50 protein-coding genes (1 of these 50 only partly in view) are annotated in these 57,450 nt (G+C 72.7%); 35 read left to right on the forward strand and 15 right to left on the reverse strand.

The genetic code is table 11. The features are described 5' to 3' along the window. On the reverse strand, positions 1-238 hold the 5' portion of the coding sequence (locus ACERM0_RS08640) for an enoyl-CoA hydratase/isomerase family protein (protein WP_373678170.1). 536 nt of this gene lie to the left of the window's left edge; only the first 238 of its 774 coding nucleotides appear in the window; it begins with the start codon at positions 236-238; its stop codon lies off the left edge, out of view. A 56-nt stretch (positions 239-294) separates the two neighbouring features. Then, entirely contained in the window at positions 295-1,740 is a 1,446-nt protein-coding gene (locus tag ACERM0_RS08645; protein ID WP_373678171.1) for an aldehyde dehydrogenase, read from the reverse strand. A 315-nt stretch (positions 1,741-2,055) separates the two neighbouring features. Here ACERM0_RS08645 and ACERM0_RS08650 point away from each other — a divergent pair, with 315 nt between their 5' ends. The 3 genes from ACERM0_RS08650 (at position 2,056) to ACERM0_RS08660 (ending at position 6,643) form a co-directional block, all read left to right on the forward strand. After that, a complete protein-coding gene (locus ACERM0_RS08650) occupies positions 2,056-2,886 on the forward strand; it encodes a PaaX family transcriptional regulator C-terminal domain-containing protein (protein ID WP_373678172.1) in 831 nt (276 codons plus the stop codon). A gap of 110 nt (positions 2,887-2,996) precedes the next feature. Then, positions 2,997-4,565, forward strand: a complete 1,569-nt coding sequence (locus ACERM0_RS08655; RefSeq protein WP_373678173.1) for an FAD-dependent monooxygenase — start codon at positions 2,997-2,999, stop codon at positions 4,563-4,565. Then, positions 4,562-6,643: an acetate--CoA ligase family protein gene (locus ACERM0_RS08660; RefSeq protein WP_373678174.1), complete on the forward strand. Its 2,082-nt coding sequence runs from the start codon at positions 4,562-4,564 to the stop codon at positions 6,641-6,643. The genes ACERM0_RS08655 and ACERM0_RS08660 overlap by 4 nt, the downstream gene beginning before the upstream one ends. Here the strand turns inward: ACERM0_RS08660 and ACERM0_RS08665 are convergent. Beyond that, a complete protein-coding gene (locus ACERM0_RS08665; protein ID WP_373678175.1) occupies positions 6,615-7,838 on the reverse strand; it encodes a benzoate/H(+) symporter BenE family transporter in 1,224 nt (407 codons plus the stop codon). The genes ACERM0_RS08660 and ACERM0_RS08665 overlap by 29 nt on opposite strands. A gap of 160 nt (positions 7,839-7,998) precedes the next feature. On the opposite strand from ACERM0_RS08665, the gene ACERM0_RS08670 reads away from it, so the two are divergent. The 5 genes from ACERM0_RS08670 (at position 7,999) to ACERM0_RS08690 (ending at position 14,374) form a co-directional block, all read left to right on the forward strand. Then, positions 7,999-9,237, forward strand: coding sequence for an ABC transporter substrate-binding protein (locus tag ACERM0_RS08670; RefSeq protein ID WP_373678176.1), 1,239 nt, complete (start codon positions 7,999-8,001; stop codon positions 9,235-9,237). 89 nt (positions 9,238-9,326) lie between these two features. Further along, on the forward strand, positions 9,327-10,193 hold the full coding sequence (locus ACERM0_RS08675) for a branched-chain amino acid ABC transporter permease (protein WP_373678177.1): 867 nt from the start codon (positions 9,327-9,329) through the stop codon (positions 10,191-10,193). A gap of 1 nt (position 10,194) precedes the next feature. Further along, the gene (locus ACERM0_RS08680; RefSeq protein WP_373678178.1) at positions 10,195-11,220 is read left to right on the forward strand and encodes a branched-chain amino acid ABC transporter permease; all 1,026 of its coding nucleotides are present in this window, start codon (positions 10,195-10,197) and stop codon (positions 11,218-11,220) included. Continuing rightward, entirely contained in the window at positions 11,221-12,693 is a 1,473-nt protein-coding gene (locus tag ACERM0_RS08685; RefSeq protein WP_373678179.1) for an ATP-binding cassette domain-containing protein, read from the forward strand. A 40-nt stretch (positions 12,694-12,733) separates the two neighbouring features. Further along, complete coding sequence (locus ACERM0_RS08690) at positions 12,734-14,374, forward strand: (2,3-dihydroxybenzoyl)adenylate synthase (protein ID WP_373678180.1); 1,641 nt, start codon at positions 12,734-12,736, stop codon at positions 14,372-14,374. Positions 14,375-14,389: 15 nt separating this feature from the next. Here ACERM0_RS08690 and ACERM0_RS08695 read toward each other — a convergent pair whose 3' ends face one another. The 5 genes from ACERM0_RS08695 to ACERM0_RS08715 all read right to left on the reverse strand — a co-directional run bounded on the left by ACERM0_RS08695 (position 14,390) and on the right by ACERM0_RS08715 (position 21,614). Continuing rightward, positions 14,390-16,036, reverse strand: a complete 1,647-nt coding sequence (locus ACERM0_RS08695; protein WP_373678181.1) for a thiamine pyrophosphate-binding protein — start codon at positions 16,034-16,036, stop codon at positions 14,390-14,392. Next, positions 16,033-16,812, reverse strand: coding sequence for a cyclase family protein (locus tag ACERM0_RS08700; RefSeq protein ID WP_373678182.1), 780 nt, complete (start codon positions 16,810-16,812; stop codon positions 16,033-16,035). Before ACERM0_RS08700 ends, ACERM0_RS08695 begins: the two co-directional genes overlap by 4 nt. A gap of 14 nt (positions 16,813-16,826) precedes the next feature. Next, entirely contained in the window at positions 16,827-18,434 is a 1,608-nt protein-coding gene (locus tag ACERM0_RS08705) for an AMP-binding protein (RefSeq protein ID WP_373678428.1), read from the reverse strand. A 64-nt stretch (positions 18,435-18,498) separates the two neighbouring features. Continuing rightward, entirely contained in the window at positions 18,499-19,383 is an 885-nt protein-coding gene (locus tag ACERM0_RS08710; RefSeq protein ID WP_373678183.1) for an LLM class flavin-dependent oxidoreductase, read from the reverse strand. Beyond that, positions 19,383-21,614: an FAD-dependent monooxygenase gene (locus ACERM0_RS08715; protein ID WP_373678184.1), complete on the reverse strand. Its 2,232-nt coding sequence runs from the start codon at positions 21,612-21,614 to the stop codon at positions 19,383-19,385. The genes ACERM0_RS08710 and ACERM0_RS08715 overlap by 1 nt, the downstream gene beginning before the upstream one ends. Before the next feature lie 173 nt (positions 21,615-21,787). Between ACERM0_RS08715 and ACERM0_RS08720 the strand changes: the two genes are divergently transcribed. From ACERM0_RS08720 to ACERM0_RS08740, 5 genes are read left to right on the forward strand one after another with little or no spacing between them, the layout of a single operon-like run. After that, complete coding sequence (locus ACERM0_RS08720) at positions 21,788-22,939, forward strand: acyl-CoA dehydrogenase family protein (RefSeq protein ID WP_373678429.1); 1,152 nt, start codon at positions 21,788-21,790, stop codon at positions 22,937-22,939. After that, a complete protein-coding gene (locus ACERM0_RS08725; RefSeq protein ID WP_373678185.1) occupies positions 22,929-23,696 on the forward strand; it encodes an SDR family NAD(P)-dependent oxidoreductase in 768 nt (255 codons plus the stop codon). The genes ACERM0_RS08720 and ACERM0_RS08725 overlap by 11 nt, the downstream gene beginning before the upstream one ends. Next, the gene (locus tag ACERM0_RS08730) at positions 23,693-24,523 is read left to right on the forward strand and encodes an enoyl-CoA hydratase family protein (RefSeq protein ID WP_373678186.1); all 831 of its coding nucleotides are present in this window, start codon (positions 23,693-23,695) and stop codon (positions 24,521-24,523) included. The genes ACERM0_RS08725 and ACERM0_RS08730 overlap by 4 nt, the downstream gene beginning before the upstream one ends. Then, positions 24,520-24,930, forward strand: coding sequence for a RidA family protein (locus ACERM0_RS08735; RefSeq protein ID WP_373678187.1), 411 nt, complete (start codon positions 24,520-24,522; stop codon positions 24,928-24,930). The genes ACERM0_RS08730 and ACERM0_RS08735 overlap by 4 nt, the downstream gene beginning before the upstream one ends. Before the next feature lie 12 nt (positions 24,931-24,942). Then, on the forward strand, positions 24,943-26,115 hold the full coding sequence (locus ACERM0_RS08740) for an acyl-CoA dehydrogenase family protein (protein WP_373678188.1): 1,173 nt from the start codon (positions 24,943-24,945) through the stop codon (positions 26,113-26,115). Positions 26,116-26,162: 47 nt separating this feature from the next. Here the strand turns inward: ACERM0_RS08740 and ACERM0_RS08745 are convergent, their stop codons facing one another. Beyond that, complete coding sequence (locus ACERM0_RS08745) at positions 26,163-27,026, reverse strand: PaaX family transcriptional regulator C-terminal domain-containing protein (RefSeq protein WP_373678189.1); 864 nt, start codon at positions 27,024-27,026, stop codon at positions 26,163-26,165. Between the two features lie 76 nt (positions 27,027-27,102). Beyond that, positions 27,103-27,501 carry an acyl-CoA thioesterase gene (locus tag ACERM0_RS08750; RefSeq protein WP_373678190.1) on the reverse strand — a complete coding sequence of 133 codons (399 nt, stop codon included), beginning with the start codon at positions 27,499-27,501 and terminating at the stop codon, positions 27,103-27,105. A gap of 103 nt (positions 27,502-27,604) precedes the next feature. On the opposite strand from ACERM0_RS08750, the gene ACERM0_RS08755 reads away from it, so the two are divergent. From ACERM0_RS08755 to ACERM0_RS08785, 7 genes are all read left to right on the forward strand, one after another. Next, positions 27,605-29,038, forward strand: coding sequence for an aldehyde dehydrogenase (locus ACERM0_RS08755; protein WP_373678191.1), 1,434 nt, complete (start codon positions 27,605-27,607; stop codon positions 29,036-29,038). A gap of 28 nt (positions 29,039-29,066) precedes the next feature. Further along, positions 29,067-30,611, forward strand: coding sequence for a benzoate-CoA ligase family protein (locus tag ACERM0_RS08760; RefSeq protein ID WP_373678192.1), 1,545 nt, complete (start codon positions 29,067-29,069; stop codon positions 30,609-30,611). Between the two features lie 53 nt (positions 30,612-30,664). Continuing rightward, complete coding sequence (locus tag ACERM0_RS08765; protein WP_373678193.1) at positions 30,665-31,156, forward strand: PaaI family thioesterase; 492 nt, start codon at positions 30,665-30,667, stop codon at positions 31,154-31,156. After that, positions 31,156-32,703: an LLM class flavin-dependent oxidoreductase gene (locus ACERM0_RS08770; protein ID WP_373678194.1), complete on the forward strand. Its 1,548-nt coding sequence runs from the start codon at positions 31,156-31,158 to the stop codon at positions 32,701-32,703. The genes ACERM0_RS08765 and ACERM0_RS08770 overlap by 1 nt, the downstream gene beginning before the upstream one ends. A 579-nt stretch (positions 32,704-33,282) precedes the next feature. Beyond that, the gene (locus ACERM0_RS08775; RefSeq protein WP_373678195.1) at positions 33,283-34,398 is read left to right on the forward strand and encodes a cupin domain-containing protein; all 1,116 of its coding nucleotides are present in this window, start codon (positions 33,283-33,285) and stop codon (positions 34,396-34,398) included. Next, complete coding sequence (locus tag ACERM0_RS08780; protein WP_373678196.1) at positions 34,395-35,219, forward strand: fumarylacetoacetate hydrolase family protein; 825 nt, start codon at positions 34,395-34,397, stop codon at positions 35,217-35,219. The genes ACERM0_RS08775 and ACERM0_RS08780 overlap by 4 nt, the downstream gene beginning before the upstream one ends. After that, the gene (locus tag ACERM0_RS08785; RefSeq protein WP_373678197.1) at positions 35,216-35,803 is read left to right on the forward strand and encodes a maleylpyruvate isomerase N-terminal domain-containing protein; all 588 of its coding nucleotides are present in this window, start codon (positions 35,216-35,218) and stop codon (positions 35,801-35,803) included. Before ACERM0_RS08780 ends, ACERM0_RS08785 begins: the two co-directional genes overlap by 4 nt. Before the next feature lie 28 nt (positions 35,804-35,831). Here the strand turns inward: ACERM0_RS08785 and ACERM0_RS08790 are convergent, their stop codons facing one another. After that, positions 35,832-36,593, reverse strand: coding sequence for an IclR family transcriptional regulator (locus ACERM0_RS08790; RefSeq protein WP_373678198.1), 762 nt, complete (start codon positions 36,591-36,593; stop codon positions 35,832-35,834). Between the two features lie 158 nt (positions 36,594-36,751). On the opposite strand from ACERM0_RS08790, the gene ACERM0_RS08795 reads away from it, so the two are divergent. Both ACERM0_RS08795 and ACERM0_RS08800 read left to right on the forward strand, forming a co-directional pair. Further along, a complete protein-coding gene (locus ACERM0_RS08795; protein WP_373678199.1) occupies positions 36,752-37,729 on the forward strand; it encodes an NAD-dependent epimerase/dehydratase family protein in 978 nt (325 codons plus the stop codon). Between the two features lie 106 nt (positions 37,730-37,835). After that, complete coding sequence (locus tag ACERM0_RS08800; protein WP_373678200.1) at positions 37,836-38,909, forward strand: ABC transporter ATP-binding protein; 1,074 nt, start codon at positions 37,836-37,838, stop codon at positions 38,907-38,909. A 48-nt stretch (positions 38,910-38,957) separates the two neighbouring features. On the opposite strand, the gene ACERM0_RS08805 is transcribed toward ACERM0_RS08800, so the two are convergent. Both ACERM0_RS08805 and ACERM0_RS08810 read right to left on the reverse strand, forming a co-directional pair. Continuing rightward, positions 38,958-39,449: a methylated-DNA--[protein]-cysteine S-methyltransferase gene (locus ACERM0_RS08805; protein ID WP_373678201.1), complete on the reverse strand. Its 492-nt coding sequence runs from the start codon at positions 39,447-39,449 to the stop codon at positions 38,958-38,960. A 34-nt stretch (positions 39,450-39,483) separates the two neighbouring features. Continuing rightward, positions 39,484-40,962, reverse strand: a complete 1,479-nt coding sequence (locus ACERM0_RS08810; RefSeq protein WP_373678202.1) for a DNA-3-methyladenine glycosylase 2 family protein — start codon at positions 40,960-40,962, stop codon at positions 39,484-39,486. 239 nt (positions 40,963-41,201) lie between these two features. On the opposite strand from ACERM0_RS08810, the gene ACERM0_RS08815 reads away from it, so the two are divergent. The 5 genes from ACERM0_RS08815 (at position 41,202) to ACERM0_RS08835 (ending at position 47,025) form a co-directional block, all read left to right on the forward strand. Next, positions 41,202-43,535 (forward strand): FdhF/YdeP family oxidoreductase, encoded by a 2,334-nt coding sequence (locus ACERM0_RS08815; RefSeq protein WP_373678203.1) that lies wholly within the window; start codon positions 41,202-41,204, stop codon positions 43,533-43,535. After that, the gene (locus tag ACERM0_RS08820; protein WP_373678204.1) at positions 43,532-43,933 is read left to right on the forward strand and encodes an acyl-CoA thioesterase; all 402 of its coding nucleotides are present in this window, start codon (positions 43,532-43,534) and stop codon (positions 43,931-43,933) included. The genes ACERM0_RS08815 and ACERM0_RS08820 overlap by 4 nt, the downstream gene beginning before the upstream one ends. A gap of 132 nt (positions 43,934-44,065) precedes the next feature. After that, positions 44,066-44,539, forward strand: a complete 474-nt coding sequence (locus tag ACERM0_RS08825) for an N-acetyltransferase family protein (protein WP_373678205.1) — start codon at positions 44,066-44,068, stop codon at positions 44,537-44,539. 46 nt (positions 44,540-44,585) lie between these two features. After that, positions 44,586-45,296, forward strand: a complete 711-nt coding sequence (locus ACERM0_RS08830) for an MOSC domain-containing protein (RefSeq protein ID WP_373678430.1) — start codon at positions 44,586-44,588, stop codon at positions 45,294-45,296. Positions 45,297-45,456: 160 nt separating this feature from the next. Beyond that, on the forward strand, positions 45,457-47,025 hold the full coding sequence (locus tag ACERM0_RS08835; protein WP_373678206.1) for a hypothetical protein: 1,569 nt from the start codon (positions 45,457-45,459) through the stop codon (positions 47,023-47,025). Between the two features lie 174 nt (positions 47,026-47,199). On the opposite strand, the gene glgA is transcribed toward ACERM0_RS08835, so the two are convergent. Beyond that, the gene (gene glgA, locus ACERM0_RS08840; protein ID WP_373678207.1) at positions 47,200-48,408 is read right to left on the reverse strand and encodes a glycogen synthase; all 1,209 of its coding nucleotides are present in this window, start codon (positions 48,406-48,408) and stop codon (positions 47,200-47,202) included. Between the two features lie 58 nt (positions 48,409-48,466). Beyond that, positions 48,467-49,720, reverse strand: a complete 1,254-nt coding sequence (gene glgC, locus ACERM0_RS08845; protein ID WP_373678208.1) for a glucose-1-phosphate adenylyltransferase — start codon at positions 49,718-49,720, stop codon at positions 48,467-48,469. Positions 49,721-49,797: 77 nt separating this feature from the next. Here glgC and ACERM0_RS08850 point away from each other — a divergent pair, with 77 nt between their 5' ends. The 8 genes from ACERM0_RS08850 to ACERM0_RS08885 all read left to right on the forward strand — a co-directional run bounded on the left by ACERM0_RS08850 (position 49,798) and on the right by ACERM0_RS08885 (position 57,379). After that, entirely contained in the window at positions 49,798-51,513 is a 1,716-nt protein-coding gene (locus ACERM0_RS08850) for an amidohydrolase (RefSeq protein ID WP_373678209.1), read from the forward strand. Positions 51,514-51,630: 117 nt separating this feature from the next. Beyond that, the gene (locus ACERM0_RS08855; protein ID WP_373678210.1) at positions 51,631-53,415 is read left to right on the forward strand and encodes a 3-hydroxyacyl-CoA dehydrogenase family protein; all 1,785 of its coding nucleotides are present in this window, start codon (positions 51,631-51,633) and stop codon (positions 53,413-53,415) included. 20 nt (positions 53,416-53,435) lie between these two features. Beyond that, positions 53,436-53,804, forward strand: a complete 369-nt coding sequence (locus tag ACERM0_RS08860) for a YkvA family protein (RefSeq protein ID WP_373678211.1) — start codon at positions 53,436-53,438, stop codon at positions 53,802-53,804. 1 nt (position 53,805) lies between these two features. Then, positions 53,806-54,030, forward strand: a complete 225-nt coding sequence (locus tag ACERM0_RS08865; RefSeq protein ID WP_373678212.1) for a hypothetical protein — start codon at positions 53,806-53,808, stop codon at positions 54,028-54,030. A gap of 88 nt (positions 54,031-54,118) precedes the next feature. Further along, positions 54,119-54,982: a peptidylprolyl isomerase gene (locus ACERM0_RS08870; RefSeq protein WP_373678213.1), complete on the forward strand. Its 864-nt coding sequence runs from the start codon at positions 54,119-54,121 to the stop codon at positions 54,980-54,982. A 75-nt stretch (positions 54,983-55,057) separates the two neighbouring features. Next, entirely contained in the window at positions 55,058-55,573 is a 516-nt protein-coding gene (locus ACERM0_RS08875) for a peptidylprolyl isomerase (RefSeq protein WP_373678214.1), read from the forward strand. A gap of 174 nt (positions 55,574-55,747) precedes the next feature. Further along, positions 55,748-56,461 (forward strand): hypothetical protein, encoded by a 714-nt coding sequence (locus ACERM0_RS08880; RefSeq protein WP_373678215.1) that lies wholly within the window; start codon positions 55,748-55,750, stop codon positions 56,459-56,461. A 90-nt stretch (positions 56,462-56,551) separates the two neighbouring features. Next, positions 56,552-57,379, forward strand: a complete 828-nt coding sequence (locus ACERM0_RS08885) for a hypothetical protein (protein ID WP_373678216.1) — start codon at positions 56,552-56,554, stop codon at positions 57,377-57,379. Positions 57,380-57,450 lie beyond the last annotated feature (71 nt).

The raw sequence follows: 57,450 nt of genomic DNA on the forward strand, positions 1-57,450 counted from the left end.
GCACCATGTCGTTGTTGGTGTCTGGGTCGCCGTCGGCGAAGTTCTTCACGTCGGCGCCGGCACTGAAGAACTTGTCGCTCGAGCTGCGGACCACGACGACACGGGCCTCGTCGTCCTCGGCCAACTGGTCGATCGCGGCGCCGAGTTCCTCGACGAAGGCGCGGTCGTAGCTGTTGGCCGGTGGCCGGTCGAGCGTGATCCAGCCGATGCGGTCCTCGGTCTTGGCGGTGACGGCCATGGGCGTCGAACTCCTCGGTCTGCGCTGGGGGACCGGTGTCTGCGGACGGTGGGGCGTCAGTGGAGGCCGCCGACGACGACCGACTTGATCTCGACGTACTCCTCGAGTGCCTCGGCGCCGTGTTCCCGGCCGATCCCGGACATCTTGGTCCCGCCGAACGGCATCTCGTCGTAGCCGTAGTGCATCTGGTTGACCCACGTGATGCCGGTCTCCAGGCCGTTCATGGCCTTGTCGATCGCGCCGGCGTCACGGGTCCAGATCGAGGAGCCGAGCCCGTAGCTGGTGTCGTTGGCGTACTCGATCGCCTGGTCGACGTCGTCGACGCGCCAGATCGGCAGGACCGGGCCGAAGACCTCCTCGGTGGCCAGACGCGCGTCACGTGGCACGTCGACGACCACGGCGGGCTGGAAGAAGTGGCCGCCCGGCGTGTCCTGCGGGACGTCGCCGCCGGTCAGCACCTTGGCGCCACGATCGACCGCGTCCGCCACCTGCTCCTGCAGGACCTCGAGCTGTCGGGCGGTGTGCAGCGGACCGATCCGGAGCTTGGGCTTCTCGGCCGGCTCGTCGCCCTTGCCCGGCTCGTAGCGCTCGACCCGTGACACGAGGCTGTCGACGAACTGGTCGTACAGCTCCGAGACGACGAACGCGCGCTTGGGCGCCAGGCACATCTGACCGCAGTTCCAGTAGCGCCCGATCTGGATCGTCTTCACCGCGGCGTCGAGGTCGGCGTCGGCCAGCACGATGGTGGGGTCGGAGCCGCCGAGCTCCAGACTCACCTTCTTCAGGTCGCGACCGGCGAGCTCGGCGATCCGCTGACCGGTGGAGGTCTGCCCGGTGAAGGCCACGCGTCGGACCAGCGGGTGGGTGACGAGCGCCTCGCCGGTCTCCGCGGCACCGGTGACGACGTTCACGACCCCGTCGGGGACGCCGGCCTCCGTGAGCAGCTCGGCCACCCGGAGCGTCGTCAGCGGGGTCGTCTCGGCCGGCTTGGCGACCATCGTGTTGCCCGCGACCAGCGCCGGGGCGAGCTTGTTCGCCAGCAGCGTGAGCGGGAAGTTCCACGGGATGATCCCCGCGACCACGCCCAGCGGGCGCCGGATCGTCAGGCCGTAGGAGCGACCGAACTGCGAGGGCAGCTCCTGGTAGCCGCCCCGCACCTTCGAGCCGAGCTCACTGTAGAAGCGCAGCCCGTTGACGAAGTGGCTGAACTCGCCCTTCGCCTCCAGGGTCGGCTTGCCCTGCTCACGCACGAGGCTGGCGACGAGCTCGTCGGCGTGCTCCTGCAGTAGGTCGGCCGCCTTGCGCACGATCCCGGCCCGCTTCTGGACGTCGGTGGCCGCCCAGGCGGGGAAGGCGCCCTGCGCGGCCCGTACGGCCCGGTCGACGTCCTCCGGGGTCGCGTCGCGGACGGTCGCGATCTCCTCGAGCGTCGCGGGATCCTGTACCGGCCGGGCGTCGCCGCCGGCCTCGGTCGCGGCGCCGTCGATCCACAGCTGGGTCACGGGGTTCCTCCCGGTTCACGCCGCGGACCGGCGGGCGCGGACGTCTGCCGCCGTGCGGACCGATCGCGGCTCGATGGTCGCTCCCACCCTACCTGACTGACCGGTCAGCCTGTCAAGGGTCGCGAGCGCGTACGAGGGCGGCCGCGGTGCGGAGCGGACGGTGCATCCGGCCGGCAACTGACTGACTGGTCAGACTGGAAGCCGGTCGTGGCTCGATCGGTTCGGCATCCCGGTCGGTGGCAGGGCGTGGCGAAGTAGAGTCGTCGCCCGTCCGGCCCCCGTCCGCGCCGAACCCGTCGAGCAGCCGGAGAGCCCGTGCGTCCTCGCAGCCTCGTCATCGACCTCTACGCCAACTACGCCCGCTACCGCGACGGTGCCGCCAGCGTGCAGTCGCTGGTGGGGCTGCTGCAGCTGTTCGACGTCGGCGAGGAGACGGCCCGCGTGACGCTGTCGCGACTGAAGCGGCAGGGCTGGCTCGCCTCCGAACGGCGGGCCCGGGCGAGCTGGTACTACCTGACCGACCTCGGCTGGCAGGAGCTCGACGAAGGACGCGAGCGGATCTTCACCCGGCACGGCATGGATCCCTGGGACGGCTCCTGGTCGATGGTGATCTACCACGTCCCCGAGCGGGAGCGTCAGGTGCGTCAGTGGCTGCGTACACGCCTGCAGTGGCTGGGTTTCGGTCCCCTCGGACCCGCCACGTGGCTGTGCGCTCACGACCGGCTCCACGAACTCGAGGAAGCGATGGAGGCGGCCGGGATCGAAGCGCAGGTCGACCTGCTGTCGGCGTCGACCGGCAGCCTCGCCCGCGACCGCGAGCTCGCCCGCCGGTGCTGGGACCTCGACGCCGTGGCGGAGGCCTACCAGCGGTTCGTCGCGCGCTACCGCCCGCGGATCGAGGACTACGAACGCGGTGTCTTCGCGGGCGCCGAGGCGCTCGTCGAGCACATTCAGCTCGTCAGCGAGTACCGGCGCTTCCCGTTCGTCGATCCGGACCTGCCCCGGGAGCTGCTGCCGCCGGACTGGATCGGCACGACCGCCCACGCCGTCTTCCTGCAGGGCTACGAGCTGCTGCGGACGCCCGCGATGGCGTACTACGACGCCGAGGTGGAGCGTGCAGGGCGGCGGGCCGACGCCGCCTCCTGAGGCGGGCTACCACCTCGCGAACCTGAACGTTGACAGCACGGTCGTTGTCTGTCACGTTATGTTCGAGCGGGTCGCGGGGCCCGCGGCGTCAGCGGTGGGAGGCCGGAGCAGTGCGTGTCGCGATCGTCGGCGGGGGTCCCGGCGGACTGCTGCTCGGCACCCTGCTCCGCCGCCGGCAACCCGACGCCGAGGTGGTGGTCCTCGAGCGCAACCGCGCGACGGACGCCTTCGGCTTCGGCGTCGTCTTCTCGAATGCGACCCTCGGCGAGATCGACGCCGCCGACCCCGTCCTGCGAAACGCCCTGCTCACGCACGGCCAGCACTGGGACGCCATCGAGGTGCGCGTGCACGGGCAGCGACGGCGCTGCGGCGGCAACGGCATGGCCGCGATCGTGCGCAGCACGCTGCTCCGGCTGCTGCAGGAGCAGGCCCGCGACGAGGGGGTGGAGCTGCGGTTCGAGACCGAGGTCGGCGGTCCCGAGGAGCTCGCCGACTTCGACCTCGTCGTCGCGGCCGACGGTGCGAACAGCCGCCTGCGCGAGGCGCGCCGCGACGTCTTCGACCCGCACTGGGACACGGCCAGCGCCAAGTTCATCTGGCTCGGCACCACCTATCCCTACGACGGGCTCACCTTCGTCCACCAGGACGGCCCGCACGGGGTGTTCGCCGCGCACGCCTATCCGATCACCGACGGCCTGTCGACGTTCATCGTGGAGACCGACGAGGACAGCTGGCGGCGGGCGGGCCTCGACCGCTTCGACGTCACCCAGCCGCCGGGGCCCAGCGACGAGGTCACGCGGCGCTACCTCGAGGAGCTCTTCGCCGAGCAGCTCGATGGCCATCGCCTGATCGGCAACAACTCCCGGTGGGGCAACTTCCGCACCCTGCGCACGGGCCGCTGGAGCGACGGCCGGCTCGTGCTGCTCGGCGACGCCGCGCACACCGCCCACTTCTCGGTCGGCTCGGGCACCAAGATGGCCATGGAGGACGCCATCGTCCTGGCCCGGACCCTCGGCGACCATGCCGGTGACGTTCCAGCCGCCCTCGCGGCCTACGAGGCCGAGCGGCGACCCCGCGTGGAGCACGTCCAGGGCGCGGCGGGCCCCAGCCTGTCGTGGTGGGAGCACTTCGGTCGCTACCACCGGGCGCTCGACGCGACGCAGTTCACGTTCCACTTCCTCTCGCGCAGCATCACCCGGGAGCGCCTGCGGCGCCGGGACCCCGAGTTCGTAGCCGAGGTCGATCACTGGTGGCGCGAGCGCCACGGCGCACCACCGCTGGAGACCCCACTGGAGACGCCCGCCGGGACGGTCCCGCGCCGTCGCGGCCGCCTCGACGCCGCCGGTGGTCGGATCTGCGTCGCCGACCGCGTGCTGCCGCTCGTCGCGCTGGACGGTGACGCCAACGCGCCCCCGGACGCCGCCCGGCACCTTCGCCTGCCCGACGAGGTCGCGGACCGCCGGGCCCTCGAGGAGTGGTTGCGCACCGACCTGCGGGGCTGTCCGTTGCTGGTCGTCGACGGGGGCGACCCGCTGACGCGCACGCTCGTGTCCGAGTGGGCGCGCATGGAAGCGGGCGTGCCGACGGCCCTGGTGACGGACGTCGACGACGACGCCGCGGAGACGCTGGTGCTGTCCGGGCGGGCCGATCTGGTCCTGGGCGCCGGCGGTGCGGCGTGACGCCGCTCTCACGCCTGTTCGACCCGCGTGCCGTCGCCGTGGTCGGGGCGTCGTCGGATCCGGCCAAGCTCGGCTCGGTCATGGCCGCCACGCTGGCGGCTGGCGACCGGCCGGTCGCCGGTGTCAACGCCCGCAACCCGGCTCCGGAGCGGGGCCTGCATCCCACCGTCGCTGCCGCGGGCGCGGCCCTGGGTCGGCCGATCGACCTGGTGGTCTCGTGCGTGCCGGCCGCGGCCACGGCAGGCGTCGTCGCCGACGCGGCCGCGGCGGGAGCGGGGGCCGTGCTGGTGTGCGCCGGCGGCTTCGCCGAGGCCGGTGGGCCGGGGGAGCGCCACCAGCGCGAGCTCGAGGAGGCCGTCGCCCGCACGCGTGTACGCCTGCTCGGACCCAACACCTCCGGCTTCTTCGTCCCGGCCGCCGGCCTGGTCGCGTCGTTCGTGCCGGGGGCCGCCCGGGTCGCTGCCGGCGGCGTGGCGGTCGTCGCCAGCAGCGGGGGCGTCAACCACGCCCTGGCCTTCGGGCTGCACGAGCGTGGCCTCGGCGTGCGGGTCGGGGTCGGCCTGGGGGCGGGGGTGGACGTGACCGCGGCCGACGTCCTGGAGTACCTGGCGGACGACCCGGAGCTGACCGCCGTCGCCCTGCACGTGGAGTCGGTCCGCGACGGACGGCGACTGGCCGACGCCGTGCGGCGGCTGGTCCCACGCGTCCCGGTGGTCGCGCTCGTCGTCGGACGTGGTGACGTCGGCGACTTCGCGGCCTCCCACACCGGGGCGCTCGCGACCTCCTGGCGCACGGCGCGCGCGGCGCTGCGCCAGGCCGGGGCCGTGATGGTCGACGACGACCGCGCGATGCTCGACGCCCTCGCCGTGCTGGCGCGACGGCGGTTGCCCGCCAGCCCCCGTCCGGGCCTGGGGATCGTCACCGCGCAGGCCGGGCCGGGACTGCTCCTGGCCGATGCCGTGCGAGCTGCCGGCGTCGACGTGCCGACCCTGTCCGCTCCCACCCGCGCGGCCCTGTCGCAGCACCTGCCACCGATGACCTACCAGGGCAATCCCGTCGACACGGGACGCCCCACCACCAGCTTCGGCGAGGTGGTCCGCACCGTCGCGGCCGACGAGCGCATCGACGGTGTGGCGGTCTACGCGCTCCTCGAACCGGACGCCTTCGACCTCGCCGCGACCCTGTCCGACCTGCCGGACGGGCTGCCCCTCGCGGTCGGCACCACGGGTGCCCCGACCGACGTGTCTGGCTTCCTGGCCGCCGACGACCACGACCTGCCGCCCGTGTTCCGCACGTCGGCCGCGTTGGCCACGGCGCTGCGCGCGTGGGACGCCGACAGCCGCGGCCGCGCCGAACTGGAGACCGGCACTGCCCCGGCCGTCGTGCCGCCACTGGAGCTGCCGTCACGCCTGGACGAGGACACGGCCAAGACCCTGCTCGAGGGGCTGGGGGTGCGCGTGCCGAGGCGGCGGGTGTGTGTCGACCTGGCGGAGGCGCGTACGGCCCTGGAGCAGTTCGGGACGGTCGCCGTGAAGCTGCTGGACCCGGCCGTGATCCACAAGACCGAGGTCGGCGGCGTCCATCTCGGGATCGACGCGCCGGCCCGTCTGGAGCAGGTCTACGCCGCCCTGTGCGAACGCGGGGCCGAGCGGGTGCTGGTCGAGGAGTTCGCCCCCGACGGCGCCGAACTCCTCGTCGGCGTGCGACGTGACGCGGTGTTCGGGCCCGTCGTCGTGTTGGGCCTCGGCGGCGTCGTCGCCGAGGCGCTGGAACAGGTCAGCGTCCGCCTCGCGCCGCTCACCGCCACCGAGGCGGCGCGGATGCTCGACGAACTGCCCGGTGCGCGCCTGCTCGACGGTTGGCGTGGTGGCCCCGTCCTGCGGCGGGACCGGCTCGTCGAGGTCCTGGTCGTCCTGGCCGGCGCGGTGGCAGCGACTCCGGCGGTCTCCGACCTGGAGATCAACCCGCTGCGGGTGCTGCCGGACGGGGACGTCATGGCGCTCGACGCGGTGGTCCTGCGCCGCGAGGTCCCCCCGGCCTCGACGGTCGTCAGCGACGCTCGGCCAGCAGCGCCCTGACGTCCTCACGCTCCGTGAGCCAGCTGACCGCGAGCCCGAACACCAGCCCCCAGAACGCCGAACCGACGCGCAGCAGCGTCACGTCCGAGAGGGTGACCACGAACGTCGTGAAGGCTCCGAGGCGCCACCTCGCCCCGCTGAACGCCTGCTGGAACGACGCGGTGAGTACCGGCAGGAGCGCCAGCCCGCCGAGCACCGCGATGAAGGTCCCCGGCAGCCGCAGTGCCAGGTCGGTCGCCATCGGTGCGGCCAGCCCGAACACGACCAGCAGCGTGCCGAACACGACGCCGCCGGCCCAGCGGCTCTCGGGCGGCCCCGAGGCGTTGAGGATGCCGTTGACCGGCCCGGTGACGCAGGTGGACACCGCCCCGAAGGGTGCCCCCAGCAGCGAGCCGACACCGCAGGCGGTCGTGAGACGGTCCTCGGGCGGCTCGTAGCCGGCCGTGCGCAGGATGGCGAAGCCCTGCGCGTTCTGGATCGCGACCACGGTGATCGTCAAGGGCACCACCAGCTCCAGCATCGCGCGGGCCGAGAACACCGGGCGCACGAGCACCGGCTGGGCCAGCACGAGGCCCGGCCCACCCCGAAGGAGCGACGGCGCGGTGAGGCCGACCGTGACCAGGCCGGCCACGAGTGCGAGCAGCACCGGGGGCAGGCCCCGGCCGCGGGCGGCGACCACGGCGGTGGCGACCAGGAAGGTCCCCGTCATCGCCGCGGCGAGCAGAGGCGTCCGACCGAACGCGCCGACGACGTCGAGCGCGAAGGGCAGGAAGATCGCCGCCACCATCGCCATGACGAGCGGCAGGGGCACGAACGACATCAGGCGCCGCGCCCAGCCCGTGGTCCCGAGGACGACCAGCAGCGCGCCGGTGGCGAGGAAGGCCCCGACGGCTTCGGCGAACGCCAGGTGAGCCAGGGCCGGGACCAGCAGGGCGGCCCCGGGGATCGTCCACGCGAGCCCGAGCGGCTGCCGCACCCGCAGGCTGAACCAGACCGACAGCGCCCCACCGATCACGTGGGTCGCGAGGACGAGCGAGTTCACGACGTCGCGCTCCAGCCCCGTGGTGGCGGCGACGGACAGCAACACCGCGATCGGACCCGTCACGGCGAAGAGCCAGGCGACGGCGCCGTTGACCAGTGCGTGCGTGCCGATCGGGACGGTGGTCCCTTCCGGCGACGTGCCAGAACCGCTCACGCTGCCTCCATTCGCGCGACCGGCGTATTACATGCCGGTTGACGGGCGTCCGCAAGATGTCATAATCGAAGCACCGTGACGAGGTCGGCGGCCCACAGCCGGGGACCTCGGCGCTCTGGGAGGGGCATCCACGGTCGAGGAAGCGACGGGAGAGGCCATCGTGAAGCTGAGGAAGCTCGCGGCAGTCGGGCTGAGTGCGGCCCTGCTGCTGACCGCCTGCGGCGGAGAGGACGACGGTGCGGCACCGGCCGGGGAGCCCGAAGGCACGGCCGAGGGCGAAGGTGGCGAGGCGGCCGAGGCGACGGGAGACCCGCTCCGCGTCGGCGTCGTGATCATGACGAGCGGCGTGTACGCGCAGCTCGGCGAGGACATCATCGACGGGATGGAGCTGTACCTCGGCACCGTCGGCAACCAGGCCGGCGACCGGCCGATCGAACTGCTGATCGAGGACGAGACGGCCGACACCGGCACGGCGCTCGAGCGCACACGTCGGCTCGTCGAGGCCGAAGAGGTGGACATCCTCACCGGGCTGATCTCCACGGGCTCAGCCTACGCGGTCGCCGACTTCGTGGAGCAGTCGCAGATCCCGTTCGTGGTCTCCAACGCAGGTGGTGACGACCTCGCCCGCGGCGAACGCAGCGAGTTCATCGTGCGTACGTCGTTCTCCAACTGGCAGAACAACTACGCGGTCGGCGAGTGGTACTACGACAACGTGGGTGAGACCGTGGCGCTCATCGCGTCCGACTACGCAGCCGGTCAGGAGCACATGCGCGGCTTCCGCGAGAGCTTCGAGGCCGCCGGTGGCCAGGTCGTCGACGAGGTCTACACCCCGCTCGGGTCGACCGACTTCAGTTCCGCGATCGGCCGGCTGGGTGCCTCCGGCGCCGACGGGGTGTACGGCTTCCTCGCGGGCACCGACGGGCTGATCTTCGTGCAGGAGTACGACCAGAGCGGCCTGAAGGAGGACTTGCCGCTGGTCGCCTCCGGGTTCATGGTCGAGGAGGACGTGCTCGCCGAGATCGGTGAGGCGGCCCTCGGGGTCCGCAGTGGGCTGCACTGGGCCTACGACCTCGACAACCCGGAGAACCAGGAGTTCGTACAGATGTGGGAGGAGGAGTACGGCCGGGCACCCAGCGTGTACTCCGTGCAGGGCTGGGACACCGCCCGCGTGATCGTCGAGGCCGTCGAGGCGCTCGGCGGCGACGTCAGCGACGGTGCGGCGGCGGTCGACGCCATGCTGCAGGTGGAGTTCGACTCGCCGCGCGGGCCCTTCCGTATCGACCCGGAGACCCACAACGTCGTCCACCACGTCTACCTGCGTGAGGTGGTCGACATGGATGGTGAGGTGCACAACACAATGCTCGAGGACCTCGGCGAGTTCGCCGACCCCGGCGCGTGACCAAGCCTCTCGGCTCGCGTCCCGGTGGGACCGGCGTCCGTCGCCGCCCCACCGGGACGTGACCGGGACCGTCTGCCCTCGGAGGTCACGTGTCGCTCTACCTGAGCCAGTTCCTGCATGCGTGGGCGTACGCGTCCATCCTCTACCTGCTGGCGCTCGGGCTCTCGCTGACGTTCGGTGTCGGTCGTGTGCTCAACCTCGCCCACGGCGGCTTCTACATGCTGGGCGGCTACGCCGGCTACTCGATCCTGCGCTCGCTGGACAACTTCTGGCTCGCCGTACTGCTCGCTCCCTTCGTCGCCATGGCCGTGGCACTGGTCGCCGAACGCCTCGTCATGCGCCGTTTCTACGGCCACGGCATGGAGATGCACCAGATCCTGCTGACCTTCGGCCTCGCGTTCGTGATCTCCGACGGGATCCGCGAGGTGTGGGGTGCGCGGATCCTCACCGTGCAGGCACCGGAACTGCTGCGCGGCACGGCCGACCTGGGCTTGTTCACCTTCCCGCGCTACCGCCTGTTCGTCATCGTCGTCGGCATCGTGGTCGCCGTCGGCCTCTGGGCGCTGATCAACTACACCGACGCCGGCGTGAAGATCCGCGCGGCCGCGGCGGACGGCGAGATCGCCGAGACGCTGGGCGTGCACACGCGCCGGGTGCTGGCCATGACCTTCGTCGCCGGGGTCGGCCTGGCCGCGTTCGGCGGTGTCGTCGCGGCGCCGATGCAGGCGCTGGCACAGGGCGTCGACTTCCAGATGCTGATCATGGCGCTGATCGTCGTGGTCATCGCGGGGCTCGGCAAGCTCGAGACGGTCTACTGGGCTGCGCTGCTGGTGGCGCTCGTGGAGATCTTCGGTCGCCTGTTCGTCCCGCGGGCGGCGATCTTCCTCGTCTTCACGCTGATGGCGCTCGTGCTCGCCTTCCGTCCGACCGGGCTGTTCACGCCCAGGAGCGCCTGACATGGCGTCGACCGACACGGTCCGCGACGCGGGCACCGCCGACATCCCGACCCGCCGGCGCGGTGTCCCCGAACCGGTCCGCCTCGGCCTGCTGACGGCGCTGGTCGCCCTGGTCGTCGTCGTGCCCCTGGTGCAGGGCGGCTTCACGCTGTACCTGGCGACGGAGTCGATCATCCGCGCCATCGCGGCGGTCGGCCTGGGCCTGCTGATCGCCCACGCCGGCCTGCTGTCGCTCGGACACGCGGCCTTCTTCGGGCTCGCCGGCTACGGGGTGGCGTTCCTGGCCACGAACGGCATGAACAACCCCCTGCTCACCCTGACCATCCCGGTCCTCGCGGCCGTCCTGTACGCGGCCATCACCGGTCCGCTGGCCCTGCGCAGCCACGGCATCTTCTTCGTCATGTTGACCCTGGCCTTCGCGCAGGTGCTGTACGCCGTCGCCGAGCAGTGGGTCGAGGTGACGCGCGGCTCGGACGGCATCGCCGGCATCCTGCGCCCGGACTGGGTCAGCGGACGCGAGACCTTCTACGTCTTCGCCGTCGCCCTGCTCGTCTTCGTCATCTGGATCGGCAACCGCCTCGCACGCGCGCCAGTCGGACGGGTCGTCGCGGCGGCGCGTCAGAACGAGTTGAAGACCCGAGCCGTCGGCTATCCGGTGTTCCTCTACCGCTACCTCGTCTTCCTGGCGTCGGCGGCGATCACCGGCCTCGGCGGCGCCATGCACGTGCACCACCGCGGCTTCGTGTCCCCCCGCGAGCTGTTCTGGGTCACGTCGGGCGTGCTGGTGCTGATGGTGCTGCTCGGCGGTGGGCGCAGCCTGCTCGGTGCCGCGATCGGGGCGGTGGTGTTCGTCCAGCTCGAATCGTTCTTCACGGACGTGACCGAGCTGTGGGAGATGATGGTCGGGTTCCTGCTCATCGGGGCCGTCCTCACCAACTATGGACGATCGATCCAGTCGGGGGCCCGCTCGCTGTGGTCGCGTGTGCGGCGAGGATCGGCCGCCGCCGATGCCGGGAGGGGCGACTAGATGCCGCTGCTCGAGCTCGCCGACGTCTCCAAGCACTTCGCCGGCGTCGTGGCCCTCGACGGCGTGAACCTCACGCTCGAACGCGGCGAGCGTCACGCCATCATCGGCCCCAACGGCGCCGGCAAGTCCACCATGCTGAAGGTCATCAGCTCGGAGCTGCCGGCCTCACGCGGGACCGTCAGCTTCGACGGCCGCGACATCACGCGCCTCAGTCCCGACCGGATCGCCCGGGCCGGCATCAGCCGGACGTTCCAGACCAGCGGCTACTTCGCCGAGGACCTGGTCGTGGAGAACGTCATGCTGGCCGCGCTGGCACGCCGCGACTCCGGCCGCTGGCAGGCGTGGCGTCGACTCGACCGCACCCCGGGCCTGCGCGAGCGGGCGATGGAGACCCTGACGCTGGTGGGACTCGAACACCGGGCCGACGAGCCGGCGGACTCGCTCTCGCACGGCGAGCACCGGCAGCTCGAGATCGCCATGGCCCTCGTGCAGCAGCCCCAGATCCTGCTGGCCGACGAGCCGCTGGCCGGCCTGGCACAGGTCGAGCGCGAGCGCATCTCCGACCTGCTGCGGGCGCTCGACCGTGAGTTGACGATGATCATCGTCGAGCACGACCTGGAGTTCGCGCTGGGGATCGCGGACACGACCACCGTGCTGCACCTCGGCAAGGTCCTGTCGCAGGGCAGTCCCGAACACGTGCGCGGCGACCCGGAGGTCGAGCGCATCTACACCGGCGGCCGCAGCCTCGACGAGGCCAAGGACGACACCCGCACCGGGGGGCGCCCTCGCCTGACCGTCCGGGGCCTGCACGCCGGCTACGGACAGGCGGAGGTCCTGCACGGCATCGACCTGCACGTCGGCGAGGGCGAGATCGTCGCTCTCCTCGGCCGCAACGGCATGGGCAAGTCCACCACGCTCAACTGCCTGATGGGGCTGCTGGCCCCGACGGCCGGCACCATCGAGGTCGACGAGCAGGACGTGACCCGGACCTCCTCCCTGCACCGCTCCAGGGCCGGTGTCGGTCTGGTGCCACAGGGACGCCGCATCCTCGCCGACCTCACGGTCGAGGAGCAGCTGAAGCTGGGGCAGCGTCCGGGGACGTGGACGCTCGAGCGCATCTACGAGCTGTTCCCCAACCTCGCCGACCGGCGCAGGCTGATCGCGACCCACCTCAGCGGCGGCGAGCAGCAGATGCTGGCGCTCGGGCGCGTCCTGATGCGCAACCCCTCCATCACGCTGCTGGACGAGCCGAGCGAGGGCCTCAGCCCGCTGATGGTCACGGTGGTGCGCGACACACTGATGACGCTCAGCGAGGAGGGCGAGACCGTGCTGCTCGCCGAGCAGAACGTGCCCATGGCCCTGTCGGTCGCCGATCGTCTCTACGTGATCGACCGTGGCGAGATCGTCTTCGAAGGGCGCCCGAAGCAGTTGCGCGACGACCCGGCGCTGCTGCGGTCGACGCTGGGGGTCTGAGGCGGGTCCGCGGATCGGAGGAACTGTGCTGGACGGTTGTGTGCCGTGGCCTCCCGAGCTCGCGCGGCGGTACCGGGAGGCCGGCTACTGGCGTGGTGACCGGTTGGGCGGGCTGCTCCGCGACTGGGCCCGGGCCGCCGCCGGCCGCACCGCCGTGGTCGCGGGTCGGCGGCGCTACACGTACGCGGAGTTCGACGCGGCCGTCGACCGGGTCGCGTTCGGTCTGCGCGGGCTGGGCCTGCGGCCGGGCGAGCGCATCGTGTTGCACCTGCCCAACGTGCCGGAGTTCCTGGTCGTCGCGTTCGCCGCGTTCCGGATCGGCGTGATCCCGGTCTTCGCCCTCCCGGCGCACCGCGAGCACGAGATCGGCTACTTCTGCGACCACGCGCAGGCCGTCGCCTATGTGGGCACCACCGGCCCCCGGGCGCTCGACCCGCGTCGCCTGGAACCGCGGCTGCGCGACGCCGACCAGCCGTTGCGCCACCTCCTCGTCGTCGGCGAGCTCCCGGAGCTCGCCGACCCCCATGGCTGGGTCGCGGTCGACGACCTGCTGGCCGCCGAGGTCGACCCGACCGAGGCACGCGCCGCTGCCGACGCGGCACCCCCTGCTGCCGACGACGTCGCGTTCTTCCTGCTGTCCGGCGGCACCACCGGACTGCCCAAGCTCATCCCCAGGACCCACGACGACTACGGCTACAACGTGCGCCGGGCCGGTGAGGTCTGTGAGTTCGACGAACGGACCGTCTACCTCGTCGCCCTGCCCATCTCGCACAACTTCCCGTTCGGCTGCCCCGGCGCCCTGGCGGCGCTCTGCGCCGGGGGAACGGTGGTGTTGACCACCGATCCCTCACCCGAGGCGGCGTTCCCGCTGATCGCGGCGGAGGGCGTCACGGCGACCGCGCTCGTCCCCGCGCTCGCCCTGCGGTGGGTCGAGGCCGCGGCCGGGGCGGGTGACGCGCTCGCGTCGCTGTCGTTGATGCAGGTCGGCGGCGCCAAACTCGTGCCGGAGTTGGCACGACGCATCGGCCCGGCCCTGGGGTGCGACGTCCAGCAGGTCTTCGGGATGGCCGAGGGGCTGCTGAACTTCACCCGCCCGGACGACCCGGCCGAGGTGAAGTACACGACGCAGGGCCGCCCGATGTGTCCGGACGACGAGATCCTGGTCGTCGATCCCCACGGCGAACCCGTGCCGCAGGGCGAACCGGGCGAGCTGATCACCCAGGGTCCCTACACGCTGCGCGGCTACTACCGCGCGCCGGAGCACAATGCCCGGGCCTTCACGCCGGCGGGCTGGTACCGCACGGGTGACGTCGTGCGGCTGGATCCGGACGGCAACCTGATCGTCGAGGGACGGGCGAAGGACCTCATCAACCGCGGCGGCGAGAAGATCTCCGCCGAGGAGATCGAGGACCTGCTCCTCGCGCATCCGTCCGTGCTGGACGTTGCTGCGGTCGCCATGCCCGACCGCGTCCTCGGCGAACGCACCTGCGTCTACGTCGTTCCGCGCGACGGCGCCGAGATCGCGCTCGAGGACCTGACGGCGCATCTCGAGGCGCGCGGCGTGGCCAAGTACAAGTGGCCCGAGCGGGTCGAGGTGGTCGACGAGCTGCCCACCACGAACGTCGGCAAGATCGACAAGCGTGCCCTGCGCGAGGACATCCAGGCCCGCCTCGGCACGTGAAGGCGGCCGTCGGCGTCAGTGCCCGCGGAAGGCCTCCTCCAGCCACCAGGCGCCTCGTGGGCCGGCCACCTTCGCGTCGACGAGGAACGGCTGTTCACGCGGGCCGGCGAGCCAGGCCTCCAGCGGGGCGAGGTCGCCGACCTCCCGGACGGTGACGGCCTCGAACCCGTGCCCGCGTGCGATCGCCGCGTGGTCGGTCGGCGGGAAGCGCACCGTGTCGAGCGGCGCTCCGTCGGCGAAGTGGTGCACCTCGGCCCCGTAGCCGCCGTCGTCGTAGACGACCACGACCATCGGCAGGCCGCTGCGGACGACGGTGTCGAGTTCGCTGGCCGCCATGAGCAGCCCGCCGTCGCCGACCGCCGCGACCGGCAGCCGCCCGGGCTGCGCCAGGCCGGCGCCCACCGCCGTGGCCAGCCCGAGACCGACGGACTGGAAGGCCTGCGTGAAGCAGAAACCGCGCTCGTCGGGGACGTCGAGGAACATGCTGGGATAGCCCATGAAGTTCCCCGAGTCGACGCCGATCACCCGCTCCGCCGGCAGCAGGTCGTCGAGCGCGATGGTCAGCGTCCGCGGGTCGATCGTCGTGCCGTCACCCCAGTCGTCGTACGGCTCGTCGCGCCAGCGGCGGCGTTCGCGCAGACGCGCGGCGACGTCCGGGCGGCGGTAGCCCTCGGACACGCGGCCGTCGTCGGCCAGTGCCGCGGTCACCGCCTGCGCCGTACGTGCCGTGTCGGCGACGATCCCGACGTCGATCGGTCGGTGCGCACCGAGCGCCGAACGGTCGAGGTCGACCTGCACCAGCGTCGCCTCGGGCGACAGCAGGCGCCCGTGCCGCGTGGTCCACATGTTCAGCGCGCAGCCGAAGCCCACGACGAGGTCCGCGCCGCGAATGAGGTCGGCGGCGACCGGCGTGGAGAACCCGCCGGAGACGTCCACGTCCCAAGGGTCACCGTGGAAGAGGCCCTTGGCGACGGCCGACGTCGCCAGCAGCGCACCGCCGGCCGCGCCCAGCTCGCGTAGCGCCTGCCCGGCATGGCGCGCGCCCCGGCCCGCGACCAGCACCGGCCGCTGCGCGCGCCGGAACAGGCCCGCCAGCGTGTCGACCGCCTCGGCCGCCGGCGCGGGCGGTGTGGCCGCCACGGGGGCGGGCGACGCGGCCTCCTCGGGCACGGGCTGCTGCTGGACGTCGAGCGGGAGGTTCAGGAGCACCGTGCGACGCTGGTCACGCGCGACGTGGTAGGCCGACACCGCCTGCTGGAGGGCGTCACGTCCGCCGGTGACCCGCATCGGCACCGCGCCGACGGAAGCGGCGAGCCCGTCCTGGTCGACCCGGAAGTTGGACAGCGTCGCCGCGGCGGCGGTCTCGGCCGCCAGCACGAGCAGCGGGGTGCGGCTCTTGGCGGCCTCGGCGACACCCGTCAGGGCGTTCGTGAGCCCGCACCCCTGATGGAGGCTGACCGCCGCCACGGTGTCGCTCGTGCGGGCGTAGGCGTCCGCCATGGTCGCCGCGCCAGCCTCGTGCCGGGCCGCCAGGTAGCGGGCGCCGGCCGCGATCATCGCGTTCGTGAGGTGGAAGTTCCCGCTGCCGACGACGCCGAACACCTGACCGACGCCGAGCTCGACCAGTCTTCGGCCGACCGCCTCGGCGACGGTGACGGTCATCCCTCGCGCTCCACGAACGCCAACACCCGCGCGGGACTGCCCGAGCCACCGACGATCGGCAGCGGTGCCGCCAGCACCACGGCTCCCGTGGCCGGCAGGCGGTCGAGGTTGCGCAGCTGCGTGAGGCCGTACTTGCCCGCGCCGAGCAGGAAGGCGTGGCACGGGAACGGCGGGTCGAAGGCGTGCGCGATGCCGGCATCGGTCCCGACCGTCTCCACGCCCAGGCCCAGCAGTTCGGTTTCCTCGGCCAGGTACCGGGCGCAGTCGACCGAGATGCCGGGCGTGTGCGGCCCGGTGTCGTCCGCGTTCGCGAACGCCTGCGGGTCGTCGCCGCGCGCCGCCCAACCGGTGCGGTACAGCAACCAGCCGCCGGCGGGCAGGGGACCGTGTTCCTGTTCCCAGGCCCGGACGTCGTCGACCTCCAGTAGATGGTCCGGGTCGGCGGCGGATTCGCGCGACCGGTCGAGCACGATGGCGGGCCCGACCAGCCGTGAAGGCGGCACGGCGGCGACGTCCTCGCCGTCCTGTCCGGTCACCCAGTGCACCGGCGCGTCGAAGTGGGTGCCGGTGTGCTCGCCCGTGGTGATGTTGTTCCAGTACCACGCTGGGCCGCGTTCGTCGTAGCGGCTGATCTCGTGCAGGCGGAACGGTTCGGTCTGCCCGAACTCCTCGGGCAGCGCCAGGATCGGGGTGTCGCCGTGCAGCGGGGCGGTGAGGTCGAGGGCCTCGATGCGTCCGTCGCCCAGTCCGGCCAGCAGCTCCTGCAGTGCGCCCACGCCGTCTCCTCCGGTCAGTCGGTCGCCTGGTCACGGAGGCGGAAGCGTTGCAGTTTGCCCGTCTGCGTGCGCGGCAGTTCGTCCCGGAACTCGATGCGGCGCGGGTACTTGTAGGGCGCGATCGTCTGCTTGACGTGGTCCTGCAGCCGCCGTACGAGCTCCTCGTCGCGTTCCACACCGTCGCGCGGGACGACGAAGGCCGTCACGACGGCCCCCCGCTCCTCGTCGGGCAGTCCGACGACGGCGGCTTCGGCCACGTCCTCGTGCGCCAGCAGGGCGTCCTCGACCTCCGGGCCCGCGATGTTGTAGCCGGCCGAGATGATGAGGTCGTCGGAGCGGGCCTGGAACCAGAAGTAGCCGTCCTCGTCGCGCGAGAACGCGTCCCCGGTGAGGTTCCACCCCCGCTGGACGTAGTCGGCCTGGCGTGCATCCGCCAGATAGCGGCACCCCGTCGGTCCGCGGACCGCCAGTCGCCCGACCGTGCCATCGGGCACCGGCTGCCCGTCGTCGTCGACGATCATCGCCTCGTAGCCGGGGACCGCCCTTCCGGTCGAGCCGGGCCGGATGTCGTCGTCCGCCGAGGCGATGAAGACGTGCAGCATCTCGGTCGAACCGATGCCGTCGATCAGCTTCAGACCCGTGCGCTCGTGGAAGGCGTGCCACGTGGACGCGGGCAGCGTCTCGCCGGCGGACACGCCCCGTCGTAGGGATCGCAGGTCCAGGTCGTCGAGTTGCAGCATGGCGCGGTAGGCGGTGGGCGCCGTCGCACAGACCGTGGCACCGTGTCGGGCGATCGCCTCGGCGAGTCGCGGCGGCGTGCCCTGCTCGAGCAGCAGCGTGGCCGCGCCCGCACGCAGCGGGAACACGAGCAGTTGGCCGAGCCCGAACGTGAACGCCAGCGGCGGCGAGCCCGTGAACAGGTCGTCCGGTGTGGGCTTGATGACGTGCGCGGAGAAGGTGTCGGCGATCGCGAGCACGTCGCGATGGAAGTGCATGCACCCCTTGGGCTCGCCGGTGGTGCCGGACGTGAACGCGATCAGGGCGATGTCGTCGGCCGCGGTGTCGACCGCCGTGAAGCCGCCCGAGCGCGCACGCATGCGGTTCGCGAGGTCGTCCTCGTCACCGCCGAAGGTGCAGATCGGCAGGTCCGGCGCCGCGCTGGCCAGTTCCTCGACCAGCCGGTGGTCGCACAGCGCGACCGTCGGACGCGACTTGGCGAGGACGGGCGCCAGTTCCCGGGCCCGCATCAGCGGCATCGTGGTCACGGCGATCGCGCCGGCCTTCATCACCGCCAGCCAACACGCCGCCATCCAGGCGTTGTTGGGTCCGCGCAGCAGCACGCGATTGCCCGGCACCACACCGAGGTCCTCCACGAGCACGCCGGCGATCCGGTTCACGCGGTCGCGGGTCTGCCCGTAGGTCCAGGACTCCTCGGGCGTGACCAGGCACGGGCGACCGCCGCCGAAGCGGTCGATGGTGGTGTCCAGCAACTCCACGCCACAGTTGAGGCGTGGCGGGTACTGCACGTCCTCGATGGTGAACCGAAGATCGGGAAGCTGCTCCTCGGACGGCAGGCCCTCCCGCGCGAACGTGTCGACGTGTGCCGATCCGCTGCTCGTCATCATCGTCCCCCTCCACTCCACGGGTACCGGCTCGACCGTCCGCGACGATGCGGCCCCGCTCCCGTCACTGTGCTCCGCCGGCGCCCGTCGCGACCTGGCCGTTCACCCGCCCGCCGCCCACCACCTCGGCGAGCAGCTCGAGCTGCTCGATGCCGGGCACGGTGGGGAACAGGATCAGGTGGTCGCAACCGGCGTCCTCGTAGGCCTGCAGGTACTCGCGCACGTCCAGGGCGCTCGTGAGCAGCCCGTCGGCGATTCGTGGGGCGAAGGCGCCGGTGAACGCGTAGTAGTCCAGGAGGTACTCGCGACCCCGGTGCTCGGCGTCGCCCAGGGCGAAGTACGCCATCGACCAGATCTCCGGCCGGCCCAGGCGGCCCGCGTCGGCCCACGCCGCCCGCATCTCCGCGACGTCGCGGGCGAAGACGCGGGCGGGGCTGCCGCCGTGGATCCAGCCGTCGGCGAGCTGCGCCGCGCGCGCGTACGACGGCCCCGAACCGCCCCCGACCAGCAGTCGCGGGCTGGGCGTCGGCCCGGCGGCGTTGATCGCCCCTTCCTCGAGGAGCGTGCGGATGGTCGCCAGCTGCTCGGTCAAGCGGTCCCCACGCGTGCCGCGGCCGAACTCCGAGCGCTCGTAGTCCTCGCCGCGGGCACCGATGGCGGCACCGACCGTCAGCCGGCCGGGCGCCAGCGCGTACAGCGAGGCCAGTTGCTTCGTCAGCGTGCTCGTCTCGCGCAGCGGCGAGATGAGGATGCTGGTGACCAGTTCGATGCGTCGTGTCACCGCCGCGGCGGCGCTGAGCGAGACCAGGGGCTCGAAGCTCTGGTAGACGATCCGGTCGAGGACGCCGAGGCTGGCGAACGGGCCGGCGTCGGCGCGGCGCGCCCAGTCGACGAGCAGGTCGCCGCTCGTGCCGGGCAGCGTGTTGGGCATCCCGATCCCGACCTGCATCACTCGCTCCTCGTGTCGTCGGCCAACCACTTCGGGGTCGCCACGAACGGCAGCCCCAGGACGCACAGGTCCGCCGCGCCCGACATCAGGACGTGGTTCACGTCCGCCAGCGTCGGCAGGTTGCCGGACGTCAGGACCGGCCCGCCGGCCTCGTTGCGGACGAGATCGCTCCACGGCGTGTTGAAGCCCGTCGTGAACTCGGCGCGTCCGGTCGGCGTGGTCTGCCCGGCGACGACGTGGAGCAGGTCGGCGCCCGCGTCGCGGAACCGGCGGGCGATCTCCAGGGCCTCGTCCTCGGGCAGGCCGCCGCGCCGGAGGTCGCTGGCCGAGAAGCACACGGACAGCAGTCGGTCGTCGGGCCACGCCTCACGGACGGCGTGGAGCACCTCGAGCGGGAAGCGCAGGCGGTTGGCCAGCGGTCCGCCGTGGTCGTCGTCGCGGCGGTTCGTCAGCGGTGACAGGAACGATCCGAGCAGGTAGCCGTGGCCGGCATGGACCTCGAGCGCGTCGAAGCCGGCCGCGACGGCACGGCGGGTCGCGGCGACGTAGGCCTCACGGACGCGGTCCATCCCCGTGCGGTCGAGTGCGGACGCCGGCGGGCTCGCGACGGTGTAGCGGCCTGGGGAGGCCGCGTACAGAGGCCAGCGCTGCGACGGGGGCAGCGGCAGGTCGGTGCCGCGGTGCCGTGGCGCGGTGGCACCGCGTGGGCCGGCGTGCAGCAGACGGGCCGCGACCAGCGTGCCGGACGCGCGTTCGTGGACCGCGGCCAGGGCCGATGACCACGCCGGGACGTGTTCGTCGTCGTACAACCCCGGATCCTCGGGGTTCGAGCGGCCGTCGGCGGAGACGGCGACGGCGTCCACGACCAGCAGCGAGGCACCGGCGTCCGCCAGGTCCTGCAGTTCGCCGAGCAGCGTCGCCGTCGGTGCCCCGCCGTCGCCCGCGCCCGGTGCCTGCACGAGCAGTGCGACGCGGTTCGCCAACCGACGGGGGCCGACCTGCAGGGGCGTGAACGCCGGTGGGGACGGCACCGCCGGCCCCGGCGCCGGTCGGTCGAGCGCCCGGCGGGTGAACCACCGGTCGAGATGGTGGACGAGGTCGGGATCGCGCCGGCGCAGGTTCTCGTAGTCGACGCGGGAACTGCGGGTCAGCAGGCTGTAGGTGAACTGCGGCGGGTCGAAGCCCCAGTAGCGCCGGTAGCGCGCGAACCAGTCGAGGCTCTCCGCGGCCGCCCGCTGGATGCCCTCGACCGACGGCTTGCGGGCCGACTCGTAGTCGGCCAGCGCTGCCGACAGCCCGGCCGACGTGGTCACGTCGTTGCGCGCGAGCGCGTCGGTCAGCGCGATGGCGTCCTCCAACGCGAGCTTGGTGCCCGAGCCGATCGAGAAGTGGGCCGTGTGGGCGGCGTCGCCGAGCAGCACCACGTTGCCGTGGCTCCAGCGCTGGTTGCGCACCGTGGTCCAGTCCAGCCACTTGGAGTTGTTGGCGACCAGCCCGTGCCCGTCGAGGTGGTCGCGGAACAGCTCGCTCAGCTGCGCGATGCTGTGCTGGTCGCTCTGGCCCGGCGACAGGCTGGCGGGGTCGACGGCGTCCAGGCCGGCCTTCCGCCAGGTCTGTTCCGTGCATTCGACGATGAACGTGCTCACGTCCTCGCTGAACGGATAGATGTGGGCCTGGAACGTTCCGGCCTCGGTCTCCTCGAAGATGAACGTGAACGCGTCGAAGCGTTGGGTCGTGCCGAGCCAGATGAACTTGCTGCCCTCGCGGGTCAGCCGCGGGCGGAACGTGTCCTCGAAGCGGGCGCGGACGCGGCTGTTGATCCCGTCGGCGCCCAGCACCAGGTCCGCGTCCAGCAGCCGGTCGAGGTCGTCAACCTCGGTACGGAAGCGCACGTCCACGCCCAGCTCCGCGGCGCGTTCCTGCAGGATGCGCAGCAGACGGTGACGGGAGATGGCCGCGAACCGGTTGCCGCCGGCGCGGATGCGGCTGCCGCCGTAGCGGACCTCGACCGGGTCCCAGCGGGCGGCGGCGCGCCACAACCGGTGGAAGCTGACGTCGTCCGCGTCCTCGAGCTCGCGCAGCGTGGCCGCGGAGAACACCACGCCGAAGCCGAAGGTGTCGTCCGGGGCGTTGCGCTCGTAGACGGTGACCTCGTGGGACGGGTCGGCCTTCTTCAGCAACAGCGCGCTGTAGAGCCCGCCCGGTCCGCCACCGACGGAGGTGACCCGCATCTGGAGGCTCTCCCTCCCTCTCCCTCGGGTCCCGGGCTCCCGTGTCGAGATCGCGACCTGCAGCGACCATATCACGAACGTGACCGCCGTGAGCATCGTGATAGGTGATGGTAGAGTGGTGGGCGCGGTGGCACCTGCCGTGGGAGCTGGTCGGTGCCGGGCAGGAGGCGTCGGTGGACGGTGTGGCGGTGGAGCCGGACGTGACGGCGTGGGAGGATCGGGTCGCGCAGCTGCGGGTCCTCGCCCGCGAGCGGCTGGCCCCGGTCGCCACCGCCGGCCCCCACGGGCGGGTGAACCGGCGGCTGGTGGCGGCACTCGCGGAGGCCGGTGTCTCTCCACGGCTGTTCCCGTCGTCGCTGGGTGGCAGCGCGGCGGACCGGGTCGCGGCCACCGAGCTGTGCCTGCTGCGCGAGGCGATCGCGGCCGAGTCGCCCACCGCGGAGACGACCCTCGCGGTCCAGGGGCTGGGGTCCTACCCGATCCTCCTCGCCGGGCGCCCGGAGCTGGCGCGGCGCTGGATCCCCGAGGTCGCCGGCGGCCGGGCCGTTGCCGCGTTCGCGCTCACCGAGCCGGACGCCGGCAGCGACGCGGCCGCGCTGCGGCTGCGTGCCGAGCGGGACGGCGACGGCTACCGCCTCACCGGCGAGAAGGTCTGGATCTCCCACGCCCCCGACGCCGACGTGTACACCGTCTTCGCCCGCACCACGCCCGACGCCGGCGCGCGCGGCGTGACGGCCTTCGCGGTCCCCGGCGACGCGCCCGGCCTGACGGGCGAACCGCTGGAACTGCTCGCCCCGCACGCCATCGGACGGCTCGTGTTCGACGGCGTGCCGGTGACCGCCGAGCAGGTCCTCGGTGACGTGGACGCCGGGTTCCGGGTGGCGATGGCGACGCTGGACCGGTTCCGGCCCAGCGTCGGTGCGGCCGCCGTCGGCATGGCACAGGCCGCGCTGGAGGCGGCGTGCGACCATGCCGCCAGCCGCCGCGCCTTCGGGCAGGAGCTCCGCGACTTCCAGGCGGTGTCGCACCGCCTCGCCGACATGGCCACGCGCATCCAGGCGGCGCGGCTGCTCGTGCGCGACGCGGCCCGGCTGCACGACGCCGGTGCGCGGCCGACCCGCAGTGCTGCCATGGCGAAGCTGTTCGCCACCGAGGTCGCCCAGGAGGTCGTCGACGGCGCCATCCAGGTCCACGGCGCCGCCGGGCTGCGACGCGGCCATCTGCTCGAAGAGCTCTATCGCGAGGTCCGCGCCCTGCGCATCTACGAGGGGGCGTCCGAGATCCAGCGCACGATCATCGCCCGGGAGCTGTTCCGTGACCGTTGACGCCCGCCGGGCCGTCGTCGTCGGTGGCTCCCGTGGCATCGGCCGTGCCACGGTGCTGACCCTGCTGGGGGCGGGCCTCGAGGTGGTGGCCACCGGTAGGGACCAGGCCGCGCTCGCGGAACTCGCGACGGCCGCCGCGCAGCCCGGCCCCGGCGGTCACCTGCGCACCGCGGTCGTCGACGCCACCGACGAGGAGGCGACGGCGCGGCTCGCCGACGAGCACCAGCCGGTCGACGTGCTGGTCTTCAACGCCGGTACGTCCAGCGCCGCCCCGCTCGCTCGCACGTCGCTCGAGGAGTGGAACCGCCAGCTGGCCGTGAACGCCACCGGCGCGTTCCTGGCGCTGCGGGCGTTCGTGCCACCGATGGTCGAGCGTGGCCGCGGTCGCGTCGTCGTCGTCACCTCGACCGCCGCCCTCGACGGCAGCCCCTACGTCAGCGCCTACGCCGCGGCGAAGCACGCCGCGCAGGGGCTGGTCCGCAGCGTGGCCGCCGAGGTGGCCGGGACCGGCGTGACCGTCAACGCCGTGTGCCCGCACTTCGTCCGCACCGACATGACGGACGCGACGGTGGCCCGCATCGAACGCGCGACCGGTCGCAGCGAGGACGAGGCGCTGGCCGAACTCGCCCGGACCTCGCGGTTGGGCCGGCTGCTCGAGCCGCAGGAGGTCGCCGACGCGATCCTGCTGCTGCTGGACGACGCGGCGGCCACCGTCAACGGCCACGCACTCGTACTCGACGGAGGAGGCCACTGGTGACCCGGTTCCGCAGCTCCGCCCCGCTGACCTCGGACTGGCGCCACTTCCGGTTCGAGGTCGCCGACGGGATCGGCGTGGTGACGTTCGACCGGCCGGAGCGACTGAACGCGCTCACCCTGGAGGTGTACGCCGACCTGCGCGACCTCACCGCCGAGCTCGAGCACCGCGACGACGTACACGCGCTGGTACTGACCGGCGAAGGGCGCGGGTTCTGCTCCGGCGGCGACGTCGAACAGATCATCGGCGAGCTGCTCGAGCACGGCGACAACCGCCGGGTCACCGACTTCACCCGCATGACCGGCGCGGTCGTCCGCAACCTGCGCGAACTGCCCATCCCCGTCATCGCGGCGATCAACGGCACCACCGCGGGCGCCGGCGCGGTCATCGCCCTGGCCGCGGACCTGCGCATCGTCGCCCGGTCGGCGGCCTTCCACTTCCTGTTCACGAAGGTGGGGCTCGCCGGCGCGGACATGGGCTGCGCGTACCTGTTGCCGCGCGTCATCGGTTTCGGCCGCGCCATGGAGCTGCTGCTCTTCGGCGACCGGGTCGACGCGGAGACCGCCGAGCGCTACGGGCTCGCCAACCGGGTCGTCGACGACGGCGCCGTACGCGACGAGGCCATGCAGTGGGCCCGCCGACTGGCCGGCGGGCCGACCTTCGCCATCGCGGCCACCAAGAAGCTCCTGACCCGCGAGCAGGACATGGACCTGTCCAGCGCCGTGGAGATGGAGGCGTTCGTGCAGGCCTTCCTGATGCGCAGCGAGGACCACGCCGAGTTCTTCCGTGCCAACCGCGAAGGTCGCGAACCGAACTGGACCGGACGATGAGCCACATCCCGATCAACCCCGACGGCCTGCTACCCCCCGTCGGGTTCGCGCACGGCATGCTCGCCGCACCCGGCCGGACGCTGTACCTCGGCGGCCAGACCGGTCACCACGCCGACGGCCGCCTCGACGACGGGTTGGTGGCCCAGTTCGGCCGCGCCCTGCGCAACCTCGCCACGGTGCTCGACGACGCCGGCGCCCGTCCCGAGCACGTCGTGAGCATGCAGATCTTCACCACGGACGTGGCGACCTACCGGGCGGAGCCGAAGGCGCTCGGACGGGCGTACCGTGAGGTCATGGGACGTCACTTCCCCGCGATCGCCCTCTTCGGGGTGTCGGCGCTGCACGATCCCGACGCCGTGGTCGAGATCGTCGCCATCGCCGTCGTCCCCGGCGATCCCGCCGCCTGAGAGGAGTCCGTCGTGAGCCAGCCCACCATCGACCCGTTCGACCCGCTGGGCCTCGAGGCCGAACTGTCCGACGAGGAGCGGCTCGTCGCCGAATCCACGCGCCGCTTCGTGCGCGAGCGGGCGCTGCCGGAGGTGCCACGGCACTTCGAGGCCGGCACGTTCCCGGTGGAGCTCGCCAAGGAGCTCGGCGAGCTCGGCCTGCTCGGGATGCACCTGCAGGGCTACGGGTGCGCCGGGACGAACGCCGTCAGCTACGGCCTCGCCTGCCTGGAGCTCGAGGCGGGCGACAGCGGCCTGCGCAGCTTCGTGTCGGTCCAGGGATCGCTGGCGATGTTCCCGATCTGGCGGTACGGCAGCGAGGAGCAGAAGGAACGCTGGCTGCCCGCGATGGCGCGTGGCGAGGCGATCGGCTGCTTCGGCCTCACCGAACCCGACCACGGCAGCGACCCCTCGGGCATGCGCACCCGCGCCCGCCGCGACGGCGACGACTGGATCCTCGACGGCGCGAAGCTGTGGATCACCAACGGCGGCATCGCGCAGGTCGCGGTCGTGTGGGCGCAGACCGACGACGGCATCCGCGGCTTCGTCGTGCCGACCGACACGCCGGGCTTCGAGGCGCGTGACGTCGGGCACAAGCTCTCGCTGCGGGCCTCCGTGACCTCCGAGCTCGTCCTCACCGACGTGCGCCTGCCCGCCGACGCCGTGCTGCCCGACGTGGTCGGGCTCAAGGGGCCGCTGTCGTGCCTCAACGAGGCTCGCTTCGGAATCCTCTGGGGCGCCGTCGGGGCCGCCCGCGCCTGCTTCGAGGCGGCGCTGGACTACGCCGGCACCCGCGAGCAGTTCGGCCAGCCCATCGCCGGCTTCCAGCTCACCCAGCGCAAGCTGGTCGAGATGTTCCTCGCCCTGACGAAGGCCGCGATGCTGGCCCACCGCCTCGGTCGGATGAAGGACGCCGGCACGCTGACCAAGGACCTCGTCAGCATCGGCAAGCTCGACAACGTCCGGGCCGCGCTGGAGATCGCGCGCACCGCCCGCGGTGTCCTGGGCGCCAACGGCATCACGCTCGAGTACCCGGTCATGCGGCACGCCGCCAACCTCGAGTCGGTCGCGACCTACGAGGGCACCGAGGAGATCCACACGCTGACGCTGGGCCGGGCCCTCACCGGGCTGTCCGCCTTCACCTGAGCCACCCGGCCCCGGCCCGCGCCCGCACGACGTGACCGGGTCGGGGCTCAGGCGCCGCGCGCGGCCGTCGACGCGGCGGCCAGCCCCATGGTCTGGGCGTCGACGTTGGCGTGGACGTGCGCGCGGGCGGTCGGCTCGAGCCGGCCGCTGAGCCGGCGCCACAGGTCGACGGAGACCGTGCCCTCCCAGTCGTCGGGCAGCAGTTCCACCGGGAGCCCGGGGTCGACGTAGGGCAGCTTTCGCCATTCGTGCAGTGCGGTGACGTAGGCGACGAAGGCGCCGACCGGGTCCTGTTCCGGCGGGTGCTGCTCCTGCGCGGCCAGGACGGGGGCGAACTCCGCCACGTAGTCGCGGTGGACGGTGCGGATCGCCTCGACGTCCCAGCAGCGCGTCACGAGGCGGCGGACGTCGTCGAATCCGTCGTAGTCGCCGAGGAACAGATCGACGTGGGCCTCGAGCCCCAACGAGGCCACCATGTCGCGGGTCGCCTCGAGCTCGCGGCGCGGCGCGATCCACAAGCCGCCGCCGAGGTTGCCGTAGCCGAGCCACTCCAGGCGGCTGCGCAGCTGATGGCGTTTGGCCCGGATCTCCTCGGGGACCGAGAAGCTCGCGATCACCCAGCCGTCCTGCAGTCGCGCCGGCTCGAGCAGCGACGCGATGCGCTCGTCACCTTCGGCCAGCAGTTGCGCGGCCGTCTCGGTCAGCTCGTAGCCGACCCGTCCGCCGATCTGGCGCCGCACCAGCAGGCCCTTGCGCGAGAACCGCGACACCGACAGCCGGACCGCGGCCTCCTCGACGCCCAACGGCGCGGACAGGCGCACGAGGTCCGCGACGGCGATCCAGCCGCCCAGATCACGGACGAAGGCGCCGTACAGGTCGAGCAGGACGGATCTCGACTGCCGCTGCCGCATCGTGCGCCCTTCCTCGCAGCCGGGCAGAGGGTAGGCGACCCGGTGACGACAGCGGGGTGTCGTGGCGTGCTCCGAGTCAGACCGTCCCACCCTCGAGCAGGGCTTTGCGCACGTGCTCGGGTACCTCGAGGGGTCGGGCGTCTCCGCCCACCAGCACCGTGACCACCCGTCCTTCCGCGGCCAGGCCCCGCGGCGTCTGCAGCGTGAAGGCGTAGGTGATCGACGTGCGGCCGACGGCGGCCACGGCCAGCGTGGTCGTGACGTCGTCGCCGAACCGGACCGACGTGCGGAAGTCGATCTCCAGGCGTGCCCGCGGGGTGTTGCCGAACGTGACCTCGACGATGTCCAGGCGACGGTGCAGTTCCAGCTCGGCGTGCTCGATGAACCGGATGGTCGTCGAGTAGTGCCAGATGCCGGCGGCATCGGTGTCCATCCATTCGAGCGGACGGGTGATCTCCACGCTTGCGGGGGGCATGCGTCCTCCGTTGACCGAAACTGACTGACCGGTTAGTCTAGGGATTCGAGGTGCGTCGCGGGCGGGCGTCGCGCGGGTCGCGATTCCATCGGGAGGGAGCCGCATGGCGGAGCTGTTCATCGACGGGCGTGAGGTGAAGAGCGAAGGCGACGAGCGGCTCGAGGTGCGGGACCCGGCCCGCCAGCAGGTCGTCGGCGACGTCCCCAACGCCGGCCCCGAGGCGGTCGACCGTGCCGTCCAGGCCGCACTGCGGGCCTTCGCGTCCTGGCGTCGGGTGCCGGCGGCGCAGCGCGGTGCCCTGCTGCTCGCCGGCGCGCACCGGGTCGCGGCGGCCGTCGACGAGCTGGCGCCGATGCTGACCGCCGAGCAGGGCAAGCCGCTGCGTGAGGCACACCTCGAGCTGCACCGGTTCGTGGAGACGCTCGAACACTACGCCGGCCTGGCCCGGAACCTGCGCGGCCAGTCGGTCCCGGATCTCGACGACGGCGCCCGCGGTTTCGTCCTGAAGCGCCCGCTGGGGGTCGTGGCGGCCATCGTCCCGTGGAACTTCCCCACGACGCTGCTCGGCAACAAGCTCGGTCCGGCGCTGATCACCGGCAACACGGTGGTGGCCAAGCCCGACGAGACGACCCCCTTCGTCACGCTCCGGATCGCCGAACTCATGCACGACGCGGGGCTGCCGGCCGGCGTGTTCAACGTCGTCACCGGTCTCGGCGAGGTGACGGGTGAGGCGCTCATCCGCCACCCGGACGTGCGCAAGGTCGCCTTCACCGGCTCGACGCCCGTGGGCAAGCACGTCATGTCCGCCGCGGCCGACCGCCTCGCACGGGTGACGCTCGAGCTGGGCGGCTCGGACCCGCTCATCATCTGCGCGGACGCCGACGTGGACGCGGCCATCAGCGCCGCCAGTATGGGGCGGTTCTTCAACTGCGGGCAGGCCTGCCTGGCGATCAAGCGGGTCTACGTGGAGGACGCGGTGGCCGACCGCGTGGTCGAGCAGTTGGCGGCCAAGGCCGGCCGGCTGCAGCTCGGGCCCGGCGACGTCAAGGGCACCCAGATCGGCCCCATGCACAGCGAGGAGGGACGCGACCTGCTGGCCGCGCAGCTGGCCGACGGCGTGGCGTCCGGGGGCGAGGTCGTCGCCGGTGGTGACCTCCCCGACGGCGAGGACCTCACGAAGGGCTGGTTCCACGCGCCGACCGTCGTGGCGGAGCCGTCGCACGACTCGCGGCTGGCCAGGGAGGAGACCTTCGGTCCGGTCCTGCCCGTGTGGCGCGTGTCGGACCTCGACGAGGCGGTCGAGCGGGCCAACGACTCGCCCTTCGGGCTCGGCTCGTCGGTGTGGACGTCGGACCTGCGCAAGGCCACGTACGCGATGGAGGCCCTCGACGCGGGTTACACGTGGGTCAACAGCCGGACCAAGGTCTACGACGAGCTGCCGTTCGGTGGGCTGAAGGAGTCCGGCTACGGCAAGGAGCACGGCATCGAGGCCCTGGACTTCTACCAGGAGGCCAAGTCGGTGGTCGTGCGGGACTGACCAGCACGGCGAGGGAGAGGGAGATCCCATGCCCGTCGATCTGCGCACGAACGTCAGCCTGCTGTTGGAGCACAACCTCGAGGCCGGCCGCGGGCAGCAGGCCGCACTGATCACCGGCGACGACGAATCGCGCAGCTACGCGCAGCTGTACGTCGACGCGTGCCGGTTCGCGTCGCGGCTGCGCGACCTCGGCGTACGCCGCGAGGAACGGGTGCTGCTGGTCCTCGACGACACCCCCGTGTTCCACGCGGCCTTCCTCGGCGCCATCCGCCTCGGCGCGGTCCCCGTGCCCGTGAACATCCTCGCCCGGCCACAGGACTACGCGTACTACCTCGACGACAGCTACGCGAACGTCGCGGTGGTGGACGCGGCGCTCCTGGACAAGGTGCAGCCGCATCTGGCCGAGCGCCCACACGTCGAGCTGGTGGTCGCGAACGGGGACGTCCCCGACGGCGCCCACGCCGCACAGGCCTGGCTGGAGGAGGGCGAGGACGAACTGGCGCCCGTGCGTACCCACCCCGACGATCCCGCCTTCTGGTTGTACAGCTCCGGCTCGACCGGCGCGCCCAAGGGCGTGGTCCACCTGCAGCACGACGTGGCCGTCACCTGCGAGAACTACGCCGGCCAGGTGCTGCAGCTCACGCAGGGCGAGGTCACGTTCTCCACCACCAAGCTCTTCCACGCCTACGGGCTCGGCAACGGGCTGACGTTCCCCATGTGGGCGGGCGCGACGGCCGTGCAGCTCGTCGGCCGCCCGGCGCCGGATCGCGCCCTCGACCGCATCGAGCGGCACCGTCCCAGCGTCCTCTACTCCGTACCGACGCTCTACAACGCGATGCTCAACACCCCGGGCGTCCGCGAGCGCGACCTGTCGTCGCTGCGCATCGGTGCGTCGGCCGCCGAGGCGCTGCCGCCGGAGGTGTGGCGACGCTGGCGGGAGCTGACCGGCACCGAGATCCTGGATGGGATCGGTTCGACCGAGCTGCTGCACATCTACTGCTCGAACCGTCCGGGACAGTGCCGGCCAGGCACGTCCGGGTTCCCGGTGCCGGGCTACGAGCTGGAGATCCGCGACCCGGAGACCGGAGTCGTGATCGACGGCACGGAGGCCGGCGAGCTGTGGGCCAAGGGCGACAGCGCCCTGGCCTACTACCACCACCAGCACGAGAAGACGAAGCGTTCGGTGGTCGGCGCCTGGTTCCGTACCGGCGACCGCTACCGCCGCGACGAGGCCGGTGCGTACGTCTACGAGGGCCGGGTCGACGACATGATGAAGGTCGGCGGCCTGTGGGTGAGTCCGATCGAGATCGAGAACCGGCTGATCGAGCACGAGGCCGTGCAGGAGGCCGCCGTCGTCGCCGCCGAGGAGGACGGCCTGACCCGCATCCGGGCCGTGGTCATCCTCCACGAAGGCCACGAGGGCAGCGAGGCCCTGGTCGGCGAGTTGCAGACCTGGTGCAAGGAGCGTCTGCAGCGCTACCAGTTCCCGCACGTCGTCGAGTTCGTCGATGACCTGCCGCGCACCTCCACCGGCAAGATCCAGCGCTACAAGCTGCGGGGGCGCCTGGCGTGACGCGCATGCGCGTGGCGTCGCCCGGTCGGAGCGGGTGAGCCGAGGAGGCGACCATGGAGCAACCGCTGTCCGCGCTGGCGGTACTCGCGCGGCGACTGGAGGCCGGCGAGGTCGTCCACCGTCCCGACGTGTCGGGCCTGGGACACGACACGTTCGTGCGCGAGACGCTGGGGCTGCGGTTCGACGAGTTCGCGCGCGACCGCATCGTGGGTCACCTCGAGCCGGGACCGCAACACTGGCAGAACGCCGGCATCGTGCACGGTGGCGTCTGGTGCGCCGTCGTGGAGACCCTGGCGTCCTGGGGTGCCGCCCTCCGCGTCGCGACGGCGGGACGCGAGGTGGTCGGCGTCAGCAACCGGACCGAGTTCCTGCGGCCCCACCGGACGGGCCGGATCGACGCGGTGGCCAGCCTCGTCGACGAGGTCGGGCACCTGCAGTGGTGGGACGTCGTGCTGACCCGGGCACGTGACGGCGAGCCGGTCGCACGCGGCAGCGTCCGGTTGCAGCAGCTCCGGGCCCGCGCCGGCGCGACCGCTGCGGGCTGATGCCGCCCGACACCGGCTTCGCGCTCCCCGGCGGACTCGCCGTGCCGCCGCGCGTGGCGGTCGAGCTGCTCGGCGAGGCCGCCGACGCGCTCGACGGGCCGGTCCTCGCCACGGAGGTCAGCGGCGTGGAGGCCTTCGGGCTGCTCGCGGCCGTGGCCGCCAGGCGTCCCGGAACGCGCCTGGGTACCGGGGTCGTGCCCCTGGGATCGCGCAGCGAACCGGCCATGGCGATGGCCGCCACGACGGTCGCCGACGTCGCCGACGCCCCGTTCCTGCTGGGCGTCGGCGTGTCCACGCCGGCGGTCGTGGCGGGTTGGCACGGCGTCAGCCACACGCCCGGACGGGACGAGACCCGAGCCCGGCTGCGGACGCTGCGCGCCGTGCTCGACGGGGAACGGCGGGGCTCGTTCCGCCTCGCCTGGCCCCTCGGCCCCCGGGTGGGGGTGCTGCTCGGTGCGATGGGCCCGCGCATGACCGAGCTCGCGTTCGCGGAGACGGACGGCGTGATCGTCAACCACACGCCGCCCGACGCACTGCCCGTCCCACCCGAGGACCGCCGGCTGCTGGTGTACGTCTGGTTCCGCGCCGCGCCGGACGCCGAGCAGCGGGTCCGGCGCGAGCTCGTCTCCTACGCCACCGCCCCCGCCTACGCGCGACACTTCGAGCGGCTGGGGTTCGGCGAGGACGTGGAGACGGTGGCACGCCTCCGCGCGGACGGGCGGTTGCGCGAGGCGCCAGAGCAGCTCTCGCACCGGCTCGTCGACGGCCTGTACGTGACCGAGCAGCGCCTGGCCGCGCGGCTCGAGGCCGTGCGCGCGGTCGGCGGGGTCCCGGTGGTCCTGCCGGTGACTGGTGACGACCCGGTCCGTGACGTCCGCCACACGCTGCGTGTGCTCGGCGGGTCGACGAGCCCCGTGGACGCCCGCGACCGTCCCCGCTACCGACACGGGCGGACGCTACGCGACCGGCTCGTGGCGGCCCTGCGCGACGACGACCGCGGCGCCGACGACGTCGTCCTCCACGGACGGGACTACGCCGGGGCCGCGGTCGCCCTCGCCGTGGTCCGCGGTCGCGACGGGGACGCCGAGGTGCCCATGATCCTCCGCTCCACGGGGCTGCGCACGCACGCGAGCCAGTACGGCCTGCCCGGCGGCAAGACGGAAGCAGGGGAGACCGTCGAGGAGACCGCCCGCCGCGAGCTCGAGGAGGAGCTGGGGCTCGTGACCGGCCATGGCGACGTGCTCGGCCGGCTCCCGGCCGTCGTGACCCGCTCCGGCTTCCGCATCGTCCCCGTCGTGGTCTGGGTCGACGACCCGGCCGCCGTGCTGACCCCCGATCCGGGCGAGGTCGCCGAGGTCTACCGGCTGCCGCTGGCCGCGATCGCCGCGTCGCGGGTCGAGGCCGGCGGGGGCGGGTTCCCGATCCTGGGTACGGCGGTGTTCGCGCCGACCGGCGAGATCCTGCAGCGGTTCCGTGACCTCCTCCTGGACCGGGCGGAGCCGGTCGGGGACGGCATGGTCAGCGAGCCGCCCTTCACCTGGCGTTGAGCTCGGCGGCAGGTGTCGATGTCGAGGCGCCAGACCGTACGGCGGCCGTTGAGGTCCCAGCGGCGACAGGCGTCGTGCACCTACGGCGGTTCCGCCCTGTTGGTCACGCGACCATGTGCCAGCGCGCCCACCCACTCCCTGACGATGGCCAGGTTTCGAGCATGCCGACTGCGGGGGCGAACCGCGCGTCCGCCCACTCCCTGAGCATGGCCAGGTTCCCGGCGTGGCGACGTCCGGGCCGGACCGCGCGCCAAACCGTCGGCACTGGGTCGGACGAGCGACGCACGGTCGGCCCAGCGGGGCACCGGTGCGTCGGTGGCTCGACCATGCGTCACCGGCTCGACATCGAGGTTGCCTCGACCCTCCCCGGGCTGTGTGACGCGCGCACCGCTCTGTTACGCCGGACACGCATCGGTGCTGATCTGGCGTCACACCGACGCGTTGACGTCGCAGGTCAACGCCGCAACCGTTACCTCCCGCCGCCGGCCGTTCTGACTGGCGGAACAGACCGTTCCGCTTCGGGGAAGCCTGGCATAGCGTGGATGACGTCAGAGCCCCGCGACCCACGAGGGCAGTGTGATGAGCACCGTCGAATCGCCCGTGAAGTTGCAGGCCGTCGACGCGCCGGACCAGCCGGACCGGACGCCGCAGCTCGAGGAGCTCTACCGCGGCTTCGAGTCCGAGCTGCTGGTGCCGCTGTGGACCGAGATCGGCGACCTCATGCCGTTCTCGCCGGTCTCGAACGCCGTCGCCCACCGTTGGCGCTGGAAGCATCTCGTCGCCCTCGCCGAGCAGGCGGGCGACCTCGTGCCGGTCGGGCGGGGCGGCGAACGGCGCGCGATCGCGCTCGCCAACCCGGGGCTCGGCGGCCGCCCGTTCGCCACGCCGACCCTGTGGGCCGCCATCCAGTACCTCAACCCGCGCGAAGACGCGCCCGTCCATCGCCACACCCAGCACGCCTTCCGGTTCGTCGTCGAGGGCGAAGGGGTCTGGACGGTCGTGGATGGCGACCCGGTGGGCATGCGGCGCGGTGACTTCCTGCCGCAGGCGGGCTGGCACTGGCACGGCCACCACAACCTCAGCACGTCGCCCATGGCCTGGATCGACGGGCTCGACATCCCCTTCGCCCGCTACGTGGAGTCGACCTTCTTCGAGTTCGGCCCGGACGAGGTCGAGTCCCGCGAAGCCCCGGAGTACTCGCGCGCCGAGCGGCTGTGGGCCCACCCGGGGTTGCGTCCGCTCACCAACGTGCAGCCGACGCCGAACTCCCCGCTGCTGGCCTACCGGTGGGAGTACACGAACCGGGCGCTCGACGAGCAGCTGGCACTCGAGGACGAGGGCTACACGGCGACGATCGAGCCGGGCCACGCGGCCATCCGCTACGTGAACCCGACCACCGGCGGTGACGTCATGCGCACGCTGCGGGCCGAGTTCCACCGTCTCGCCCGGGACACGCGAACCGCCACGCGGCGGGAAGCCGGCTCGTCGGTCTTCCAGGTCTTCGACGGCACCGGGCGGATCACCGTCGGTGACACCACCTGGGACGTCGAGCGTGGCGACCTGTTCGTGGTGCCCTCGTGGCAGCCGCTGACCGCCGAGACCGAGGACGGCATCGACCTGTTCCGCTTCAGCGACGCCCCGATCCTCGAACGGCTGGGGATGGACCGGGCCGAGATCGAAGGAAACGCCCAGTGAGGCTGGCCACCATCCGCACCAGCGACGGCACACGGGCCGTCCGCCTCGACGGCGACGACCGGATCGACCTCGGCGTGACCGACGTGGGCGCCCTGCTGGCCGATCCGGACTGGGAGGCGCGAGCCGGCCGCGACGGGGACACGCTCGGCCGGGACGCTGCGTTCGCCCCGCTGGTGCCCGACCCCGGCAAGATCGTCTGCGTCGGGCTCAACTACGCGCCGCACATCCGCGAGATGGGCCGGGACCTCCCCGAGCACCCGACGCTGTTCGCCAAGTTCCGGGAGTCGCTGATCGGTCCATACGACCCGCTCGTGCTCCCGGAGGAGTCGGCGGCCGTCGACTGGGAGGGCGAGCTCACGGTCGTGATCGGACGGGCGGTACGGCGCGCCGACGAGCAGGCCGCGGCGGCGGCGATCGCCGGTTTCACGGTCGCCAACGACGTCACCACCCGGGACTGGCAGTACCGCACCAAGCAGTGGCTGCAGGGCAAGACGTTCGAGGCGACCACGCCGGTCGGGCCCGTGCTGGTCACGCCCGACGAGGTGCCCGGAGGCGTCGCACCCGACCTCCGCCTCCGGACGATCCTCGGCGACGAGGTCGTGCAGGAGGCGAGGACCTCGGAACTCGTCTTCGACCCGGTGGCGCTGGTGCAATACGTGTCGCAGATCGTGACGCTCCGTCCGGGCGATCTCGTGCTGACGGGCACGCCCGGCGGCGTGGGCCACGCCCGCACGCCGCCGCGCTACCTCCAGGACGGCGACGTCCTGGTCACCGAGATCGAACACCTCGGGCGGTGCCGCAACGAGGTCCGCAAGGCATGAACGACGTCCGAGGGCTCCTGGAGGAGGGGACCGCGACGTTCCTGCGTGCCGTGGAATCGCTTCCCGACGACGCCTGGGACGGTCCCTCGCGGCTGCCGGACTGGCGGCCGCGTGAGGTCGTCGCGCACGTCCACCACAACGCGCTGGCGCTCCGCAACCTCGTCGCCTGGGCGCGGACCGGTGTGGAGACTCCGATGTACACCAGCGCCGAACAGCGCGACCATGACATCCGGACCACGGCGACGGAGCCGGTGGCGGTGCTGCGCACGCTGGTGCAGGAGTCGGCACAGGCCCTGGACGAGGACCTGGACGGCCTCGACGACGACCAGTGGCAGGCCGAGGTGCGCACCGCCCGCGGCCGCACCGTGCGGGCGACCGCGATCCCGTGGCTGCGCACCCGGGAGGTCGCCGTCCACGCCGTCGACCTGGGTGCCGGGCTCCGGTTCGACGACCTGTCCGACGACCTCAACCGGGCCCTGGTCGAGGACGTGGTCGCGTTCCGGCTCGGGCGCGGAGAGGCGGCGACGCTGGCCGCCTGGTTGACCGGACGTCAGGACGGCGCCGCCCTCGGGCCGTGGCTCTGACGTCGTACGGTCTCGCGCGCGAGACGCCTCACTCGGTGAGCCGGCCGATGCCGGCGCGGGCGACCTCACGCTCGATGGCGTCGGCCGTCCGCCACAGGGCCGCGGACCAATCACCCAGCCGGGACGGGTGGAAGCGCACGCTGGGCACGGCCAGCGACAGCGCCGCGGAGGCCGTGTCCCCCACGAGGCGCACGGCGACACCGATGGCGCTCAGCCCGGTCTCGGTCTGCTGGTCGTTGATGGCGTAGCCGTGCCTCCTGACCTGCTCGAGTTCCGCGAGGAACGCGGTGACGTCCACGTCCGTGACGCCGGCGTAGACGGCCTCCACCTGGGCCGGTGGCAGCGACGCCAGCATCGCCTTGCCGCCCGACGTCCGGTGCGCCGGCAGCGACGCGCCCGTGCGGTCGCCGGCACGAAGCGGCTGCGGGGACTCCACGGTGCTGACGAAGTGCACGGCCGTACCGGCCAGGATGGTCAGGTTCGCCGACTCGCCGACCTGGTTGACGAGCGCGACCATGTGTGGCCGCGCCGCCTGGCGCAACACGGCCACCGCCGCGGCGGCGTGCGGCGTGCGTTGCAGGACCGGGCCGGGGTAGTAGCGACGATCCGGTCCCTGTTCGGCGAACTCGCGGTAGACGAGCATCGCGAGCAGTCGGTGGGCCGTCGAGGGTGAGACGGCGAGGTGGGCGGCGGCGTCCCGGACGCCGAGCGAGCCCTCGCGTTGCAGCAGGCGTGCGAGTTGCAGGGCGTGGTCGACCGAGGTGATGGCATACGTCGGTCGCTCGCTCACGACCGCAGCGTAGTGCCGCGCCGCCGCGGGCCGTCGCCGGGCGTCGAGACCGGTGTGCGGACCTGACCCCCCACCTCACGACCCGGTCACCCGACCATCCGGTGGGGGCGGTCGGCTCCGGATCTCCTGTGACGCCGATCGAAAGCGGTCCTTCCGCCATGACGACGCTCGTGACCGGCGCGACCGGCTTCATCGGACTCGAGGTCGCGCGCCAGCTCGCCCAGGCCGGCCGTCGCCCGCGGCTGCTGGTCCGGCGGCGTGCCCGCGGGCCGCTGCTCGCGAACCTCGACGCCGACCTCGTGCACGCCGACCTGCGCTCGCCCGCCTCGCTGCGGCGCGCCGTCGAGGGCTGCGACGAGGTGATCCACCTCGCGGGGCGGGCGGTGTTCGAACCGGCGCGCAAGCTGATCGACACGTTCGTGCACGGCACCCGGGACCTCGCCGAGGCCGCCGCCGACGCCGGGGTGCGGAAGTTCGTGTTCGCCTCGTCGCTGCTGGTGCACGGCCCGACGGACGAGCTCATCACCGCCGAGACGCCGCCCGCGCCGGTCGTCGACTACGGCCGCGTGAAGCTCTTCGTCGAGCGCAGGCTGGCCGCCCTGGGCAGGGCCCGCGGAATGCACGTCGCCAACGTCCGGCTGCCACACGTCTACGGTCCCACCGACCAGCTCTTCGGCCGTGTGCACCGACGCCTGCTGCTGGTCCCCGGCCGCGGCTCACGGCCGTACGCGCACCTGCACGTGGCGGACGCGGCGCGGGTCCTCGTCCGGGCCGCCGAGCTCGGGTGGCAGGGCGCGAGCGCCGTGGGTGACGCCGAACCCGCCGGTTGGGACGACGTCCTCGGGTTCCTCGCGGAGGCCATGCCGGACCTGCGGATCGTGCGCGCACCCGAAACGCTGGCGCTGGCCGGCACCGGGCTGCTGGCGCCGGTGACCGCCATCCGCCGTCGACCGGCGCTCCAGACCGTCGACACGGTGCGCAGCTGGAACCTGTCGCTGCCCGTCGATCCGGGTGCGCTGTGGCCCGAGCTGGGCATCGCGCCGCAGTACCCGACCTATCGCGAGGGGCTGGCCGCCAGCCTCGACGCGTGCGTGGCGTTCCGGTGGCTGCACCCCGTACGGGACCGCTCGCACTGACCGCCGGCTCGTGTCCCGCGGACGCCGGACGTGTCGTCCCGGCGGGCCGAGCGCCGGCGCGACCTCGGCCATGGCGTCGGGCGGCCCGCCCGGGGACACTGCCGGCATGGACACGCTGGAGCTCGACGGGCTCACCGTCGACCGCGACGGTGCGGTACTGCTCGACCACGTCGACCTGCGTGTGGGGGCTGGCGAGCGGGTCGCGCTCGTCGGCCCCTCCGGGGCCGGCAAGACCACCCTGCTGCGGTGTGTCGCCGGTCTCGCGACGCCCGCGGCCGGTGCCGTCCGTCTGGGCGGCGACGACGTCACGCACGCGCCCCCCGGGGCCCGCGACGTGGTCTACGTGCCACAGGACGCACCGCTGCTGCCGCACCTCGACGTCGAGCACAACGTCGGGTTCCCGCTCGTGCTGCGCCGTCGCCCACGGGAGGAAGTCGAGGAACGGACGCGCGCCGAAGGACGGGCCTTCGCGATCCGCCACCTGTTCCCGCGCCGACCGAACCAGCTGGCCGCCGGCGAGCGCAGCAGCGTCGCGCTCGCCCGGTCACTCGTCCGGCGCGGGCGGGCGCTGCTCCTCGACGAGCCGTTCGCACGCCTCGACGCCCACCGCCGGCAGGATTTCGCCCGGGAGCTGGTGGCGGTGCAGAACGGCTACGGCGTCACCATGCTGCTGGCGACCAACGACCAGCGCATCGCCAGCGCCGTCGGCGAGCGCGTCGCCGTCCTCGACAGTGGGCGGCTCCGGCAGGTGGACCGGCCCGACGTGGTGTACGCGCGGCCGGCCGACACCTTCGTCGCCGGCTTCGTCGGTGAGCCGCCCATGAACCTGCTGCCCGGTCTCGTGGACGACCGTGCCGATCCGCACGCGGCCCGTCTGACCGTCGTGGGCGGTCCACGTGTCCGGCACCTCGCGGGCCTGCCGCTGCTCGTCGGCATCCGACCCACGGCGCTCGAGCCGGCGCGCGTGACCCACGCCTGCCGAACGGCGGGCCGGGTCGTCCGCGCCGTGTTCGTCGGCCACGGCGTCGAGGTGACCCTCGACACGCCGGCGGGGGCGGTCCTGGCCGTCGTGCCGGCGCCGGGGCCGGTCCTGGGCGAAGCGGTCGAGCTCGGCGTCCGGCACCGCGACGTGCACCTGTTCGACCCCATCACCGGGGAGGCGCTGGCCCACGGGGCGTGAGACCCGCCCGCTCCACCGGTCTGGCGCGGCGAGGGGCGGCGTGCGGGGTCAGACCAGCGACAGCTGGGCGTGTCCGCGTTCGAGGTCGAGCAGCTGCTGCTTGCGGCCCAGGCCGCCGCCGTACCCGGTCAGTGTGCCGTTGGCGCCGACCACGCGGTGGCAGGGCACGATGATCCCGATCGGGTTGCGGCCATTGGCCAGGCCCACCGCCCGGGACGCCGTCGGCTGCCCGATGCGCGCGGCCAGTTCGCCGTAGGAGACCGTCTCGCCGTACGGGATCTCGCACAGGGCCCGCCACACCTGCTGCTGGAAGTCGGTCCCGCGCGCGAACGACAGCGGCAGGTCGAAGGTCCGGCGCTCACCGGCGAAGTACTCCGACAGCTGGGCGGCGGCCTCGGCGACCACGTGGTCGTCGCGGACGCCGAAGTCCGTCTCGGCGGGGCGGTGGCGCTGCTGCTCGAGGTAGCAGCCGACCAGCGACTCGCCGTCGCAGACGAGCGTGATGGGCCCGAGGGGGCTGTCGACGATGCCGTGGTACATGACGGGCTCCGTTCCAGGATCGAGGGTAGGGCGCTCAGGCGGCGGTGACGGGCAGGCGGTTGACGGCGTGGTCCCCGGTCGCCCACAGGTACTGCACGGCGTAGGCGCGCCACGGCCGCCAGGCCTCGGCCCGGCGCACCAGCGCGGCAGGCGAGGCGGGCAGGCCCAACCGCTCCGCCGCCAGGCGGACGCCGAGGTCGCCGGGCAGGAACGCGTCCGGGTCGCCCAGCCCGCGCATCGCGATCACCTCGACGGTCCAGGGGCCGAGCCCCGGCAGCGCCTGCAACTGTTCGCGTGCGGCGGCGCGGTCGGCGCCGGGGCCGAGGTCGATCGTGCGCGCGGCCAGGGCGGCGGCCAGACCGCGCAGGGCGGCGATGCGAGCGGCGGGCAGTCGGAAGACGTCGTCGGGCAGTGCCGACAACGTCTCGGCCGAGGGGAACAGGTGCGTGAGGCCACCGTCGGGATCCGCCACCGTTTCACCGGCCAGTGCCGCCAGCCGGCCCGCGTGGGTGGCGGCGGCCGCCGTGGAGACCTGCTGGCCGAGCACCGCACGGATCGCCAGTTCCTCGGCATCGACGCTGCGGGGCACGCGCCGACCGGGTGCGGCCGCGACCTCGTCGGCCAGGGCGGGATCCGACGCGAGGTGTTCGTCGACCGCGATCGGATCCGCGTCGAGGTCCAGCAGGCGTCGGCAGCGCGCGATGGCGGCACCCAGGTCGCGGAAGTCGCTCAGGCGCAACTCGCAGGCGACGTGGTCCTCCGCGGGCCGCAGTGCGACGACGCCGGGTCCGTGGGGCAGCCGCAGCGTGCGCCGGTAGGCCCCGTCACGCCATTCCTCGACGCCCGGGACGGCGGTCGCTACCAGGTGACCGAACAGGTTGTCGGGGCACAACGGCCGCCGGAACGGCAGGCGCAGGGCCACGGTGCCGGAGCCGGCGGTGGCGGCGCCACGGCGCACCCGTGCACGCAGTTCGCGGGGCGAGAGGGCGAACACCTCGCGGACCACGTCGTTGAAGGAGCGCACGCTGCCGAACCCGGCCGCGAAAGCGACGTCGGTGAGCGCCAGGTCCGTGGTCTCGATCAGCAGACGGGCGGTCTGGGCCCGCTGCGCCCGCGCCAGTGCCAGGGGACCGGTCCCGACCTCGGCCTGCAGGTGGCGCTGGATCTGGCGCGGGCTGTAGCCCAGGCGCGCGGCCAGACCGGGCACGCCCTCACGATCCACGACCCCGTCGCCGATCAGACGCATCGCCCGCGCGACCACGTCGGCCCGATGGTCCCACGCCGGCGACCCCGGACTCGCGTCGGGCCGGCACCGCTTGCACGCGCGGAAGCCGGCCTGCTGGGCGGCCGCCGCGGTGGGATAGAAGCGCATGTTGTGCGGCTTGGGCGCGACCACGGGGCAGCTCGGCCGGCAGTAGATCCGGGTGGTCAGCACGGCCGTGAAGAACCACCCGTCGAACCGTGCGTCCTTCGACTGCACAGCCCGTACACAGCGCTCGGTGTCTTCGTACATGGCCGCGAGGATGCGTGGTCGGCGGGCGCCGGTCCAGCAGGTTTGCGACATCACCCTGCACGCCGCGCACCGGCGCGATCGGGAGCGGTGGTTGGGGACGGCCGCCGGCCGTGTGGTGACCGGGGACGGCCGCCGGCCGTTGCGGTGACCGGGGACGGGCTCCGGGCGTGCAGTCGCCCGGTGTGCATGCTGGTGTCCGACCGGCGACACTGTCGGGGTGGTGCCAGGAAGGAGCGCGCGTGGGACGTCGTCCGCCGGTGGAGGACCAGGGTGACGAGCGGCTCGAGGTGGGTCCGCCGAAGACCGCCGCGGCCGGGTTGCCCGCGGTGGCGTGGTCGCTTCGTCACGCCCGTGACCAGATGGGCCTTGCCCGCGCCGCCCGGACGCTGCCGAAGTTGAACCAGGTCGACGGCTACGACTGTCCCGGCTGCGCCTGGCCGGAGCCCGAGCGGCGTCACCTGGCCGAGTTCTGCGAGAACGGCGTCAAGGCGGTTGCCAACGAGGCGACGCGGCGGCGGGTCGACCGGGACTTCTTCGCCCGTCACACCGTCGGCGAACTGCGCGAGAAGTCCGAGCACTGGCTGGGTCAGCAGGGCCGCCTCACCGAACCGATGGTCAAGCGCGCCGGCAGCGACCACTACGAACCGATCGGTTGGGACGACGCCTTCGGGTTGATCGCGTCGCACCTGCGGGCGCTCGACGCACCGGACGAGGCGGTCTTCTACACCTCCGGGCGCACGTCCAACGAGGCGGCGTTCGTCTACCAGTTGTTCGTCCGCGCCTTCGGGACCAACAACCTGCCCGACTGCTCCAACCTGTGCCACGAGTCGTCGGGGGCCGCGCTGACGGAGATGCTCGGCGTCGGCAAGGGGACCGTGCAGTTGCACGACCTCGAGGACACGGACCTGATCTTCGTCGTCGGGCAGAACCCCGGCACCAACCATCCGCGGATGCTGTCGACGCTCGAGCGGGCGAAGCAGAACGGCGCCCGCATCATCACGGTCAACCCGTTGCCGGAGGCCGGCCTGCTGCGTTTCGACAACCCGCAGACCGCCACCGGGCTGCTCGGTCGGGGGACGCCGCTGACCGATCGCTACCTGCAGATCCGGCTCAACGGTGACCTGGCCCTCTTCAAGGCGCTCAACGCCGGGCTGCTGCAGGCCGAGGCCGACGCGCCCGGCACCGTGCTCGACCACGAGTTCCTCGCGACCCGCACCGCCGGGTTCGAGGCCTTCGCCGAAGCCGCCCGCCGCCTCGACTGGGACGAGGTCGACGCGGCGACCGGCCTGACGCGTGAGGAGATCGCCGCGACCCTGGCCGACGTACTGCGTGCGAAGCGGATCGTCGTGTGCTGGGCGATGGGCCTGACCCAGCACCGCAACGCCGTCGACACGATCAAGGAGATCGTGAACTTCCTGCTGCTGCGCGGCAACATCGGCCGGCCCGGCGCCGGTGTGTGTCCGGTCCGTGGGCACTCGAACGTCCAGGGCGACCGCACGATGGGCATCTACGAGAAGCCGTCGCCGGCCTTCCTCGACGCCCTGGAGCGCGAGTTCGGGTTCACCCCGCCACGAGACCACGGGGTCGACGTCGTCGACGCCATCCGTGCGCTGCGCGACGGCCGCGCCAAGGTGTTCATGGCCGTCGGTGGCAACTTCGTCGGCGCGTCACCGGACACCGCCGCGACCGAGGCCGCGATGGCCAACGCCGCGCTGACCGTGCAGGTCTCTACCAAGCTCAACCGCTCGCACGGCGTCGTCGGTCGCGAGGCGCTGATCCTGCCCACCCTCAGCCGTCCGGAGCTGGACGTGCAGGCCAGCGGTCCGCAGATGGTGACGGTCGAGGACTCCATGAGCCTGGTGCACCCGTCCAGCGGTGGTCTGCCGCCGGCCTCCGAGCAGCTGCGTTCCGAGGTGGCGATCCTCGCCGGCATCGCCCAGGCCACGCTGGGGGACCGGCACGGCATCGACTGGGCGGGGTTCGTCGACGACTACGACCGGGTCCGCGACCACATCGCCAACGTCGTGCCCGGCTTCGAGGACTTCAACCGCCGGTTGCGCACGCTCGGCAGCTTCCTGCTGCCGAATGCCGCCCGCGACGGCGCCGACGAGCTGGCGACCGAGACCGGCCGTGCCCAGTTCGCGGTCACGGAACTCGAGGTGCTGCGGGTCCCGCCCGGTCGGCTGCTGCTGCAGACGATCCGCAGCCACGACCAGTACAACACCACCATCTACGGGCTCGACGACCGCTACCGCGGCATCAAGCAGGGTCGCCGCGTGGTGTTCGTTCACGCCGACGACCTCGCAGAGCTCGGGCTCGCCGACGGCGAGGTGGTGGACCTCGTCAGCGAGTGGAGCGACGGCGTCGAACGGCGCGCCGAGGCGTTCCGTACCGTGGCGTTCCCAACCGCCCGTGGCTGTGCTGCCGCCTACTTCCCGGAGACGAACGTGCTCGTCCCGCTCGACTCGACCGCGCGAACCAGCAACACCCCGACGTCCAAGTCGGTGGTGGTCCGCCTCGAGCCGGCGCGGGTCCCGGCGCCGACGGGGGCCCCCGTGGCGGCCCAGGCATGAGTGCTTCCACGACCATCAAGGTCCGGTTCCACGAGCTCGACCCCAACGGGCACGTCAACCACGGCGTCTACGCCAACTACTTCGAGACGGCCCGCATCGAACTGCTCGACGCGCTCGGGTTCGGCCCGTCCGTGCTGGCCGAACGCGGCGTGCACCTCGTCGTCGTGGAACTGCGGATCCGGTTCCGCCGTGCCGCGCGGGCCGGGCAGACCCTCACCGTGCAGACCGGCATCAAGGAGCTGCGTCGCGCGTCGTCCTGGTGGTCGCAGCGCCTCCTCGACGACGACGGCGAGGTGATCGCCGAGGCGGAGGTCCGCTCGTCGGCGACCGACCCGGCGGGGCGCCCCATCCGTCCGCCGGACGACCTCGCCGAGAAGCTCGCCACGCTGCAGGACTGACCGCCGCGGCGTCCGACGGGTCGGCGAGTCGGTGGTTTCCGGTCACGCTCGGAGATCCGCGATGCAGCGCCCACGCAACGCACATGACCTCGCACTACGGTCGGGCCGAACGGGACAGGAGACAGGGTTCGCGTGCTGATCCGCGAAGCCACCCGGGACGACGTCCCGGACGTCGTCGCGCTGCTCGCGGACGACGACCTCGGACGCCGACGCGAGTCGACCGAACACCCCCTCGACGAGGGCTATTGGGCCGCCTTCGACGCCATCGAAAGTGACCGCAACCATCGCCTGGTGGTGCTCGAGGCGGACGACGGGCACGTGGCGGGGTGCCTGCAGCTGAGCTTCCTGCCCCACCTCACGTTCCGAAGGGGCTGGCGAGCCCAGATCGAGGCCGTGCGTATCGCTTCGGCTCGACGCGGCACCGGGCTCGGTCGTGTCCTGTTCGACTGGGCCATCGAGGAGGCGCGACGCCGTGGCTGCCACCTCGTCCAACTGACGACGAACGTGCAACGGCCAGACGCGCTCGCGTTCTACGAGTCGCTCGGGTTCACGGTCACCCATCAAGGCCTGAAGCTGTACCTGCAGGGCGACGTCACCGGCCGGTGAGGCGCGGTCGAACACGTCGTAGTGGGAAGCCGGTTGGAGGGTGACGATGCAGAAGGTCGGCTCGGTCGCGGAACTTCGGCGCTATCCCGTCAAGTCGATGGCCGGCGAGGTGCTCGCCACCGCCAGGATCGAGCGGCGCGGTGTCGTCGGTGACCGCCGCTGGGCGGTCACCGACTCCGACGGCAAGTTCGGCAGCAGCAAGACGACCCGCCGGTTCCAGAGGATGGACGGACTGCTGCACCTCGCGGCCAGCTACGCCCAGGATCTGACGCCCGTCGTCGCTTTCCCCGACGGTCGGCTCCTGGCCGCTGACGACCCACACGTCGACGAGGCGCTGTCGGACCACGTCGGGCGTCCGGTTCGCCTGCTGGCCGAGGCGGACGTCTCCCACTTCGACGAGGGGCCGCTCCATCTCGTCACGACGGCCTCGATCGCGGCCGTCGCCGAGCGGCAACGCGCTCCGGTGACGACGCTGCGTCTGCGTGCGAACCTGCTGGTCGACGTCGGCGCGGCGGAAGGTCTCGTGGAGGACGCCTGGGTGGGCCGGAACCTCGCCATCGGCGACGAGGTCGTGGTCAGCATCCGCGAACCGATGCCCCGCTGCGTGATGGTGGAGCAGTCGCAGAAAGAGGTGTCCGCTGCCCCGGGACTGCTCGGGACCATCGGGCGCGTCAACCGCGCCTGCCTCGGTGCCGTCGCGGACGTGGTCCGTACGGGAGCGGTTCGCCTCGACGACCCCGTCCGACTTCTCGCCTGACCACTCGAAGCCGACTCACCCCACGCTGGCGTGAAGCGGGAACGGGGTCGAGCCGTGTTGGTCGTGCGGTGCTGCAGGCTGCGGAACGCTGACCGACGAATCCACAAGGAACCGCAGATCCAGCCGCTGAATCACCAACCCGCCACATACAATACGCACCATGCCCACGCCCCCCGCCACCCCGACCAGCACCCACACCGCGGTGCCCATCGGTGGGCCGCGTGAGCGCTACCGGCGGGCGGCACGGCGGCCCCACGCCGTCGCCCGCGAACACGCCCCGGACTACACGATCGACGCCGCTCCGGTGCCCGGCCACACCGATGGTGGGGATCTGCGCCTGGCGATCCGGCACGCGGCCGCCGCGGTGGAACGGGTCCGGGTGTTGGCGGCCGACCGGGCCGTGACTGGTAACGGGGAGCTGGCCGGGCTGCTGGAACTGCTCGCCACTGCTGACACCTGCCAGGCCGCCGTGGTCGAACTGGTCGACCGGATCGAGGCCGGGTCGCTGGCCGAACGGCGTGCCGGGTTGCCGTTGGAGGGGCTGCTGGCGTTGCAGTCCAAGGCCACGTTCGGGGACCGGCGGTTCCTGCACACGGTCCGGGACGTGCTGGCCTGTATGCCCAACGTCAGGGCCGCGTTCCATGCGGGTGCGCTGGGGTGGGGGCAGGTCCGCGCGATCGTGTGCGAAGCCGGCCCGTTGACGGTCGCGCTGCGGGCTGAGCTCGACCAGCGGTTTGCCGATCTCGACGAGATACGGCGGCTGCAGGCCGACGAGCTGGTCGACCACATGCGGGTCGCGGCCGGCCGGCTGCGCGAAGACCTCGAACAGGCCCGCAGCGTCCGGCGGGTCGAGCGGCGCTATCTGCACGTCCAACCCGACCTCGAAGGCGGCGTACGCGGTTCGTTCGCGTTCCCGGCCACCGACGGGGCGCTGCTCCGTGAGGCGCTCGAAGCCGCCGCCGCACCGCCCACCGGTGACCGGGACGTGACCCGTGACGCGCTCGACCCCGACCCGGCCGACGACACCTGCAGCGACGCCGGCAGCGCTCGCGGCGACACCGACGAATCCTCCGCCATCGGCAACCCGGACGCCACGAACGGTGACGGCGACGTGTCGGATCCGCTGGGTGAGGGGTTCGATCGGCCGCGGGGCCGGCAGTTGGCGGATGCGTTCGTCAAGCTGGCCGAGGTGTTCCTGTCCGGCCACCGGGCCGACGGCACGATGGTGCGTGCCCGCCCGTCGATGGTGGTGGTCACCGACATCCAGTCGCTGGTCGGTGACTCCGAGGCTGCGCGGCGGGCGCGGCTGTTGTGGCGGCTGCCCGGGGCGCCGCCGGCGCTGACCCCGTTGGCGTTGCGGCGGCTGGCGGATGACTGCCGGTTGCAGTTCGTGCTGACCGACGGGCACGAGGTGCTGGGCATCAGCGCCCCGACCGCGTCGATCCCGGCCCGGCTGCGTCAGGCGGTGCTGGCCCGCGATCAGGGCTGCCGGTTCCCGGGCTGCCGGATGCCGGCCGCCTGGACCGACCTGCACAACGTGATCCCGCGCGAACACGGCGGACACACGGTGGTGCACAACCTGGTCGCGGTCTGCCGCCGGCATCACACCGCCGTCACCGAAGGCCGCTGGCAACTCGACATGACCCGCGACGGGACCGTCACCGTCAGACGCGGCCGCCGCCGCGCGACCTCGGACCCGCCGCTACGGCGACATCCACTCACCGCCTGACCCCGCTGCTGCGGGCGGAATCCGCCTGCCCATCGGTCTGCGCCGCCCGCAACTCCAGTCGGCGATGACCACCGGCACTCCACCGCGCACCCCATCTGCTTCCCGCCTGCCCCGGACCACTCGGGCAGGCGGTCGCGCGTGTTCCATCTCGCCCCGGGCAGCGCGGCGCAGCGGTTACGTCAGCAGCGAACGGTAGAGGTCCGCAGTGGCCTGGCCGATCGCGCGCCAGCTGAAGCGCTCCTCGACCCGGGCACGACCGGTGCGACCCATCGCCGCGGCCGCCTGCGGGTCGTCCAGGCAGGCGACGATCCGCTCGGCCAGCGCGTCCGCGAACGCGCCTGGATCCGCCGGGCTGCCCAGCTCGTCGCCGCCTGGTTCGAAGGGCACGAGCCAGCCGGTCTCGCCCGGAACCACGATCTCCGGGATGCCGCCCACGGCGCTGGCCACCACCGGCAGCTCGCACGCCATCGCCTCGAGGTTGACGATGCCGAACGGCTCGTAGATCGACGGGCAGACGAACACCGCCGCGTGCGACAGCACCTCCAGCAGCCGCTCGCGCGGCAGCATCTCCTCGATCCACACCACGTCCACGGGTGCCCGCTCGAGCTCCGCGACGCGCGTGCGGAACTCCTCGGCGATCTGCGGGGTGTCGGGCGCCCCGGCGCACAGCACCAGCTGGCTGCCGGCCGGGAGCCGTGCCGCGGCGTCCAACAGGTGCGTGACACCCTTCTGGCGCGTGATGCGGCCCACGAACACGGCATAGGGGCGGGCGCGGTCGATCCCGAAGGCGTCGGGCGTGGCGGTTCCCTCGACGCGGTGCCAGCCCACCGGATCGACCCCGTTGTGGACCACGTGCACCCGGGCGGGGTCGACCGCCGGGTAGCAGGCCAGCACGTCGTCTCGCATGCCCTGTGACACCGCGATGACGGCGTCGGCGTGCTCCAGGGCGGTGCGTTCGCAGAAGCTCGACAGCGCGTAGCCGCCACCGAGCTGCTCGCGCTTCCACGGCCGCAACGGCTCGAGCGAATGGGTCGTCGCCACGTGCGGGACGCCGTACACCAGCTTCGCGAGGTGCCCGGCGAGGTTCGCGTACCAGGTGTGGCTGTGCACGAGGTCGACCCCGGCGACGCCCGCCGTGACCGCGAGGTCGGCCGACATGGTCCGCAGCGCCGCCAGCTCGGGCGCGTCACCCTTCAACGCGTCCCACTCCCGGTAGGTGCCCGCCACCAGCGGATCCTCGCGGGGCTCGCCGAAGCAGTGCACCTCGACGTCGACCAGCCCGTCCAGGGCGCGGGCCAACTCGGCGACATGGACACCGGCGCCGCCGTACACCTCCGGCGGGTACTCCTTGGTCAGCAGGCCGACGCGGGGGGCAGGGCTCACGGCTGCGCTCCTAGGGGACGAGGAAGCGGTGAACGGGCGGTCGTGGCCGGCGGGCGCGTCATGCCTCGTCGGGGCCGGGCACGCGGTCGTCCTTGCCGATCACCACGATGCCGCCGTCGGACACGTGGAACCGGGCCGCGTCCTCCTCGCGATCGACGCCGATGCGGGTGCCCGGCGGGATGTGGACGTTCTTGTCGACGATGGCGTTGCGTACGACCGCCCCGCGACCGATGTCGACGCCGTGCAACAGCACGGAGCGCTCGACCAGCGATCCGGTGTGGACGTGGACCCCGGGGGAGAGCACCGAGCCGCGGACGGCGCCACCCGACACCACCACGCCGGAGCACACCATCGAGTCGGTCGCCACGCCGCGGCGGTCCTCGCTGTCGAACACGAACTTCGCCGGTGGCAGCGGGTCGTGCCAGGAGTAGATGGGCCAGTCGAGGTTGTACAGGTTGAAGATCGGGTGGACGGAGATCAGGTCCATGTGGGCCGAGTGGTACGCGTCGATCGTCCCGACGTCGCGCCAGTAGCCGCGGTCGCGGTCGGTGGAGCCCGGGACGTCGTTGTCGCGGACGAAGTCGTGGACGGCGGCATCGCCCCGCTCGACCATCATCGTGATGATGTTGCCACCCATGTCGTGGGCGGACGCCGCGTCGGCCGCGTCGAGGTTCAGCGCGTCGATCAGCGCCTCGGTGGTGAAGACGTAGTTGCCCATGGACGCGTAGACACTGTGGGGATCGTCGGGCAGACCCTTGGCGTCCGACGGCTTCTCGTGGAAGGCGCGGATGCGGCCGTCGTCGCCCGGTTCGATCACCCCGAACGCGTAGGCCTGCTCGACCGGCACCCGCAGCGCCGCGACCGTCACCCCGGCGCCCGAGGCGATGTGACCCTCGACCATCTGCTCGGCGTCCATGCGGTAGAGGTTGTCCGCGCCGAACACGCAGATGTAGTCGGGTCGCTCGTCGCGGATGATGTTCATGTTCTGGTAGATGGCGTCCGCCGAGCCCTGGAACCACGACTTGCCCGTACGCATCTGCGCCGGCACGGGCGAGACGTAGTTGCCCAGCAGCGTCGACATCCGCCAGGTCTTGGCCAGGTGCATGTCGAGGCTGTGGCTCTTGTACTGGGTCAGCACCACGATCCGGCGGTAGCCGGAGTTGACGAGGTTGGAGAGCGCGAAGTCGACCAGCCGGTAGTTGCCGCCGAACGGCACGGCCGGCTTCGCCCGGTCCCGGGTCAGCGGGTACAGGCGCTTGCCCTCGCCTCCCGCCAGCACGACGCTCAACACCTTCGGACCGCGCGCCGCCATCGCCAGGTTCTCCCGTAGCTCGATGCCGCCGAGACTAGGTCCCCGCGTTAGCGTCCGCCGGGTCGAGGAGGTGGCGAATGGGCAGAGCCGGGACCGCCGAGGTGCTGTTCGTCGTCGAGGACCCGCGTCGGGCGTCGATCTGGACCGGCACGGACGCACCGACCGACGCCGTGGCCGTCGCCGAGGGCCGCATCGTCGCCCTGGGGCCGGACGCCCGTTCGTGGCGCGGCCCGGGGACCGAGGTGGTGGCGCTGCGCGAGGGCAGCCTACTGCCGGGCTTCCGGGACGGGCACCTGCACCCGCTCAACGGTGGCGCGGAGACGCTCGACTGTGACCTGGTCGACAGCGTCGACGTCGACGAGGTGCTCGCGCGGCTGCGCACGTTCGTGGCCGACCACCCAGACCCCGCCGACACACCGTGGATCCTCGGCTGGGGCTATCCGCCGGAGATCCTGCCCGGCGGGGTCGGTCGTGCCGAGCTGCTCGACCGGGTCGTCGCCGAGCGGCCGGCCGCGCTGTGGTCCTCCGACCACCACATGGTCTGGGTCAACACCCGCGCCCTGGAGGTCGCCGGCATCACGGCCGCGACCGCCGACCCGCCGCGCGGCACGATCGTGCGCGACGCCGACGGGCACCCGGTCGGCACGCTGCTGGAGGACGCCGAGCACCTGCTGGAGGCCCACATCCCGCCACGCGGCGTGGAGAAGGAGGCCCGCGGCCTGGAGGTCGGGCTGCAGCGGATGGTCAGCGCCGGGCTCGTGTTCGGCCAGGACGCCTGGTGCGTGCCCGCGATGCTGGACGCCTACCGGCGGATCGCGGAAGCCGGCGGCATGCGCGCCGACCTCGACCTCGCCTGCAAGGTGGAGCCCGACGGGTGGGTCGACCAGGTCGCGGCGTTCGAAGCGGTGCGTGCCCGCGCGGCCGCCGACGAGGCGGCCCGGCGCCGTGACGGCGTTCCGGGTGGCCGTGTCACGGCCACCACCGTCAAGTTCTTCGTCGACGGGGTCATCGAGGGCGGCACGGCGGCACTGCTCGAGCCCTACCTGCCGCTGGACGGGCACGGGTGCGGTGACGCCCACGACCACGGCATCAGCAACTGGACGGCGGACGAGCTCACGCAGGCCGCCGCGGCGATGGACGCCGCCGGCTTCCAGTTGCACCTGCACGCCATCGGTGACGCGGGCATCCGCATGGCGCTGGACGCGATCGACGCGGTCGCCCGCCGCAACGGGCCCCGCGACCGTCGACCGGTGATCGCCCACACCCACCTGGTCCATCCCGACGACCTGCCGCGCTTCCGCCGGCTGGGCGTCGTGGCGAACTTCGAACCGCTGTGGGCCCAGGACAACGAGATCATGCGCGACCTGACCGTCCCGCGACTCGGCCCGGAGCGTGCCCGCTGGCAGTACCCGATCGGCTCGCTGGTCCGCGACGGCGCCCACGTCTCGTTCGGTAGCGACTGGCCGGTGTCCTCCCACGAGCCGCTGGACGGCATCGCGGTCGCGGTCACCCGCCAGGTCCCCGGTGAAGCGCCCGGCGCCGGTGCGGCCGGCGACGAGGTCTTCCTGCCCGACGAGCGGATCGGACTGGACGCCGCGCTGCGGGCCTACACCGCCGGGACCGCACACCAGGCCGGCGACGAGGCCGAGGCGGGCACGATCGCGCTCGGCCAGCGCGCCGACCTCGTGGTGACCGCGCAGGACGTGCTGCGCGTCCCGCCGCGCGAGCTCGGTGACGTCGAGGTGGCCGGGACGTGGCTACGGGGCCGGCGGGTCCACGGCGAGCCGGCCTGACGGCATCAGGGCCCGGCACGACGGTACCGACGCCGGTTGGTGACGACCCCCCGGCGGGTCCTAGGCTCGCAGCAACACGTCGGCGCACCGGCGGCGACGACTCGAGGAGGCGCGCGCATGTCGGACCAGGTCGTCAGCGAGATCCGCAAGGTCGGCATCGTCGGGTGCGGCACGATGGGCTCGGGCATCGCGGAGATCGTGGCCCGCAACGGCTTCGAGGTGGCCTTCATCGACATCGACGGCGCGGCCGTCGACCGCGGCTTCATCCGCATCCGCGCCTCGCTGGACCGCCAGATCGAACGCGGCCGCCTCGACGAGCCCGAGCGTGACGCGATCCTCGGGCGCATCCACGGCGACACCGAGTGGGAGTCGCTGGGCGACTGCGACCTCGTCATCGAGGCCGTTCCCGAGGTCCTGCAGATAAAGCAGGACACGTTCCACCGCATCGACGCCGTCGCGCGGCCCGACGCGATCATCGCCACCAACACCTCGTCGCTGCCGGTCATGGACATCGCCGTCCACACCCGCCGCCCCAACCGGGTGCTGGGGTTCCACTTCTTCAACCCCGCACCCGTGATGAAGTTGATCGAACTGGTGCGGACGGTCGTCACCGACGAAGCGGTGGTGGAGACCGCCAGCGCGTTCGCGCAGACCATCGGCAAGTCACCGGTGGTGGTGGGCGACCGCCGCGGCTTCATCGCCAACCAGCTGCTGTTCCCCTACCTCAACCAGGCCGTGTGGATGGTCGAGGGCGGCTATGCGACCAAGGAGGACGTGGACGCGGCCATGCGCTTCGGCGCCGGGCTGCCGATGGGCCCGATCTCGTTGACCGACCTGGTCGGTGTCGACACGTTCGTCGGGATCATGGAGGCCATCCACTCCCAGTTCCAGGACACCCGCTTCGCGCCGCGGCCGATCCTCTCGCAGCTGGCTGCCGCCGGGTTCACCGGCCGCAAGGCGGGCCGTGGCTTCTACACCTACGACCAGCCCGGCAGCTCCCGGGTGGTGCCCGACGCCGACGTGCGCGAGCCGGCCGACCCGCAGACGATCGCCGGTTGGCAGACGATCGGGGTCGTCGGCACCGGGACGATGGCGGGCGGGATCGTCGAGGTGTGCGCCAAGGCCGGGTTCGACGTGGTCGTGCGTGGCCGCAGCCGCGAGAAGGCCGAGGCGGTCGTCGCGCAGGTCGCCAAGTCCATGCAGAAGCTGGTGGACAAGGAGCGGCTCAGCGAGGAGGACATGGTCGCGGCGCTGCAGCGCATCCGTCCGACCTCGGAGTTGCTCGACCTGGCGCCGGCCGACCTCGTGATCGAGGCCGTCGCCGAGGACCTCGCCGTCAAGAAGGAGCTGTTCGCCGAGCTCGCACCCCACCTCAAGCCCGACACGGTGCTGTCCACCACCACCTCGTCGTTGCCGGTGATCGACTGCGCGATGGCGACCGACCGGCCCGACCAGGTCGTCGGCCTGCACTTCTTCAACCCGGCGGCGATCATGAAGCTGGTGGAGATCGTCACCACCGTGCGCACCGACGCGCGGGTCGTCGAGCAGGCGCGCGCGTTCGTGGACCGCGTCGGCAAGGTCGGCGTGCTGTGCGGCGACCGCGCCGGCTTCATCGTGAACACGCTGCTGTTCCCCTACCTCAACGACGCGGTGAAGATGCTCGAGTCGCACTACGCGACCGCCGAGGAGATCGACACGGCGATGAAGCTGGGCGCGGCCTACCCGATGGGGCCGTTCGAGCTCATGGACGTGGTCGGGCTGGACGTGACGCTCGCGATCATCGAGCGCCTGCGCGAGGAGTACCGCCAGCCGTCCTACGAGCCGGCGCCGCTGCTGCGCCACATGGTCGACGCGGGCTTCCTCGGCCGCAAGGCCGGGCGCGGCTTCTACGTCTACACCTGAACATCCGCTACCAAGGGCCGGTGGACGAGAACACCGCCGACGGGTCCGAGGGGCTCGCGCCCGGTCAGCGCATCCCGCGCGGCTGGTGGCGCGAGGCCGTGGCGATGCTGCCGGATCTGGCCCGGCTGCTGCGGGACCTCTCGCGGGATCCGCGGGTGCCGCGCCGCACCAAGGTGCTCGCCGCGGCGGCGGCCACCTATGTCGCCATGCCGTTCGACGTGGTGCCGGACGTCGTGCCCGGACTGGGCCTGATCGACGACGCGGTGATCGCCGTCGTGGCGCTGCGGCGGCTGGTGGCCGCGGCAGGCTACGACGTCGTCCGTGAGCTCTGGGGCGGGACCGACGACGGGTTCGCGCTGCTGATCGTGCTCACCGGCGTGGAACGCTGAGGTGTTCCCGCGCCGGGCCGATCCGTTCCTGCCCCACCTCGACGGCTACGAGGTGCAGCGCGTGCCGGCGTTCCGGGCCACGAAGGACTACGTGTGTCCGGACTGCGGCAACCCGATCCGGGCGGGGGAGGGGCACGTCGTCGCCTGGCCCGAGGGACTGGTCACCGACCGCCGCCACTGGCATCTGCACTGCTGGCGCCTGGCGGCGAACCGCGGCCGGGCCTGAGCGCAGCAGGGGACGCCTTGCGGGACCGGAGTCCCGGTCGCGGGTCGCGGCGCGATAGCCTCCGGCCGTTCGACGTCCGAGGCACGCGGTGAGCAAGCGGCAGCACCAGAAGCAGCTGGAGAAGGCGCGCGCCAAGCGCCGGGCCGACGCGCTGCAGCGCAAGCAGCAGCGCTCGCGCATCATGATCCTCGTGGTGGTGGTGCTGCTGATCGTCGGCCTGGTCGGCGCCGGCCTGGTCCTGGGCGGTGACGAGCCGCCCGCGCCGGAGATCGAGGACGTGGAGTCGCCGCCGGGCGAGGACGAGGCCGCCGCGCCGGCCGTCGACCCGTGTCCTCCCGCCGACGACGCGCCCGAGGTCGACAGCCGCATCTACGACGGCCCGCCCGCGGCCGACCTCGACGAGACCGCCGACCTCACCGCCACCGTGGCGACCACCTGCGGCGACATCACGATCGAACTCGACGTCGACGGCGCCCCGGGCGCGGTGGCCAACATCGTGGGGCTCGCCGAGGACGGCTATTACGACGGCGTGCTCTTCCACCGCGTCATCGACGACTTCGTGATCCAGGCCGGCGACCCGGCCGGCACGGGTTGTGGCCAGGAGGAGTGCACGGCGGCCGGGTTCGACCCCGAGGGCGAGACCTATCCGGGCTACACCATCCCGGACGAGGAGTCGGCCGCCGCCGAGTTCGCCGAGGGACCGACCGGTGGCGTCGAGTACCCCCGCGGCACCGTCGCGATGGCCCGCACCGAAGCCCCCGACTCCACCGGGGCGCAGTTCTTCATCGTCCAGGGCGACCCGATCACGCTGCCCGACGCCAGCTACATCGTCGTCGGCACCGTGGCCGACGGGATGGACGTCGTCGACCAGATCGCCGGGCAGCCCACCGAAGAGGGCGACCGGCCCGTCGACGAGGTCCGCATCGTCTCGTTCACCGTCGAGCAGGCCTGAGCCCCGACGACCGTCCCGGTGCATCCCAGTAGGCTCGGTTCCGACACGCATGCGACCACGCATCGAGGAGACCCCGTGGCCAAGCAGTGGAGCTCGCCGCCCGAGATCGCGATCGACCCGGCGACGTCGTACACCGCGACGATCCGGACCAGCCGTGGTGACATCACCGCGAAGCTGTACCCCGAGGACGCGCCCGCGACGGTGAACAACTTCGTGTTCCTCGCCCGCGAAGGCTTCTACGACGGGGTGATCTTCCACCGCGTCATCGAGGGCTTCGTCATCCAGGGCGGCGACCCGACCGGCACCGGCACCGGCGGCCCGGGCTACCGGTTCGCCGACGAGCTCGACTCGGCCCGCAAACACGGCTACCGGATGGGCACGCTGGCGATGGCCAACGCCGGTCCCGACACCAACGGCTCGCAGTTCTTCGTCTGCCACCAGGACGTGGGCCTGCCGCCCTCCTACACGGTCTTCGGCAAGGCCATCGACGGCCTCGACGTCGTCGACGACATCGCGACGACGCAGACCGACGCGCGCGACAAGCCCGTCGAGGACGTCGTGATCTCCACGATCGAGATCGCCGAGGGCTGAGACCCGAGCACGTCACGGCGCCCGGTGTGGATCACACCGGGCGCCGTTTCGTGCGGTGGGCGAGCGCGCGGAACATTTCCGGGTCGTTCGGCGTCTGATCCCCTGAACGTGCGGGTACGTACGTATCTCGACCTCGGCAAGGCCCGGGCCTCTCCCGGGAGGAACGACACGCACGTGGGGGGACGCAGATGGCTGGCGGCGCTCGCGCTGGCCGGGGCGACGGTGTTCGCGGTGCAGGCCTGTGCCTCGCCGCAGGACGGTGGCTCGTCCGTGGCGGTGACCATCCCGGGTGACGTCCGGATCGCGGACGGTGCCCTGATCCTGCGCGAGCCGGGTGGCGAGGAACGAGTCGTCGCCACGACCGACCCGGCCACCGACGGCGAGCTCGTGCACGCCGCGTTGCGGCCGGGCGAGCGTGACCGGCAGACGGTGCTGGCGCTGACCCGCGTCGACGACGTCGACGGGGTCCGCTACGAGCTGCGCTACGTCACGGTGGACGGCGACGACGTCACCGACCTGTACTGGTTCCCCTGGCGCCTGCAGGTGGCCGACGACCTGGCCGACACGCTGGACGCCCCGCCGTTCCCGGTCTGGGCGCCCGACGGCGAGTCGCTCGCGTGGCTCGAGTGGGGGCCCGACGGCACGCGCCTGCGCACCATCGCCTGGCGCGACGAGGACGTCAGCTCCAACCCGTCGGACGACACCGCCACCTACGCGCTCGACGAGGTGCCGCCCGGAACCCAACTGCGGGCCTGGGAGCGAGGCGAGGACGGCGTGCCGGTGCTGCGCGGCAGCGACGGCGAGACCGAGTGGCGGATCCGGCTGGACACCAGCGGGGCGAGCGCCGTCGCGATGGCGGACCCGTCCGCAGCGCCCACCACCGGCTGAGCAGGGGTTCGCGGCGTCTCCTACGCTCGCGGGCGCGTTCGCGGGGTCCCCGCCGGCCCGGCAGCGCGGCGACCGCGTGACGGAGCCGACATGGGCGACGCCGGCCGGCCAGGACGGCCGGCCCTGATCGACCCGGGTGCCTACCCGGGGCTCACGCCGACGTCGGCGGTGGTGCTCGTCGACGGGCGCGTCCGGACACTGCGGCCGGCTCGCACCCGCGGCCCGGGCCGATGGCACCTCGACGCGGGCGAGCAGCGTGGCCCGGCCAGGCACCCGGACGCGGTCGCGGCCCCGCCTGCGGGCGGACCGTCGTGCCTCGACGACGTGCTGGCGGACGCCGGGCTCGCCGCGACCGGCGACCGCGTCCCCGTCCTCGCGGTGGGCTCCAACGCGTCACCCGCGCAACTGCACCGCAAGTTCTCCGCAGCCGCGGTGTCGACCACGGTGCCCATCGTGCCGGTCACGGTCCGCGATCTGGGCATCGGTCACTCAGCGCACGTCAGCCCGGCCGGCTACGTCCCGGCCGCCCCGCACCTGCACCGTGGAGCGACGGCCCGGGTGCACCTGCTGTGGCTCGATGCCCGGCAGGTCCGGGCCCTGGACGCCACGGAGCCCAACTACCGGTCGGTCGTGCTCGGCCGGCGCCACGCCGCTCGCCTGTCGACCGGCGTGAGCGTCACCCGCTGCCGCCTCTACGTCTCACGCCACCGCCTGCTGGCGCCCGACGGCGACGTGCTGCCGTTGACGGCCCAGCACCGTCTGTTGCGTCGGCTGGCGCGTCACGCCGACGTCGCGGAGGTGCTCGGGGACGTCCGCGGGAGCGACCACCTGGCCGCCGACGGGATCCTCCGGCAGCGTCTCTCGGCGGCGCTCGGACGCGTGCGTGGCCGTCCCCACCGCCTCGCCTGCCGAGTCTGAGGCCGCCTCCGGACCGTCGGCTCACAGGTCCCGGCGACGTCGTGCCATCGGCGCGTCCCACGCTCGACAGC

It is taken from the genome of Egicoccus sp. AB-alg2 (genome assembly GCF_041821065.1).
Classification (GTDB): Bacteria; Actinomycetota; Nitriliruptoria; order Nitriliruptorales; family Nitriliruptoraceae; genus Egicoccus.

What these genes read in the sequence shown, in the direction of transcription:
- ACERM0_RS08680 (WP_373678178.1), top strand. Translation starts at nt 10,195, where the DNA reads ATGGCGTCGACCGACACGGTCCGCGACGCGGGCACCGCCGACATCCCG.
- ACERM0_RS08685 (WP_373678179.1), top strand. Translation starts at nt 11,221, where the DNA reads ATGCCGCTGCTCGAGCTCGCCGACGTCTCCAAGCACTTCGCCGGCGTC.
- ACERM0_RS08695 (WP_373678181.1), bottom strand. Translation starts at nt 16,036, where the DNA reads ATGACCGTCACCGTCGCCGAGGCGGTCGGCCGAAGACTGGTCGAGCTC.
- ACERM0_RS08705 (WP_373678428.1), bottom strand. Translation starts at nt 18,434, where the DNA reads ATGACGAGCAGCGGATCGGCACACGTCGACACGTTCGCGCGGGAGGGC.
- ACERM0_RS08710 (WP_373678183.1), bottom strand. Translation starts at nt 19,383, where the DNA reads ATGCAGGTCGGGATCGGGATGCCCAACACGCTGCCCGGCACGAGCGGC.
- ACERM0_RS08715 (WP_373678184.1), bottom strand. Translation starts at nt 21,614, where the DNA reads ATGCGGGTCACCTCCGTCGGTGGCGGACCGGGCGGGCTCTACAGCGCG.
- ACERM0_RS08735 (WP_373678187.1), top strand. Translation starts at nt 24,520, where the DNA reads ATGAGCCACATCCCGATCAACCCCGACGGCCTGCTACCCCCCGTCGGG.
- ACERM0_RS08745 (WP_373678189.1), bottom strand. Translation starts at nt 27,026, where the DNA reads ATGCGGCAGCGGCAGTCGAGATCCGTCCTGCTCGACCTGTACGGCGCC.
- ACERM0_RS08750 (WP_373678190.1), bottom strand. Translation starts at nt 27,501, where the DNA reads ATGCCCCCCGCAAGCGTGGAGATCACCCGTCCGCTCGAATGGATGGAC.
- ACERM0_RS08755 (WP_373678191.1), top strand. Translation starts at nt 27,605, where the DNA reads ATGGCGGAGCTGTTCATCGACGGGCGTGAGGTGAAGAGCGAAGGCGAC.
- ACERM0_RS08760 (WP_373678192.1), top strand. Translation starts at nt 29,067, where the DNA reads ATGCCCGTCGATCTGCGCACGAACGTCAGCCTGCTGTTGGAGCACAAC.
- ACERM0_RS08765 (WP_373678193.1), top strand. Translation starts at nt 30,665, where the DNA reads ATGGAGCAACCGCTGTCCGCGCTGGCGGTACTCGCGCGGCGACTGGAG.
- ACERM0_RS08770 (WP_373678194.1), top strand. Translation starts at nt 31,156, where the DNA reads ATGCCGCCCGACACCGGCTTCGCGCTCCCCGGCGGACTCGCCGTGCCG.
- ACERM0_RS08775 (WP_373678195.1), top strand. Translation starts at nt 33,283, where the DNA reads ATGAGCACCGTCGAATCGCCCGTGAAGTTGCAGGCCGTCGACGCGCCG.
- ACERM0_RS08785 (WP_373678197.1), top strand. Translation starts at nt 35,216, where the DNA reads ATGAACGACGTCCGAGGGCTCCTGGAGGAGGGGACCGCGACGTTCCTG.
- ACERM0_RS08795 (WP_373678199.1), top strand. Translation starts at nt 36,752, where the DNA reads ATGACGACGCTCGTGACCGGCGCGACCGGCTTCATCGGACTCGAGGTC.
- ACERM0_RS08800 (WP_373678200.1), top strand. Translation starts at nt 37,836, where the DNA reads ATGGACACGCTGGAGCTCGACGGGCTCACCGTCGACCGCGACGGTGCG.
- ACERM0_RS08805 (WP_373678201.1), bottom strand. Translation starts at nt 39,449, where the DNA reads ATGTACCACGGCATCGTCGACAGCCCCCTCGGGCCCATCACGCTCGTC.
- ACERM0_RS08810 (WP_373678202.1), bottom strand. Translation starts at nt 40,962, where the DNA reads ATGTACGAAGACACCGAGCGCTGTGTACGGGCTGTGCAGTCGAAGGAC.
- ACERM0_RS08820 (WP_373678204.1), top strand. Translation starts at nt 43,532, where the DNA reads ATGAGTGCTTCCACGACCATCAAGGTCCGGTTCCACGAGCTCGACCCC.
- ACERM0_RS08830 (WP_373678430.1), top strand. Translation starts at nt 44,586, where the DNA reads ATGCAGAAGGTCGGCTCGGTCGCGGAACTTCGGCGCTATCCCGTCAAG.
- ACERM0_RS08835 (WP_373678206.1), top strand. Translation starts at nt 45,457, where the DNA reads ATGCCCACGCCCCCCGCCACCCCGACCAGCACCCACACCGCGGTGCCC.
- glgC (WP_373678208.1), bottom strand. Translation starts at nt 49,720, where the DNA reads ATGGCGGCGCGCGGTCCGAAGGTGTTGAGCGTCGTGCTGGCGGGAGGC.
- ACERM0_RS08850 (WP_373678209.1), top strand. Translation starts at nt 49,798, where the DNA reads ATGGGCAGAGCCGGGACCGCCGAGGTGCTGTTCGTCGTCGAGGACCCG.
- ACERM0_RS08855 (WP_373678210.1), top strand. Translation starts at nt 51,631, where the DNA reads ATGTCGGACCAGGTCGTCAGCGAGATCCGCAAGGTCGGCATCGTCGGG.
- ACERM0_RS08885 (WP_373678216.1), top strand. Translation starts at nt 56,552, where the DNA reads ATGGGCGACGCCGGCCGGCCAGGACGGCCGGCCCTGATCGACCCGGGT.